Origin of the sequence: Brevibacillus brevis (assembly GCF_900637055.1) — a bacterium.
Lineage (GTDB): Bacteria > Bacillota > Bacilli > Brevibacillales > Brevibacillaceae > Brevibacillus > Brevibacillus brevis.
This window is the reverse complement of sequence record NZ_LR134338.1, coordinates 6,554,215-6,611,885: the sequence shown is the minus strand read 5'-3', so window position 1 is coordinate 6,611,885 and position 57,671 is coordinate 6,554,215. Positions and strand designations below refer to the sequence as shown.

The 57,671-nt window shown below is 42.1% G+C and carries 51 protein-coding genes and 1 pseudogene (2 of these 52 only partly in view); 43 read left to right on the top strand and 9 right to left on the bottom strand.

The features are described from left to right. Positions 1 to 23 carry the 5' end (the start) of a hypothetical protein gene (locus EL268_RS31900; RefSeq protein WP_106657647.1) on the bottom strand. 250 nt of this gene lie to the left of the window's left edge, so the window shows 23 of its 273 coding nt (coding positions 1-23); it begins with the start codon at positions 21 to 23; its stop codon lies off the left edge, out of view. Between the two features lie 129 nt (positions 24 to 152). After that, a complete protein-coding gene (locus EL268_RS31895; RefSeq protein ID WP_106657646.1) occupies positions 153 to 494 on the bottom strand; it encodes a helix-turn-helix domain-containing protein in 342 nt (113 codons plus the stop codon). Positions 495 to 684: 190 nt separating this feature from the next. Here EL268_RS31895 and EL268_RS31890 point away from each other — a divergent pair, with 190 nt between their 5' ends. From EL268_RS31890 to EL268_RS31855, 8 genes are all read left to right on the top strand, one after another. Beyond that, positions 685 to 1,728, top strand: a complete 1,044-nt coding sequence (locus EL268_RS31890) for a tetratricopeptide repeat protein (RefSeq protein ID WP_106657645.1) — start codon at positions 685 to 687, stop codon at positions 1,726 to 1,728. 39 nt (positions 1,729 to 1,767) lie between these two features. Further along, positions 1,768 to 2,799, top strand: a complete 1,032-nt coding sequence (locus EL268_RS31885; RefSeq protein WP_106657644.1) for a hypothetical protein — start codon at positions 1,768 to 1,770, stop codon at positions 2,797 to 2,799. Positions 2,800 to 2,968: 169 nt separating this feature from the next. Next, entirely contained in the window at positions 2,969 to 3,385 is a 417-nt protein-coding gene (locus EL268_RS31880) for a hypothetical protein (RefSeq protein ID WP_106657643.1), read from the top strand. 239 nt (positions 3,386 to 3,624) lie between these two features. Then, complete coding sequence (locus EL268_RS31875) at positions 3,625 to 4,017, top strand: hypothetical protein (RefSeq protein WP_106657642.1); 393 nt, start codon at positions 3,625 to 3,627, stop codon at positions 4,015 to 4,017. A gap of 29 nt (positions 4,018 to 4,046) precedes the next feature. Beyond that, complete coding sequence (locus EL268_RS31870; protein WP_106657641.1) at positions 4,047 to 5,969, top strand: hypothetical protein; 1,923 nt, start codon at positions 4,047 to 4,049, stop codon at positions 5,967 to 5,969. Next, positions 5,959 to 6,642: a hypothetical protein gene (locus tag EL268_RS31865; protein ID WP_106657640.1), complete on the top strand. Its 684-nt coding sequence runs from the start codon at positions 5,959 to 5,961 to the stop codon at positions 6,640 to 6,642. The genes EL268_RS31870 and EL268_RS31865 overlap by 11 nt, the downstream gene beginning before the upstream one ends. A 25-nt stretch (positions 6,643 to 6,667) precedes the next feature. Further along, complete coding sequence (locus EL268_RS31860; RefSeq protein WP_106657639.1) at positions 6,668 to 6,853, top strand: hypothetical protein; 186 nt, start codon at positions 6,668 to 6,670, stop codon at positions 6,851 to 6,853. Beyond that, positions 6,843 to 7,667, top strand: coding sequence for a DUF6339 family protein (locus tag EL268_RS31855; RefSeq protein ID WP_106657638.1), 825 nt, complete (start codon positions 6,843 to 6,845; stop codon positions 7,665 to 7,667). Before EL268_RS31860 ends, EL268_RS31855 begins: the two co-directional genes overlap by 11 nt. Before the next feature lie 56 nt (positions 7,668 to 7,723). On the opposite strand, the gene EL268_RS31850 is transcribed toward EL268_RS31855, so the two are convergent. Next, on the bottom strand, positions 7,724 to 9,391 hold the full coding sequence (locus EL268_RS31850) for a DNA cytosine methyltransferase (RefSeq protein WP_106657637.1): 1,668 nt from the start codon (positions 9,389 to 9,391) through the stop codon (positions 7,724 to 7,726). A 173-nt stretch (positions 9,392 to 9,564) separates the two neighbouring features. On the opposite strand from EL268_RS31850, the gene EL268_RS31845 reads away from it, so the two are divergent. The 7 genes from EL268_RS31845 to EL268_RS31815 all read left to right on the top strand — a co-directional run bounded on the left by EL268_RS31845 (position 9,565) and on the right by EL268_RS31815 (position 15,887). Then, positions 9,565 to 10,290, top strand: coding sequence for an AbiU2 domain-containing protein (locus tag EL268_RS31845; protein ID WP_106657636.1), 726 nt, complete (start codon positions 9,565 to 9,567; stop codon positions 10,288 to 10,290). A 65-nt stretch (positions 10,291 to 10,355) separates the two neighbouring features. Beyond that, positions 10,356 to 11,567 (top strand): hypothetical protein, encoded by a 1,212-nt coding sequence (locus EL268_RS31840; RefSeq protein ID WP_106657635.1) that lies wholly within the window; start codon positions 10,356 to 10,358, stop codon positions 11,565 to 11,567. A gap of 217 nt (positions 11,568 to 11,784) precedes the next feature. Next, positions 11,785 to 12,216, top strand: coding sequence for a hypothetical protein (locus EL268_RS31835; RefSeq protein WP_106657634.1), 432 nt, complete (start codon positions 11,785 to 11,787; stop codon positions 12,214 to 12,216). A 35-nt stretch (positions 12,217 to 12,251) separates the two neighbouring features. Then, on the top strand, positions 12,252 to 12,611 hold the full coding sequence (locus EL268_RS31830) for a hypothetical protein (RefSeq protein ID WP_106657633.1): 360 nt from the start codon (positions 12,252 to 12,254) through the stop codon (positions 12,609 to 12,611). Then, complete coding sequence (locus EL268_RS33890; RefSeq protein WP_307724183.1) at positions 12,577 to 13,296, top strand: very short patch repair endonuclease; 720 nt, start codon at positions 12,577 to 12,579, stop codon at positions 13,294 to 13,296. Before EL268_RS31830 ends, EL268_RS33890 begins: the two co-directional genes overlap by 35 nt. 45 nt (positions 13,297 to 13,341) lie before the next feature. Beyond that, positions 13,342 to 13,986, top strand: a complete 645-nt coding sequence (locus EL268_RS31820) for a restriction endonuclease (protein ID WP_106657632.1) — start codon at positions 13,342 to 13,344, stop codon at positions 13,984 to 13,986. Between the two features lie 56 nt (positions 13,987 to 14,042). Next, positions 14,043 to 15,887 (top strand): RNA-directed DNA polymerase, encoded by a 1,845-nt coding sequence (locus tag EL268_RS31815; protein ID WP_106657631.1) that lies wholly within the window; start codon positions 14,043 to 14,045, stop codon positions 15,885 to 15,887. A 382-nt stretch (positions 15,888 to 16,269) separates the two neighbouring features. Here EL268_RS31815 and EL268_RS31810 read toward each other — a convergent pair whose 3' ends face one another. After that, complete coding sequence (locus EL268_RS31810) at positions 16,270 to 17,313, bottom strand: zinc-binding alcohol dehydrogenase family protein (RefSeq protein WP_106657630.1); 1,044 nt, start codon at positions 17,311 to 17,313, stop codon at positions 16,270 to 16,272. A gap of 125 nt (positions 17,314 to 17,438) precedes the next feature. Here EL268_RS31810 and EL268_RS31805 point away from each other — a divergent pair, with 125 nt between their 5' ends. Together EL268_RS31805 and EL268_RS31800 are read left to right on the top strand one after the other, a co-directional pair. Continuing rightward, the gene (locus EL268_RS31805; protein ID WP_106657629.1) at positions 17,439 to 17,816 is read left to right on the top strand and encodes a winged helix-turn-helix transcriptional regulator; all 378 of its coding nucleotides are present in this window, start codon (positions 17,439 to 17,441) and stop codon (positions 17,814 to 17,816) included. Positions 17,817 to 17,921: 105 nt separating this feature from the next. Then, positions 17,922 to 19,052 carry a response regulator gene (locus EL268_RS31800; protein WP_106657628.1) on the top strand — a complete coding sequence of 377 codons (1,131 nt, stop codon included), beginning with the start codon at positions 17,922 to 17,924 and terminating at the stop codon, positions 19,050 to 19,052. Positions 19,053 to 19,069: 17 nt separating this feature from the next. Here EL268_RS31800 and EL268_RS31795 read toward each other — a convergent pair whose 3' ends face one another. Next, positions 19,070 to 22,144, bottom strand: coding sequence for a hybrid sensor histidine kinase/response regulator (locus EL268_RS31795; RefSeq protein WP_106657627.1), 3,075 nt, complete (start codon positions 22,142 to 22,144; stop codon positions 19,070 to 19,072). 261 nt (positions 22,145 to 22,405) lie between these two features. Here EL268_RS31795 and EL268_RS31790 point away from each other — a divergent pair, with 261 nt between their 5' ends. From EL268_RS31790 to EL268_RS31760, 6 genes and pseudogenes are all read left to right on the top strand, one after another. Continuing rightward, complete coding sequence (locus tag EL268_RS31790) at positions 22,406 to 27,283, top strand: DUF8202 domain-containing protein (protein ID WP_126435507.1); 4,878 nt, start codon at positions 22,406 to 22,408, stop codon at positions 27,281 to 27,283. A 640-nt stretch (positions 27,284 to 27,923) separates the two neighbouring features. Continuing rightward, the gene (locus EL268_RS31780; protein WP_106657625.1) at positions 27,924 to 28,907 is read left to right on the top strand and encodes an ABC transporter substrate-binding protein; all 984 of its coding nucleotides are present in this window, start codon (positions 27,924 to 27,926) and stop codon (positions 28,905 to 28,907) included. Further along, entirely contained in the window at positions 28,904 to 30,907 is a 2,004-nt protein-coding gene (locus EL268_RS31775) for an iron ABC transporter permease (RefSeq protein ID WP_106657624.1), read from the top strand. Before EL268_RS31780 ends, EL268_RS31775 begins: the two co-directional genes overlap by 4 nt. A 138-nt stretch (positions 30,908 to 31,045) precedes the next feature. Next, positions 31,046 to 31,874: pseudogene (locus tag EL268_RS31770) on the top strand (helix-turn-helix transcriptional regulator). A gap of 86 nt (positions 31,875 to 31,960) precedes the next feature. Next, positions 31,961 to 32,944, top strand: a complete 984-nt coding sequence (locus tag EL268_RS31765; RefSeq protein WP_106657623.1) for an ABC transporter substrate-binding protein — start codon at positions 31,961 to 31,963, stop codon at positions 32,942 to 32,944. 20 nt (positions 32,945 to 32,964) lie between these two features. Further along, a complete protein-coding gene (locus tag EL268_RS31760; RefSeq protein ID WP_106657622.1) occupies positions 32,965 to 33,291 on the top strand; it encodes a cupin domain-containing protein in 327 nt (108 codons plus the stop codon). Positions 33,292 to 33,497: 206 nt separating this feature from the next. Here the strand turns inward: EL268_RS31760 and EL268_RS31755 are convergent, their stop codons facing one another. Then, positions 33,498 to 33,863, bottom strand: coding sequence for a hypothetical protein (locus EL268_RS31755; RefSeq protein WP_106657621.1), 366 nt, complete (start codon positions 33,861 to 33,863; stop codon positions 33,498 to 33,500). 245 nt (positions 33,864 to 34,108) lie between these two features. Here EL268_RS31755 and EL268_RS31750 point away from each other — a divergent pair, with 245 nt between their 5' ends. The 5 genes from EL268_RS31750 to EL268_RS31730 all read left to right on the top strand — a co-directional run bounded on the left by EL268_RS31750 (position 34,109) and on the right by EL268_RS31730 (position 37,545). Beyond that, on the top strand, positions 34,109 to 34,777 hold the full coding sequence (locus tag EL268_RS31750; RefSeq protein WP_106657620.1) for a YdeI/OmpD-associated family protein: 669 nt from the start codon (positions 34,109 to 34,111) through the stop codon (positions 34,775 to 34,777). 394 nt (positions 34,778 to 35,171) lie between these two features. Beyond that, a complete protein-coding gene (locus EL268_RS33610; RefSeq protein ID WP_232030192.1) occupies positions 35,172 to 35,471 on the top strand; it encodes a hypothetical protein in 300 nt (99 codons plus the stop codon). A 62-nt stretch (positions 35,472 to 35,533) separates the two neighbouring features. Further along, positions 35,534 to 36,196, top strand: coding sequence for a hypothetical protein (locus EL268_RS33605; RefSeq protein WP_232030191.1), 663 nt, complete (start codon positions 35,534 to 35,536; stop codon positions 36,194 to 36,196). 51 nt (positions 36,197 to 36,247) lie between these two features. Then, entirely contained in the window at positions 36,248 to 36,514 is a 267-nt protein-coding gene (locus EL268_RS33600; RefSeq protein WP_232030190.1) for an SMI1/KNR4 family protein, read from the top strand. A 227-nt stretch (positions 36,515 to 36,741) separates the two neighbouring features. After that, positions 36,742 to 37,545 carry a DUF3967 domain-containing protein gene (locus EL268_RS31730; RefSeq protein WP_106657619.1) on the top strand — a complete coding sequence of 268 codons (804 nt, stop codon included), beginning with the start codon at positions 36,742 to 36,744 and terminating at the stop codon, positions 37,543 to 37,545. A 364-nt stretch (positions 37,546 to 37,909) separates the two neighbouring features. Here the strand turns inward: EL268_RS31730 and EL268_RS31725 are convergent, their stop codons facing one another. Then, positions 37,910 to 38,860, bottom strand: coding sequence for a YndJ family transporter (locus EL268_RS31725; protein WP_106657618.1), 951 nt, complete (start codon positions 38,858 to 38,860; stop codon positions 37,910 to 37,912). Between the two features lie 337 nt (positions 38,861 to 39,197). On the opposite strand from EL268_RS31725, the gene EL268_RS31720 reads away from it, so the two are divergent. Then, entirely contained in the window at positions 39,198 to 41,024 is a 1,827-nt protein-coding gene (locus EL268_RS31720; protein ID WP_106657617.1) for an assimilatory sulfite reductase (NADPH) flavoprotein subunit, read from the top strand. 34 nt (positions 41,025 to 41,058) lie between these two features. After that, positions 41,059 to 42,780 carry an assimilatory sulfite reductase (NADPH) hemoprotein subunit gene (cysI, locus tag EL268_RS31715; RefSeq protein WP_106657616.1) on the top strand — a complete coding sequence of 574 codons (1,722 nt, stop codon included), beginning with the start codon at positions 41,059 to 41,061 and terminating at the stop codon, positions 42,778 to 42,780. A gap of 71 nt (positions 42,781 to 42,851) precedes the next feature. Here the strand turns inward: cysI and EL268_RS31710 are convergent, their stop codons facing one another. Beyond that, positions 42,852 to 44,231, bottom strand: coding sequence for an SMI1/KNR4 family protein (locus tag EL268_RS31710; RefSeq protein WP_106657615.1), 1,380 nt, complete (start codon positions 44,229 to 44,231; stop codon positions 42,852 to 42,854). Positions 44,232 to 44,369: 138 nt separating this feature from the next. Here EL268_RS31710 and EL268_RS31705 point away from each other — a divergent pair, with 138 nt between their 5' ends. After that, complete coding sequence (locus EL268_RS31705) at positions 44,370 to 44,816, top strand: DMP19 family protein (RefSeq protein ID WP_106657614.1); 447 nt, start codon at positions 44,370 to 44,372, stop codon at positions 44,814 to 44,816. A 37-nt stretch (positions 44,817 to 44,853) separates the two neighbouring features. On the opposite strand, the gene EL268_RS31700 is transcribed toward EL268_RS31705, so the two are convergent. Next, positions 44,854 to 45,402 (bottom strand): hypothetical protein, encoded by a 549-nt coding sequence (locus EL268_RS31700; protein ID WP_106657652.1) that lies wholly within the window; start codon positions 45,400 to 45,402, stop codon positions 44,854 to 44,856. A gap of 341 nt (positions 45,403 to 45,743) precedes the next feature. Between EL268_RS31700 and EL268_RS31695 the strand changes: the two genes are divergently transcribed. From EL268_RS31695 to ptsP, 12 genes are all read left to right on the top strand, one after another. Beyond that, positions 45,744 to 47,243, top strand: coding sequence for a malate:quinone oxidoreductase (locus EL268_RS31695; RefSeq protein WP_106657613.1), 1,500 nt, complete (start codon positions 45,744 to 45,746; stop codon positions 47,241 to 47,243). A 300-nt stretch (positions 47,244 to 47,543) separates the two neighbouring features. Then, the gene (locus EL268_RS31690) at positions 47,544 to 48,950 is read left to right on the top strand and encodes a deoxyguanosinetriphosphate triphosphohydrolase (RefSeq protein ID WP_106657612.1); all 1,407 of its coding nucleotides are present in this window, start codon (positions 47,544 to 47,546) and stop codon (positions 48,948 to 48,950) included. Positions 48,951 to 48,969: 19 nt separating this feature from the next. Continuing rightward, positions 48,970 to 49,659: a hypothetical protein gene (locus EL268_RS31685; RefSeq protein WP_106657611.1), complete on the top strand. Its 690-nt coding sequence runs from the start codon at positions 48,970 to 48,972 to the stop codon at positions 49,657 to 49,659. Between the two features lie 122 nt (positions 49,660 to 49,781). Next, positions 49,782 to 50,081 (top strand): helix-turn-helix domain-containing protein, encoded by a 300-nt coding sequence (locus tag EL268_RS31680; protein ID WP_106657328.1) that lies wholly within the window; start codon positions 49,782 to 49,784, stop codon positions 50,079 to 50,081. A 64-nt stretch (positions 50,082 to 50,145) separates the two neighbouring features. After that, complete coding sequence (locus EL268_RS31675) at positions 50,146 to 50,466, top strand: helix-turn-helix domain-containing protein (RefSeq protein WP_106657327.1); 321 nt, start codon at positions 50,146 to 50,148, stop codon at positions 50,464 to 50,466. 189 nt (positions 50,467 to 50,655) lie between these two features. Further along, the gene (locus EL268_RS31670) at positions 50,656 to 51,240 is read left to right on the top strand and encodes an IS3 family transposase (protein WP_269149415.1); all 585 of its coding nucleotides are present in this window, start codon (positions 50,656 to 50,658) and stop codon (positions 51,238 to 51,240) included. A 308-nt stretch (positions 51,241 to 51,548) separates the two neighbouring features. Next, the gene (locus EL268_RS31665) at positions 51,549 to 52,514 is read left to right on the top strand and encodes an ABC transporter substrate-binding protein (protein ID WP_106657325.1); all 966 of its coding nucleotides are present in this window, start codon (positions 51,549 to 51,551) and stop codon (positions 52,512 to 52,514) included. 196 nt (positions 52,515 to 52,710) lie between these two features. After that, a complete protein-coding gene (locus tag EL268_RS31660; protein ID WP_106657324.1) occupies positions 52,711 to 53,466 on the top strand; it encodes a DeoR/GlpR family DNA-binding transcription regulator in 756 nt (251 codons plus the stop codon). Then, complete coding sequence (gene pfkB / locus EL268_RS31655; RefSeq protein ID WP_106657323.1) at positions 53,463 to 54,374, top strand: 1-phosphofructokinase; 912 nt, start codon at positions 53,463 to 53,465, stop codon at positions 54,372 to 54,374. Before EL268_RS31660 ends, pfkB begins: the two co-directional genes overlap by 4 nt. A gap of 16 nt (positions 54,375 to 54,390) precedes the next feature. Next, a complete protein-coding gene (locus tag EL268_RS31650) occupies positions 54,391 to 56,331 on the top strand; it encodes a PTS fructose transporter subunit IIABC (RefSeq protein WP_106657322.1) in 1,941 nt (646 codons plus the stop codon). A 16-nt stretch (positions 56,332 to 56,347) separates the two neighbouring features. Continuing rightward, positions 56,348 to 56,608, top strand: a complete 261-nt coding sequence (locus EL268_RS31645; RefSeq protein WP_106657321.1) for an HPr family phosphocarrier protein — start codon at positions 56,348 to 56,350, stop codon at positions 56,606 to 56,608. A 60-nt stretch (positions 56,609 to 56,668) separates the two neighbouring features. Next, positions 56,669 to 57,671 carry the 5' portion of a phosphoenolpyruvate--protein phosphotransferase gene (gene ptsP / locus EL268_RS31640; RefSeq protein WP_106657320.1) on the top strand. It continues 725 nt past the right edge of the window, so only the first 1,003 of its 1,728 coding nucleotides appear in the window; the start codon lies at positions 56,669 to 56,671; its stop codon lies off the right edge, out of view.

Below are 57,671 nucleotides of genomic sequence, written 5' to 3'. Positions count from 1 at the left end.
TATTTTTGCACTAAGTCCTGCATAGCAAGCTCTCCTTTTTGTGGTTTGGAACGTATGTTCTAAGCTTGAATTCACAGTGAGCTCGCAGAGTCCTACCTAGTCGGCTTCACAAATGAAAAATCCTCCTTCTGATCATGCTCAGGAAGGAGGATTTACTTTGTATGGCGGTCATTCCATTGAAACACGGTTTGGATCAAGTGTAGTGCCATTGCCTGATCTTCTTCTGATCGTTGAGACAGCAGTTCGATAATCGAGGAAAGACCGGTTTGTCGAACCTTTGGGTCAATGGATTGAAACAGCTCTTCAAGTGAGGTACCAAGTCCCAACGTTACTTTGTAAAGTGTCTCGATGGTTAGATTCTTTTCGCCGCGTTCAATCTGTCCAATGTAATTGGTGTGCAAGCCAGCTTGTTCAGCCAAGTAATCCTGACTCCACCCTTTTTGCTTACGCAGAAAGCGCAACCGTTCGCCCAGCTTTTGCAAGAGATCGTCCATTCTTGTACCACCTCTTACTCAGCTTAAAGCAGAGATTACGGCATTTTAACACACGAAAGATGTTATTTGACCGGATCATAACATTCATAGATAATAATTAGTAAGATTTATAGTGTTACTTTTTAAAATAAATAACTACTATGTATGGCTTGACTCAACGTAACAAAACCAAAAGAGGGGATTGTCAATAATGTGGGACCTGCTGGCTAACACAGGCTTTTTCGGTTTTATCCTTTGTGCAATTGGAACCATTATTTTCGCGATAAAGCGAAATCGGTTATGGAAGAAGTGTCTGGCTCTGGTCGGAGTATCATTTGTGTTGTTTGCGATAGGTGTATTCAATATTCCGCCTGATCCAGACAAAGTAAAGCAAGAGCTAGCAGCATCTCAGCTAATTTTTAATCAGGGGCAGTCAGCCTTAGAAGCCAAAAGGTATGAGGAAGCTCTAGCTGCTTTTCAACAGGTAGTCGAGGAAGACACCAAAAACTATCAGGCAGCACAGTCGAAGATCAAGGAGCTTTCGCATCAGGTAGCACAAACCAAACTGGAACGAGCGATCGTGCTGTACGAACAAGAAAATTACAAAGAAGCGAGAAGTCTGCTTGAGCAGGTGGTTGAAATAGACCCAAACATTGCACAAGCACAATTGTATTACGGGCTAGTAAATTTGTATCCTTTTGAAGCAAGCATGAGTGGGTATGAACAAGTCAATCGGGCTATTCGGTCTTCTACAATTCTATCCTATGGTGATCTTGTTTCACGGGAGGAATCCATTGGGAAGAATGAAGCCCTGCATAAGCAGGCAAGAGAATACATTGAGGTCATGCAGGATGCAGTAGATTCAAGCAAAAAGAACGTTACAAAGGCAACCGAAATTGATCCGACCTATAAAGAAGCACTTCAAACAACTGAGGTATTACAAACCCTAGAGCAATTATTGGCCAAGATGGATCAGTACCATAAAACATACATCCAAATCGCAGATAAATACCAATCCATTCTGACAGTGGAGAAGAAATGGAAAAAGACCTGGGATTCAGGTGATTTTGAAAAGCTAGACGAGATTGACCCGGACATTAGGCAGGAATATCAGGAGTTACAACAAGACATTGAGAGCATGAAGGCAGAAGCAGCCACGCTTTCCGAGGAGATTTCTACTACTCAAAAGCAAGGACAAGACAAGATGAAACAAATGAAAAAAATACTCCCAGTCTTTGATGAAGGTAAACAGTAAGTTTTGTAAACCAAGCTTATATGAACGGAGAGAAACATTATGAAGAAGAATCTAATCGTTATCTTGTTAATTGCTCTCGTTGCAATAGGTGGATTTGTTGGATGGCAGCAGTATAGTAAAAATGAATACTCCAACAATCTAAAAAATGTAATGGCTCTGATGATAACTGAAAGTACGAAAGCTCAAGAAATGACAGAAAAGTACGTAAGCGTTTGGAAACAAGCCATAGACGGTGGAGTTGAGATTGATGGACAAACAACCGACGATTTTAACTATGCCTTGAATTTGCAGGTAGAATCTTTTAAGAAACAAGGGAAACTTGATAAAGTGAACAATTGGAGAAAAGAAGTGGATAAAGCAATGCAATCCTTGAACAATCCACCTTCAGATATGAAAAAGGCTTATGAGATAGCATTTGAGTTCTATGGCTCTTATTCAGAATTGGTTAAACAAGCGAATTTCCCATCTGGTACGCTGCTGGAATTCAGCAGAAAGATCAACGAATTGGCATCCAACATCGATAAGCAAAAGAGCCAATTTAATGTACTGATTGAAATCGATGACCTTTTAACTGCAAATGTATCAAACGATGGTGATAACAATAGAAATTCCAATTCTGCTATGAACCAAACGGATGCAACTCCTGAAGAGAGCCATCCACCAACTTTATCAACACCTGGAAGGCCTGTTAGTTCGGTCCCCAGTGAAAACAGGACGGACTCTAATTTGATCAAAGACCTAACTCAGTTTAGTGGTACGTGGAATGATCAAAGTGAAGATGGAGCGGGTGATTCGATCACGATTACAATTAAGGATGGACGAAATGCTACTATTTCGTTAGGTTCCTCAACAAATGGAGCGGCTATGTTCACTGATACGGGTGATAATGAGGTAACATTCAATGAAAAAGGTGAAGCGAATTTTACTTTTACAGACAGCTATTCAGGAATTACAGGAAAAGGAATTGTTACACTCGGAGATAAACAGGTTACAGTGACGACGAAACTTGATTCTGTGCCGCAAGATTTCAGCATCTTCCAGGGAACAAAAACGTTCACGAAAAAGAGATAATGGAGCGAGCATATCACTACCCTTTTCGCATTGATGCGAAAAGGGTTTTTATTTTCCATGTTTCAAAGCTAAGCCAAAATCATTTATGAATGGTAAAGGAGCGAAATATTCATGATGCAAGTACATGAGCTAATTCTGGATCGACTAAGAGCAATTTGAGCATAACCATTTGAAACCCGACAGTACAGAATTTGATACGAAGGTCAGTATAGTAGCGGTTGCAGCTATTCCTTTTGAAGAGAATACCGAGAACTCCGCCTTTCTGCCTTATAACCTTAAAGGAGCCAACTATTACGATGAAAATAACGATACTCGGGCAAAAGAATACTATTTGTCCCAAGGAACACCAACTCACATCGTCAGAGTCGTTCTTGGTATGAGTTCACCATCTGGCACTTTGCCATATGTTGATGGAACAGACGTATACCTGGTTGTTAATGTCGAAAAACAAACGGCCGATTTTATGTGGGAAGAAGTTTGGGCGGAGGGGGCACCGAAATTCCACGGGGGGACTATTCCAGATGCTCTGAAGTGGGTAAGACAGATGACAGAGCCGTTCCAAATTCAGCTTAAAGATCCATACTAAACCGATCTCATTTTTGAGTAAGATTCTAGAGCAAAACTAATTGTATTAAACTGCCTTTTGTGCAGTTTTTTTTATGAGACTGATATTATTTAAATACAATCCTTGCAGTGTTTTTTTGCTGACATCATAAAAAACACGTGAATTTATATCACTAAACATTTGTTTTTTGTGAAATATAAATACAATATTGACACAATAGCTCACTGTGTTTTATAAATATACCTAAAGAGGTGAATGAAATGACTATACAATGGTTTACACCCAATACTGTATTGCCAACACTAACTGTTGCATCTTATGGCATTACCTTTAACTCAGGAGCTCTAGATCTTTTAAAAGGTTTCTCTAGTGTTCGGTTAGGTTGCGACCCCAAAAACAAAGTTTTGTTAATTGAACTGCATAAAGAAAGTAATTCATCAGGATTTTCCATACCAGAAATAAATGAAAATACTAAAAACGTAAGAATTACTTGTCGAGAATTTGTTCAGTTTTTACAGGTGAAATGTAAGATTGATGTATCGAATCCTGTTAAATTTTTTATTCAAAAATCGGGGGAAAATCGAATTGAAATTGACCTTTCGACTTTTATCCCTTCTAACAAAACCAAGAAAACGAAAGCTAAGGAAAGTTAAGGAATCTTTAGTTGAAAGGGGGATTTGTTATGGTAGTTAATTTTTTGCAGGAAAAAGTGGCATGGAAGTTTCCAATAAATGAGGGGGAAAGCGAAGGTTTTAATGATCCGGGAATGGAAACATTTCGAGGAAATCCTATTGATGGTTTAACACGGGAACCTTGCCAAAATTCACTTGATGCAAAAAATGAGCAATTGGACAAGCCAGTAGAGGTTCATTTCAATTTGCATTATTTGTCTAGTGACAAGTTTCCAGACAGGGAAAGTTTCATAAAAACCTTAGAAGCATGTTGCGAGCGGAGCAAAAATGATAAAAAGGCTCTAGAATTTTTCAAAAATGCACTAAGACTGATGAAGTCAGAAGTAATACCAATCTTAAAAATTAGTGATTTTTACACAACAGGTTTAGAAGGAGCAGAAAATAAAAGCGGTAATTGGCAGAGACTCGTAAAATCTGTTGGTGTTTGTGTAAAAAGTGGTACTTCTGGAGGATCATATGGAATAGGAAAATATGCTCCATTTGTATGCTCTCAGCTTCGTACAGTGTTTTATGGAACAAAAGATCTTTCAGGTAAAATGGCGTTCCAAGGTGTTTCTAAATTAATGTCACACGAAAACGCAGAAGGAAAAGAGACTCGAAGAACAGGTTATTTTGGTGATGTACATGACTACCAGCCAATATTAGACCTGTCAGCAATAGATGATTTTTTTCACCGATCTGAAGAGGGAACAGATATCTTTGTAGCAGGATTCAAAGCAGAATCTGATTGGGAACAAAATGTAATCCGTTCAGTGTTGGAGCACTTTATTGTCGCTATATTTGAAAATCGATTAATTGTACGTGTAGGTAACACTGAAATTAGCTCCAAGACGCTTCCTGAGCTTATTAAAAGTTTTACAAGTGATGGAGAGTTCTTGGCTGCCAAATACTATAAGGCTCTTACATCAGGGAAATCATTTAGTAAGACATTTACATTCGAAAATACTGGTTCTAATCTCGTAGATCTTTATGTACTCACAGAAAAAGATTGTCCCAAGAAAGTATCGATGTTTAGAAGCACTGGAATGAAGATATACGATAAACGTTACAGGAAGACGTTTGGCTATTCAGGTGTTTTGATTGTAAGAGGAGACAAATTAAATGAGTTTCTACGAGGTATGGAGCCACCTGCTCATGATAAATGGAATCCAGAACTTCATGATAATCCTTCGCTTGCAAAAAAAATTCAAAAAAGTATTGAGAATTGGGTAAGTGAAATGATAGATACGCTTGCAACAGATGAAAAATTGGAGGAGTTGGATATCGATGGATTAAGCCAATTCTTACCCTTCCGTAGTAAGAATGATGATCTATCCTTTGAAGCTAATACTGAAGGCTTGAAAAAAGATCCTAAGGAGATTCAAATTGAGTTAGTTAATCGCTCACAAGTCTTGAAAGTTTATTCTGCTGACAGTGAAGTAGCCTCAGCTTCTGAAATATCGAACAGAGATAACACTGTAGAATCTGAAGATTTCTTTAGTGATAATGACAAAAATAATTCAGACTCAAATAAAAGAGGACGAGCATCAGATGAAAGTGATACGAAATTTTCGGATAAAGGAAAAAGAACTGAGAGACCGAAGACACCTAATCCTATTCAATCAAAACAGTCTAAAACTACGGGATTAAAATCTCGGATGATTAAATGTATCAAACCTCAAGAAGGGGTTTATTTTGTAAGACTTCTAACTGATACTGATACAGAAGGTTTCCTGAATTTTTACATCATGGGTGAGGAAAATAAAGAACTGGCACCGATTAAGTCTGCAATCCATAATGGTAAAACAGTACCGATTAAGAGTAACGGAAAGATTGGCCCAATTAAATTAACAGGAGGGCAAAGTGAACAGCTGTTTATAACTTTAAAAGATTCGCTGCGTGTTTCGTTGGAGGTGATTTTACATGCAAATTAGTGCAAGAGAGTATCCTCATCCAGTTATGGCGGACTTTTCTGATGATTTTGTTACCACTAAGTTTAGTTCATCTATTGAAAATCCAATTTTATCAAATGGGAAATACGTTTTTATAGCTGAAATGTCAACAGATAATCATGATTTGCAAAAATTAATTATGGAGGAAAATGCCTGCTTTGTTGCTCATATTGAGTGCCCTAGCTCAGGATTTCGTGAACTATATCGTTCCTACGAGTCACAATTCACTTTCGAGATACCATCTGATAAGTTAATAGGAAGAGTAGATATTAACTCATTAATTCTGGCATCAGATAATATAGTTGAATACCAGAATTACGACTTCCATCCTGCCTATAAAGACTATTCTTTTTCTGTGATGAAGGCTGATGTACTAGCAGTTGGAGAACATCGTAAAATTAATATAAAAAAGGATATAGAGTCTTTAAGAAAAGTACCTTCCATTTTTAGGGTAGTGGAAGACAAGAGAGTCAATGCACCTTCAATGGTTGTAGAGCTGGCAAATCCTTATGTAAAAGTAAAAATGTCTTCAGAAAATTTCAAGTCCTATCAAAGGCTATTGAAGGCAAACGAATCTTTTCAGTCATTACTTAATTCTCTAATCGTGGTTCCTGCCCTTTCACTTCTGCTAAAAGAATATAGAAGTATCGAGTAATGAAGCGAAGGAAGAACTTCAAGATATGGCATGGTTTTCTGTTCTTAACGAAAAGTTGAAAGAGATCGGAGTAGATCTTACTGATCATGAGTTTGGGGAGGGAGAGGAATCCTCATTCTGGATTGCTCAAAAACTGGTTGGTAATCCATTTACCTCTGCATTGAAAAAATTGGAAGACCTAGCTTCCGGGGGAAATGATCATGAAAATTAAATTTCTTAGCCAAGATAATTTAGAAAACCTGAAAACAAATATCCCTCATAACCTGGCACAAGGACAGTATACACGAGAAACTCCATGGCTTGATGAATTTTTCCAAAATGATGGATGGAGTCTTGAATCTAACTATCATTTCGAGGATATTCAGTTGAAAAAGCCAGAAGGAACAAGAAATAATTTTGATTTAGAAAACACAATTACACTTTACTCAGCATTCAAAAATTTGTCTATTACAGATGCAACTGACGAACGTATTTGGACTTATTTGGCCCATGTTCCTTTTTGGGATTACATGCAGGCGAGGTGGGGGATTGATGCGGATATCCCTGAAGAGGAAGATTTGTTAGCTGAAGAAGAGGATACCATTCAGGATGTAAATAGTGGCAAAAAAAAGAAAGATCCAGAGGAGAAAATAAGGCGTAGGTATTTCTTTCAAGGAAAAACTTCAAATACGGACAGAGCTCTTTTTAGAAATGGAATTGCACGTTTGTGGTGGTTTGGATATGTCTCATTTGATGAGAATCGAGAAGACAAATTTGAACTGACTAAAATTCTACTTTACAACCAAGAGATTCAGGTTAATCTTCTCGAAAGGGGATTTTCAAGAAATCGAAAATGGGCAAAAGCAATTTTGTCTGTTTTAGCTGACAGAAAACGAGAAGGACAGAGTTTTTATAGTCGTGAATCTTTTCGTGAACTTACAAAGCATATTAATCGTCTAGGCGGTGTAACCATTATCGATGCACTAGAGGAAGAGGATATTAAAAAAATCATAATTGATCAGATAGAAAAGTTACTGAATAAGTAACCTTAATATCATTCAAATCTACAGAGGAATAAAGAATGAGAGGGCATTATGCTCTCTCATTCACAGTATAAAACATTCGTATGCTTTCCTATTAGATGAGACAATTTCTCTTCAACTTCAACTCCCAATAATTCAAGAACCTTTTCAGCTACAGCTCTTGCAAGAAGGGGAGGCACAGCATTTCCTATTTGTTGATATTGTGCATCTTTTGTTCCACAAAAAACGTAAGAGTCTGGGAAGGACTGTAGTCTGGCTGCTTCCCTTATGCTGACGGCCCTGTCCAACTTTGGATGAATCCACATCGATTTCCTGACGTTGAGTACTGTTCCTGAGGGAGAATCATATTGAAGGCGCTGATATACTGTATTTTGGGTTCTTCCGGGATCACTGTAAGTTGATTTTTGTTCTTCCTTTAAGTCGTGGAAATTTTCGCCTTGCCCCAGGGCTTTGAATCGTTCTAATGCGGTTTCCGTTGAATCAGTAATAATGTGATTGTACAGTTCTTGGACATCTCCATTTAGATACCGTGTTAATGGATGATCTGTATTTAGTAAGTTTTTTATTTTATAATTTGTGCTTACGTTCTTGTCAGGGATAATGTGTTCCAGATCACTGAATGCATGGAAAGCTGTAAAATACTCCTCTGTACCAAGTACTTTTTGAGGTAGCTGGACCTCTTTTCCGTTCAAGAGTTCATCTCTAACACCTATTAAGAATAACCTTTCTCTGATTTGTGGTACACCAAAATCAGCTGCGTTTAGTATTTTTTTGTCGGTGATGTAACCGAGACTTTCTAGTTTCCTCTCGATATACTCCAATACGTTATATGTCTTTAAAAATGCAAATACATCATGGGCATCAATATCAATGTCAACCAACTCAATACCATTAGATATTATCTCATCTTTTTTCCACAGAATTTTTTGTGTTTCTGTAATAATCCCTAAGTAATTTATAAAGTCTGGATTAATAGAGCCTAACTGTATAAAGATTTCAAGCATCTCTTTGACATTGAACCATATCTCCCTGTAGCGATTGTTCCAATAACATTGATGGTAGCTATCCCATTTCTTCAAAACTTTCTTTAAGAAGCTGAGGTTTTTGGATAAATACTGAGAAATATTATTCCGGTTTCTTATGAACGAATTAAATTTTGATAGTAGTTCCTTGCTATCCAATAAGTAAAGCCTAAGGTTGAGATCCTCTTGTTCCTTTAGAAAATCAACTAAGTGTTGTGAAAGTATATTGACCTGACCTAGTGTGACCTTTTCCTCGATAGGCAAAATTTTTAATTCGTCAATTATTTCCTCATGTTCATTCTCTAACAAGAAAAATTTATGCTTTGATGAGCCCATCATTTTTACATTTTCCATTACAAATGCTTTTGGAGCCAATTCTTGAATGGCCCGGATATACTCTTTTACTAACTGGTTATTGGTAGATATCAGTTCATTTTTCTGGCGATTTGCATTAGAAAAGCCTTGACATGGAGGGCCACCGATAACAATGTCAATTTCTCCATATCGCTCAGTTAACTCATCATAATCTACTTGCCTTATGTCGTTGTATATTGTTACATTTTGTGGGTGATTTCTTTCGTAGCTCTTTTTCGCGTATTTGTTATTTTCTACAGCAGCTTTAATATCGACTTTATTTGTCTGCTGGAAACCAAGACTTAATCCACCAGCACCCGCAAAAAGATCAATTACAGATAATTTTTTCATATTCCCCACCTACAGAACGTTTGTTCTGATTACTATTCTACATATCTCTATAAATTCCTACCGATTCTCTCAGTATATAAGAGCAGCATAACACCATATCTTATAAAATTCAATATTATCAACAAAAAACACGCTGGTACATTAATGAAAAACTTGTAGATTAGGAGGATATTATGTATACCAAAGAAACTATGACGACTTATATTAGACGTATAATGCAGGACATTATGCTCGTCCGCTCTAAATATGATTTATGGAGGTACTTGCAAGCTCGAATGCAGGATCGCTCAGAAGAAATGCATTTAGCGTCTGGCTTCTTTACCTTAACAAACCTTTCACTGTTTAGTGACATCATAGTATCCCTATTTAAACTATATGAAGAGAAGGCTCAAGACGGGAGTCTTTATAAATTTCTTGGGATTGTCAGTGATTCTCTCTCGTTATTTGATTATAAGGAGAGTCCAGATGACTCGCCGCTTGTATCCTTAAGTACAATTAAAAAGGATAAAGAAGAAATTAGATGGCAATATGTTGCGATAGGAAACCTATCCACATGGCGAAGTAAGGTGTTTGCTCATAATGATAGAAAGTACTATTTAGATCGCAACAGATTACTGCAAGATGCCTCCTTAACTAACCAAGATATCGAGGTACTCATTGACCTTGCTTGGAAGATAGTCAATAAATACTGCCTCGCTCTTGATGGATCAAGTTATTATCCTGAAGTTCCCAATGCTAAAGACGTTGGTAAAGTCCTTGATATTTTGCACGATTATCGGCAGCAAAAGATGTCTAAAGCAGATGCACTAAGAGCTAATATTCTTGGAATGGGGTTTATGATTACTAACGAGCAGCAAAGCGCTATTGATCTGGAAAACATTATGGATGATGAGGAATAGATATCAAGAGGAAGCCTTTTTGAAAAGGAGACTACTCACTTAAATATTGAAAGTAGGGGGCAAAATTGCGATATGTAAACACAATAATCGATTATACTTCCTTATTAAAGGAGGATAAAACTTTAGAACTCAAAAATCAAAAAATAATTTCTTGGCTGTCGGATTATTTACCTTACACTGAAAAAATTTTGGTCGAAATCAAAAATAATGGGATAAAAAGTTATCCAAGTATTGTTGATGAATTTTATAAATATCGAAGAGAATACAGTGTTGTTGATGAAAACAAGCAATATCTAATTAAAGAGCGTATAGTTGCTGTATTAAAATTACTTGATGGATTCTATAAAAATCATCATTCAGCATATATTGATAATTACAATTCTATTCTTAATATAAAGAGTTCAGCCTTTAGAAATATGCTTTATATGTCTTCTAAAATACAATCATTAAACCAATTAGACCCTGATTTTATAAGAAAGCAAGATGTAATCATGTTTCACTTGAATGTTTTCAAAGACACCATTGAAGGTGTTTTAAATAAATTATTGAGCCCAATTATATTTATTTTGGAATACGATTCAATAGGAACTCCGATAGATAATATCGAGTCACGATATTTTTCAGAAAAGTATTTCTCAAAGCGAGACAGAAATTATAAAAATATTGAAAGTGATTTCAGGCTCCTTTATGAAGATACTAATACAGCTTTGAGAAACGCTGAAGCTCATTTTGATTATACAATAGATGAAAGAACAGAAACTATAACTTATAAGAATGGAAACAGAAGATCACCCACTTTAGTTCAATCGACATTAAAAGAACTGAAAGATGAAATTAAGAAGCTTTCGGAAGTTGCAAGACAAATAGGAATAGCGTATGAAATCTTCTGGTATGAACATGCCAAAGAATTTCCTGGTATCCATCCGGAAACAAATTTTGATCAGAATTATATCGCTATTAGACAAGTCCTTATGACAAACAGATTGATATTGAAAAGTTTTAGATATGAAAGATCAACTCTAAAGTTATACATCGAGTATGTCTATCCCTCTATAGAATCAAATGTGTTAATAACTTTGTTAAGACAATGTATAAATTTTTTGTATCTTAGCGATAGTTTTGAAGAGCCTGTTTCAACTATTGAAATTGTTGTAAATGAGTCAATAACAATTCCAATTAATATACAACTAATTAAAGATCTAGAGAAGAATTTAACTAAAGAAACTTTTGAATTGTTTATTAGTACAGTTCTAAACCAATTAAAAAAGCATTCTTGAAAAATAATGAGCCTGTTGTGTTAATCGTAGAGGTGCAATTTTATAAATAGCCACTTATCCATTTATGGTAAGGGCTCTTTATTATATGCCGACAGTTCCAAAGATGATTAGTCCATATTCAAAGTCTTAAGACGAGAATTAAATATTTTAACACTGTTTGCAAACTGATATTTATATGTTAGCATAATGCTAAAAGATAAAAAGGAGTCTTTGGAAAATGAAAATGACATTGGAGATTGACCTTAATGACATGGAATCGCTGAGAAAGGCGCGGGCTTTGCTTGACTTTCATCTACGTCAGTTACAACCTGAGGAGAGTGTTCAGGAAAATGAAAATCCTCTTCGGGATTATGCATATCTTAAGATGTTGAAAGAGTTTGCTGAAGGCTTATCGGAAAAGCAGCGTAAAGTATGGGATTACTTTCTGAATCACCCAGGGAACGCTCTAGGCACAGAGTTAAAAGCAGCAGTTCCTGACTTACAGCCGCAAGGGGCATTGGCTGGGGTATTTAAAGCTACTCAACGCTGGGTTACAATGGGCGGGCAAAGGGAATTGAGTCCATTTGTTCAGGTAGACTGGTCCAAAACCCATGGATGTGGAATATACCGAGGGCTTAGCCAAGAAGAAATTGATTTTCTTACACGCTAATAATTGCAAAACAAAACAACTTCGGAGGAACATGTATGTTTTTAAAACCAAAGCTCTTTGCCTCTAGCTCTAGTAACAAGACAGCTAATGTTTTTCTTAACCAAGCAAGTGGATTCTATGACAAATCTGCAAAAGCGGGAGAAAGGATGACATTGTTGGAGGGTTCAATTTTAGAGAAACCAGATCCTAGCGGCTGGATTTACCGTGATCTTGAAATCTTAGCAAATCAAGGACATGTGGAACGTATTGGGGCTAAATATAAAGTGATAAAACCGATAACCGGAAGCACCAGTGGGACAGCTGCTGCAGTACTTGGAGTTGGGTTCAAACCTGCTGGGTACCAGCAATGGAAATTTGGAAATGGACAAAGTATCTATGATGCCGGAGAAAAGTGAATTATTCGGATATAGTGTATTGGATTTCGTACTGGATACCAGGTTAATCTCCATGTTGGGGCTAGACTATATCATGAATCTGGCGAAGAATTTAATCTCAGTATATCCAAATTGTCGTGCTATGCTTGATCGGCTTAATCCACTTTTCACAGAAGAAGAACTAAGAGATATAATTGAAGAGAATAACCAAGTTGATGCTATCGGGCTTAGGAAAACTAAGTCCATTTTTGTTATTATCTCTTTTACTTGTGGGGTGATGGTGATGGCAGACATTGTTTCAAAGGAAGTAAGAAGCAGGATGATGAGCAAAATAAGATCAGTGTCCAAATTGGAAGACAGAGTAAGCCGAGAGCTTTGGAGTAGGCGTATTAGAATTCGGAGAAATGTGAAAACGCTTGTGGGAAGACCTGATTTTTCAATAAAGAAATATCGAGTTGTTATCTTTCTGGATTCATGTTTTTGGCACTACTGCCCCGCACATGCTGTAATACCGAAAACAAACACACAATATTGGATTGAAAAACTAAACAAGAATAAGCAACGGGATTTAGAAGTGAACAATTACTACGTTTCAATTGGTTGGAACATATTGAGAGTTTGGGAACATGAGGTTAAAAAAGATTATCAGTGCGTGATAGATAAAATCATTAACTTCATTGAGAATGCGAAAATATGTAAAAAATAAATCGCTGATAGACAGACAAAACTTGGAGGAAAGGGCGTGTTTTGAATGAAATGGCAAGAATACCAAGAAGCAGTGGGGGAACTTTACAGACAGATGGAGCAAATTGGTAAGGTGGAAAAAAATATTACGTTGCCTGACCTAGTTACTGGGCAGCCAAGACAGATAGATGTATGGTGGGAAATAATGGGTAAGGGTCATAAACTAGGGATATTGATTGATGCCAAGCTCAGGAAGAATGTACTGGATGTAAAAGTTGTTGAAGAAGTACTTTCCCTTGCGAATGCTGTGGGTGCTAATAAAGCTGTTATAGTTACTAACTCAGGTTGGACTAAACCGGCGGAAAGGAAGGCACAGTTCTCGGGATTAGATTTAAGGATATTTTCCATAGAAGAGGCTCTTGAGTTAGTTGTTCCTGAAATGTGGAAGATGTGCCCAAGTTGTGAAAACGATTGTATTGTGATGGATCAAAGTAATGGTTTTGTTGTTGATGGGATTGTAACTTTATTTTTAGCTGGAAATTGTAGAGAATGCGGAAGTGCCCTTATTTGGTGTCAGGGATGCGGGTGGAAAAACATATTAGAGATAGGAGAGGAGGAAAAATGCTGGTGCGATGATTTTTTATGGGGGAACGATAGTAACAGAGGAATATGCTTGAAATTCGAAGATCAACAGTACTTTCTTGCTAAGTAAATGCATCATTACCTTAAATTTGACTCTCAGTCCCTAATTGAAGAGGTGCTAAAAATATGGCAAGTGACCGAGAATTCAATGAGATGTTTAGCCTTCGAAACTTAAAAAATACTTGGAAGGTCATTCGTAAAGATCTCAAGACAGCAAATGTACGTGACTGTATAGATTACTTAGAATATGAGTTGAATTTAGACCATCAAATTAAAACTGTCAGGGAACGTATTCTTAGTGGATCGTACACCCCCAAAAAACCAAGTACTTTTGAGATGGCTAAAACTAAAGGTGCTTACCGTACTTTGTCAATTCTACATTTAGAAGATGCACTGGTGTATAGAGTGATTGCAGACCAAGTCTATAATCGGCTTAGGAAATATCAAAAAAAAGGAGTATTTTTTTCGAGGAAGCATACTGTGAAACCAATCGGTCAAAAAGGTGGGGAAATATTCTTATCGACTGATAATTTTAAAGACTTTTACGAGGACCCACTAAAATTATGGAAGAGATATCAACAATACAGAACAAAGACGCTGCTTAACTCAGTACATCCGGTGTTAGTGGTAACAGATATTACGAATTACTTTGAATCGGTTCATCATGAACTCTTGCTAGAGTACATATCACCAGCTGGATTACCACGTAAAGCTATTGGATTATTGGGTAGAATGTTGGAGGAATTTAAACCAAGCTGCGGATTGTCGCCTAATCCAAGAATAGGACTTCCGGTAGAAGAACATGATGCATCCCGACAATTAGCTCATGTATATCTTTTTGAACATGATGTCAAAATTACAAATCATTTCGGTGAAGATAACTACGTAAGGTGGATGGATGATCAAACTATCGCAGTAAGAAATAAAACTCAGGCAAGGATAACTGTTAGATTACTTACAAAATCTTTGGCAGAACAAAGGTTGGTATTAAACTCCGGAAAAACCAAGTTTCTTACCGCAAATGAGGTTGTGGAGGTATTCCATCTTGATAGCAATCAAGATTTAGATGAATTTGCTGATGCATTAAAAAGTAAAATGTATACATCTTCGCAACTTAAAAAAATGCTTAATAGGTTATACCAACAAGCGAAAAAACTGGAAAATGTGGGGCACTGGGACAAAATTTTAAAAAGAATTTATTATTATGCAGGCAAAATTAAGTGGGACGGGCTTGTTGGTAGGGTTTATGATGATCTTATTGAGCATCCTCACTTGTCGGAGAGAATTTTTGAATACATAGCGAGTACAGGTAACTATGCAAGATTATTGCGTTTGTTTAAAAGGTATGTAGAGCGAGGAGAGTCTCTATATGAGTCTGTAGAAACTAATTTTTTTGAGGTAATTTTATATTCGAATATTGATTCTCCTTGCTCTAAACAATATCGTGAATTTTGTCGTGATTGGATTATTGGTAAAGTTAAAGGTACCGAGAGAGCCGTTCCAAAGGGAGCAGCAGCAATAGCACTTTATTGGTTAGGGGATCGAAGGTCAGTACCAACCATAATAAATGTACTTCAAAAACACGGTCATATTATTCCAAATAGTGTTGCTCGTTCATTACTCGTTAGTTTATTAGCACTCGACCATACAAAAATCAATGATGTAATGTCATTGAGCGCACAAATCGGAGGGCAGGCAGTTACAAGTCTCGGTACTATGTTAAACAAATTGCAAAACAACCCAAATCTTAAAGCTCCTGCCAATGAATTAATAGCTCCTAAGAATGCATTCATCGGTGGTAAAATTTATGATGCTAGGTCTTGGCTTAAGCTATCCGTCCTGGGTATTGCAGTTTCTCCAACAATCAGAAATTGGGTTAAGAAACAACACAAAAAAATCTCTGTCAAATCGTTAGGGAGTTGCGAAAGGCGTGTCTCAAATCGATTAGGGGAACTTATAAAAAAATATTAATATAAAACCTTATCCGTTATTCTGATAACACCGATTTAAAAAATGAGAAGTCTTGATGATATTAGATTACACAGAATTGAGGAATGAATTTTCTTAATCTAGATAACTTAACTTACAATGGTGATTCGCCAACTTGATACACTTACAGTTGTATTAGGTTGGTGGATATATTGTTAGTTGTTATAAAAAAATTGACCGTCCGATCCGTTACGCTGAACCTTATCACAAGTAAAAGCAAGTTTTTACAGAGTCTGGGGAGAATTTGTCTCGCCAGCACATACCGTTGTACTCAAAAAGGCCCCATAGTAGCAAGGGGCCTTAGCGTTGTTTATTCACATTACCGCGTTTTGGAACCAAACGTGCCTACTTCGTCCTCGTTGTATCAGAAGTTTTCTAAAACAATTTTTCCAATGGTCCGTCCAGATTCCAACTTCTCATGCGCGAAACGCAGGTTTGCTGCATTAATGGGCTCCAGTCGTTCAGTCAGCGTAGTTTTTATTTTCCCATCATCGATTAAGTCCGCCAGTTCGTTCAACAATTCGTGTTGTTTGATCATGTCATTGGTATGAAACAAGGACCGTGTAAACATGAACTCCCATACAAACGTTACACTTTTAGAAAACAGCAAGTCCATTTTCAAGCTCCCTGCCCAGGTAGTCTTATTTGCAGGAACGATAGAGCAAATTTTACCTTGGGGGACAATGACTTCCGCCATATTTTCAAGATGCTGAACAGTATCATTCAAGCAAAGGATATAATCTACGGTGTCAATACCAACTTCCTTGAGTTGAGGGAGAAAAGGGTTGTTGTGGTTTATGATAAAATCCGCACCGAGAGTTTTGACCCATTGAATTGACTCTGGACGTGAAGCAGTACCGATGACGGTCAAACCTGCTAATTTTGCAAGTTGAATAGCAATCGATCCTACTCCTCCAGCTGCACCGATAATCAGTATGTTTTTGTTTTCGCCTGTATTTACGCTAATTCCTAAACGATCAAAGAGGCCCTCCCATGCAGTTATCGAGGTGAGCGGTAAGGCGGCAGCGGCAGCGAAATCCAAACTTCTCGGCATATTTCCCACAATTCGTTCATCAACTAAGTGAAATTCACTGTTGCTGCCTGATCGAGACACACTGCCGGCATAATAGATCTTGTCCCCAGGTTTAAACAATTGGCAGTCAGGACCAACCTGTTCTACGATTCCAGCGGCATCCCAACCAAGAATTTTCGGTGAATCGGCTTCGTAGTTATGACTTTCGCGGACGCCTACGTCTGCAGGGTTGACAGAGATTGCTTTTACACGTACAAGCAAATCGCGGCCTGTAGGTTCCGGTTTATCCAAGTGCAGATCAATCAGGCTTTCCGGATTGGTTATAGGGAGGTATCGGTAAGCACCGACAGCTTTCATCTTTTGGTGAGTATTCATGGGTATCCATCCTCTCAAATAGGAAATGTTGTACAGTTGCATTGTAAATCGATTCAATTACTTTAAGTAAGTACGCATATTTTTATGGTATAGTATTAAAAATCAAACCATTGGGGGATAAACTGATGGGAGACCGAAGAAAGAAATATGGAGTAAGTCCAGATATGCAAGCATGTCCGGTTGAAACAACGCTGGATGTTATTGGTGGAAAGTGGAAGGGGATCATTCTCTATCAGCTCCTGAACGGAACGAAAAGATTCAATGAATTCAGGCGCCTCAATCCGGGAATCACGCAATTTATGCTCACCTTGCAGTTAAGAGAGCTTGAACGGGATGGCATCATTCATCGCGAAATATATAAAGAGGTTCCTCCAAGAGTGGAATACTCCCTTACTGATTTCGGAAGGACTCTGGAACCGGTCATTATGTCAATGAAAGCATGGGGCGAGTCTTATAAAGTGCGGCTTAATGAAAATTCAACGATACAAGGGGAGGAAAGGTAAAGGCAAGTTGAGCAGTAACCTAAGTAGCGGAGCGGGAATGTTTTAGTAAATGTTCAGGGAGGGAATAGTTTAGAAAATAGATAGAATATTAAAGTGGGGAACAGGATGAAAGCGATCTTAATCGACGATGAAGAGTTGGCATTAAATTATTTGGAGCATCAGTTATTACATATCGGCGATTTTGAAATTGTTGGCAAGTATACGGATCCGATGATCGGCAAACGAGAGATTGAAAAAAATGAGATTGATATTGTCTTTTTGGATATTCAAATACCAAAGCTAAACGGTATCGAGTTGGCCGAACAGCTTTTGGAAGTGAAACCTCAATTACAAATAGTTTTCGTCACCGCATATGAGAGATATGCAATTAAAGCATTTGAGCTGAACGCCCTTGACTATGTCTTAAAGCCAGTTGGCAAGCAACGACTGCAAAATACAATGAAACGAATTCAATCCAGGATGGAGGAACATACGACCTTCTCCCTTCAGAAGTCGGAGAATTTACAAATGAGTCTGTTTCAACATGTAAGGATTGTAGATGGAGGCCAGGAAATCCCACTTCGCTGGCGAACTGCCAAGGTGCAGCAGTTGTTCTTATATTTGGTTCAACACAGGGGAACGTCGGTTAATAAAACGGCGATCATTGAGTTGCTCTGGCCAGAGCTAGAACCGGAAAAAGCCTATCATCAATTGTATACGGCTATCTATCATATTCGCAAAACTTTGGCGCCATTTAGTAAATATTTTCAACTCAGCAATACATCAGAAGGGTATAAGGTAAGACTAGAACAAACCATCTTGGATGTAGATCAGTTTGAGCGGTTTTTTCGCTCTGACTTATCCTTATCTGGGGAGACGATTGGCGAGTATGAACAAGCGATAGCTCTGTGTAAAGGAGATTATTTGCAAGAGCATCATTACATATGGGCAGAAAGCGAGCGTCAAAGATTACAACTGCAATGGGTGCAAACCGCCGTGAAAATGGTGGATTGGTATTATGCCAATGATGAATGGGACAAAGCCATCACGCTATGTTTGGACATTTGTCAGCGTTATCCGCTCGAGGAAGAAGCCTATTTTTACCTTATGAAAATATTTGCTGACATGGGAAGGCACTCTTCGGTTCACAAGCAATATGATCAATTAACGAGTGTGTTATGGAACGAATTGCAAGAACAGCCTAATCCGGCTATTACAGAATGGTATCAACTTTGGAAGCAGAAAAATAAGGAATAAACCAAGTAGTTTATTCCTTATTTTGGGATTTTGAAAGTGACGATCGTACCTTGTTCAGGTGAGCTATCAAATGTTAATCCCTGGTTATATAGTTGTTTTAGTCGCCGTTCAATATTTCGCAGACCTACGCTTGCTCTTTTTTTGCCATGCCTTGTTTGGCTGAAAAGTTGATTCAGATCTTCCTCTGTTATCCCATCCCCATCGTCTTGGATTGAAACTTCGAAATATTCCTCTTTGTCTTTGATGTGAATCCAGACTGTTCCCCCACTTGTGCTTTGCATTAAGCCGTGTTTGATTGCATTTTCGACTAGCGGTTGTATGGATAAGGGCGGTAAGCAAAAATCGAGATCAGGGTCCAGATCCCATTCCACTTGCAATCGATCGCCAAATCGTTGCTTCTCGATATACAAATAAGATCGAACAAGATCAAGTTCATCGTGAAGCGAAATAACGGGTTCAGAATTATGAAAGTCGAAGCTCAAACGCAAATAGTTGCTAAACTCTTCAAGCAATGCTTGCATTTTCGTGAAGTCCTGAAGTCCCAAGGCGGCAATTGAATTTAATGCGTTAAATAAAAAATGAGGTTCAATTTGTGATTGTAACCATGCTCCTTCCATACGCAAACGTTCATCGAAGGATATTTTAAGTTCTGTTAAGGCTTTTACTCTTGCCTTTAATTCCCAAGCATCGACGGGTTTCTTAACATAGTCGTTCGCTCCTGCTTGAAAGCCGGCTACAATATCCTCGGAACGATTGCGCGCGGTCAAGAGCAGGACAGGCAGTTCTAACACAGAGAATCGTTCCCGGATGATGCGTGTTAGTTCATAGCCGGATACGTGAGGCATCATGACGTCTGAGATGACCAGATCCACCGGGTTACGTTCCAGCATGGACAGGGCTTGCTGAGCGCTGGTTGCCGTGCTTACTTCATATTGATCTGATTCAAGCATTTTGCGAAGGATGTTCAGGTTAATACTGTCGTCATCCACAACGATAATTTTTGCTTTTCTATTCATAGAAGAAACCGTTTCTGTCGGTGTCGTGATTCGATCAGTCGTTGCAGCGGCTATTTCTAGTGAAGTCTGCATCCATGTCTGAGCGCTGCTTTCTTCTATTGGAACGGAATCTGTAGCTAGTGGGAGGGTAAAAGTAAAGGCAGAGCCTTTTCCCAGGGTGGACTGAACCGATAGAGTACCGCCGTGCAGCTCAACCAACTGTTTGGAAATATGTAAGCCAAGCCCGAATCCGCCACTTGCTCTGATTGAATTCAGTTCCGCTTGTTCATAAGGTTGAAAAATGGTTTGTAGAGCTTTTTCCTCGATGCCAACCCCAGTATCCTCTACTTGGATAAGCGCAAATCCCCTAGACGTTGTCGCGCGAATCGTGATGGTTCCTTCATCTGTAAATTTAATGGCATTATGCACCAAATTGAACAGAATTTGAATAAGCCGGTTTTCATCTCCCCGAACAGAAGGAAACGAATCGTCTATTTCCACTTTTAAAGCAATCGGTTTTCCGTCCAGCATCAGTTTTGCCATATCGAAAACACCAGCGAAGATAGACTGCAGGTTTAATTTTTTCTCGTGCAGGCGAATGGTGTTCTCCTTTAATCGGGTTACATCCAGCAAATCATCTAGCATGAGCGTCAGACGTCTGCTGACATGCAGGAGAATATCCAGACGCTTTTTGTGTTCTTCATGAAGGGGATTGTTTGTATCCTCGATAATCGCTTGAGTGATATTGATGATGCCATGTAATGGGTTTCTCAGTTCATGAGAAGTATTCACCAAAAATTCGTCCTTGCGCTTATCCTCTTGCTGTAATTTCTCCGCAAGATGTTTCGTCTCAGTCGTTGCCCGGAAAAATCGTCTAAACCAATATGCCGCAAAAGCAAGTACGGCAAAGATCAGATCGAAGGGGTAGTGAACAAATTCTCTGCCTAATATGCCATTAGCAATCGTCCAGATCACATTCACCCCTACAAACAAGCAAGCTAGCAGGAGAAATATAATGTCTTCCTTGTCCCGAATGGCTTTCCAGAGTATGTAGGCAGAAATAATGACGGATAGGAGCATCACGATAGAGAGCATTCTGCTCATCGCTAAGATAGTTCCAGCAGGTACGAAGAGGATGAACATAGCGTATAAGCTGCACAAGCCACCGAAACCTTGTAAAATCCTTCTGCTTAGATAAGCAGGAAGCAGATGATGAAACAAGGGAGGTATGAAGGCGACCGCACCAACATAGACGAGATACGTCAACTTAACTGTCCAATCATAGTCGAACTGCGACCAGACAAATAATAACTTGTCATCCGCTGTTACCACAGTCAATATTCCACAAATCATAACCAACGAGAAATATACCAAGCCTTTATTTCTGGCGCCCAAGAAGTACAGGAGCAAGGCATATAAACTATGAATCAGAAACACGACGAGTAATAATAGTTGCAAACTGATGGAGAGGATCGTCCGCATCTGTATAGCTTCTATCGTACCGAAGCGAATAGGTTTTGTGATTCCTCCTGCCCCGGCATCATTGGAAGCATGGATAAGCAACTCTACTTGACCTTGTTCGGGTGTCAGTTTGACAGTATAGGGAATATTGCGTGCTTGATGCTCTATGAAGCTGGTTGCCGGTTGTCCTACCTGGGCGACTAATTTCCCATTGGCATAGACAGCCGAGGTAGTTCGAAGCTCATTGATCCTGAGACCAAGTGTCTGTTCCTGTTCCGGATCAAGCAAGATGCGTAGTCGATACGTGCCGAATTGGAAGGAGTCCGGTATTCCCGGCTCATGAACAAATGCCTCACCCCACCGCTTGGGTACTTGGAGGTATGTCTGCCCCTCAGGTTTCTTCAGGCCATTTCCCTCTATGAACTGAGAAGGGAAGAACTCCCACTCCCCATCCAACCGTAATGTTTGGTATCCCGAGAATTCCCATCCACGCAAATCAAGCACGCCTTGTACAGCCACTGGTTTTTCAGCGTAGTCAAAGGTGGTGAGGAAACTCATCCAGAGTAAGCGAAGGGCTGTTACGACTAGTAGAGCAACAACGATCATTTTCGTCCATTTCCATGCGACTGTTTTCATTTCAATGATTACCCTCAATGAATAGTAGTAAGAAAATTGTTAGGCCCCAAATCCGAAGAATATCATTTTTTCTCATAATGAATACTCTTCGACAAGATTTTCAGGACACCTCTTATAAAGAATATATCAGGGTGGAATTAGGAACGTTGTAGAGGTTATGTAGAGGTGCCCCTGTTAAGATGACAAATTAGGAGAAGTCTATTGAAAAAAGATAGTTTTACACAAAATATCCAGAAGGTGAGAGGAGAGGAAGAAAGGGCAATGAAAACAATCACGAAGCTGCGAAATTGGTGGAAACGTCCACTAGTGTTCATGCTTTTGTTGGCGCTAGTAACAAGTAGTTTCTCCATGGCAGGAGTGCCTGAGAGAGTGCAGGCGGCTGAATCTATCAAGTGGCTGACGTACAAGTTTGACATTAATGATTTTTCAAATCCATCTTTGCAAGAACTATTTCAGTTAAATGGAAATTCGACAATCCTTGATGGAAAATTGGTTGTGACTCCGAAGCAAGCAAGTCAAACCGGCAGCGTTTTTAACAAACAATCCTTCCAACCGCATGAAGAGTTTTCATTTAGCACAGGATTTTCATTTCGGATTGACGGTAATCTGCCGAATACCGCTGATGGAATGACCTTTGCCATCGTGGGGGACCCTACAAAATTGGGCGGCTTTGGTGGCAATCTGGGGCTAGCAGGAGTTAGTCCAAGTCTAGGCATAAAATTTGACACCTATCTGAACAATTATAATCAACAAAAATTTCTCGATCCATCAAACAACTATATTGGAATTGCCTATAATGGAAATTTGGTAAATGACAATCCGTCGTGGTACAAGAATCTCAACGATATTAAGGATGAATCCGGTAACCCGAAGTTTGTTTTGGCGAATGGGAACACGTATTATGCCTGGATTGATTATGATGGTGCATCCAGTAATGTAAAGGTGTACTTGAACGATTCAGCGAGCAAACCAAGCGATCCCTTGATTGATGCGAATGGAATCAATCTAAAGGGAATTTTTGGCGAAACAAATGGAATTTATGCTGGTTTCACTGGTTCCACTTCAAGCTGGTACGAATCGCATGAAATTTTGAGCTGGTATTTCGTCAACGACCTTGCACCGATTGGAGACAACTTCGGTACCCCAGAGGGTTCGAGTGATTATCGACAAGCGCCATCATCCATTGACATGACAGTAGAGAAATCGGACAAGCCAGGGAAACACAAAGTAGTTGTTACCGCGTACAACCCTGACCGGTCTGCAGCTGCTGATGTTTCGATTACATTGACAAACAGTAAAGAAGGAACATGGACAGATGCGGACGGCAACCCAATCACAGACTGGTCAATGGTAAGAACAGACGGCGAAGGAAAAGTGACCGTTTACTTTACTCCCGATAACGTTTTAGATGCAACTGACGTAAGAGCAGTCGCCGTTGGTGGCGCGATTGCAACGGGAACGATCTCCGCTGTGGTACCTACGCAAGGGCCAGGCGGGGTGAGTGAAGGCCTACTCTCTTGGGTTGATGTAGAACGCAGTGCTGTGCTTTCGGGAAACCAAATCGACCAATTAACAGACTTGGCAGATCGCGGAGCATGGATGCCTAGCGGTACTAGTACCAATGACAATGTGCCTAACGCTCTGAATTTTAATAGCGGAATCCAAATTGACTCAAATAAAGGGTATTATACTCGCTCTTCCATTGATTTTAATAATAATGCTGCTACGGATCGGGAAATATTCTCCGTCCAGGCAAGTGACAAATATAGCGGATTTCCATGGGAGTTTGGAGGAAGACATACAGCTGCAGTTGTTTATGGAGCTAATAATGGAAAATCGATAAGTTCATATTTCGGTAGAGACGAAGGTAGCTTGAGCGTAGACGTCGGTGATTACCAATTAAAAAATGGAGCGATGTTAAACATCTGGAGTGCACCAAATGATTGGGCGCTTTCGCTAAATGGAAAAGCATTACAGACGGCAAACAGTAATACTCCCAATTTTGCATCTCCGATAACAAGCGGAAGTAAACCTTATTATTTTGGTGCAGGTCATAACAGTCGATTTTACGGGAAGATGTCTGAAACGATCCTTTATAACCGTAAATTGACTGATGAAGACCGAAACAAAGTCAACAGTTACCTTGCTTTAAAATACGGATTGACATTGAAAGATGAAAATAATGCTCCGATTGATTATGTCGCTAGCGATGGCTCAACGATGTGGAAAGCTAGCAACAACACTGGCTACGGCAACCGCATAACAGGGATCGGTCGTGATGAAGTAGGTGCTTTGTATCAAAAGCAATCGAAATCTCAGGTTGACGGTTCCAATGTCACGATTGCAATAGGCAATGCGATTCAAGAGACGAATGCCCTGAATACCAAGACGATTGCAGAAGATAAATCATTCTTTGTTTTTAGCGATAACGGTGGAGACGTTACATTCGAGACTCCAATAACAAAAGATACAGAAAGTCTAAAACGTATTGGACGCACCTATAAAGTAGAGAAAACGAATTGGCAAGATACAGACATTACGCTGCACGTAGACAAAGTAGCAGGTGCTTCTGCTTGGCCTTTTTATCTGGTTGTTAGTGAGGATGAGCAATTCGATCAAAACGATGCATTCTATCCACTAACAGATGGCACAGCAACACTTGATAGTGCTGAATTTGCTAATGGCAATTATTTTACGATTGCCGCAACTGTACCCGTACCAACAGCTGCTACAATTGAGGAAACAGTAGCGGATGGCAATAAAATAACGGTGACGTTTGATCGCGGAGTGGAGTTAACCGATTTAACTGGATTTACCATTACAGTTGATGGTACAGCTGTAGAAAACGGTGGTCTAACTTTCAAGGTTGACGAAAACGATGCTACAAAGCTAGTGATCACCTTGCCAGCAGGTACGAATGTTACCAATAAAGCAGTAAACATTTCCTATGATGGGTTGGGGAACTTAAAAGGTACAAACGGTGCTCCAGTAGATCTATTTAACAAAAATGTTGAGTATCCTGGGGCGACACTTACGATTACTGAACCAAGTGCCAATCCAGTCACTGTAACGAAGCCAGTGTTCAAAGGAACGTCAACAGCGGGATCTAAGGTCACCGTTGAGATTAAAGACAAAGCTGGCAATGTAGTAGATACTCCAACAGTAACAGTTGATACAGAAGGCAACTGGGCATTTACACCGACCCAAGATTTACAAGATGGTGAATACACAGTTGAGGTAACAGCGACGACAGTAGACGGCAAGTCAGCCAAAGCGACAAAGACTATTACGGTAGATACAACACCAACCGAACCTGTCGTTGATAAATCGAAGCTGCAAGCAAAAGCAGATGAAATCAAAGCTGAGAACTTGAAGGAAGAAGAGTACACAAGCGCGAGCTGGGCAGAACTGAAACAGGCATTGGAAAAAGCGAATGCAGTGCTGGCTGATCCAAATGCAACCCAGCAAGAAGTAGACGAAGCGTTGGCGGCACTGACAAAGGCGAGAGAAGGTTTGAAAAAACCAGACGAGCCTACGCCTACCGTCGACAAAACAAAGCTGCAAGCCAAAGCAGATGAAATCAAGGCTGAGAACTTGAAGGAAGAAGAGTACACAAGCGCGAGCTGGGCAGAACTGAAACAGGCATTGGAAAAAGCGAATGCAGTGCTGGCTGATCCAAATGCAACCCAGCAAGAAGTAGACGAAGCGCTGGCGGTACTGACAAAAGCGAGAGACGGTTTGAAAAAACCAGACGAGCCTACGCCTACCGTCGACAAAACAAAGTTGCAAGCAAAAGCAGATGACATCAAAGCTGAGCAATTGAAGGAAGAAGAGTACACAAGCGCGAGTTGGGCAGAACTGAAACAGGGATTGGAAAAAGCGGATGCAGTGCTGGCTGATCCAAATGCAACCCAGCAAGAAGTAGACGAAGCGCTCTCGGCATTGAAAAAGGCCAGAGAAGGTTTGAAAAAACCAAGCGTGCCTACGCCTACACCAACACCTACAGTCGACAAATCGAAATTGCAAGCAAAAGCGGACGAAATCCAATCCGAGAATCTTACGGGTGAAGACTACACAAGCGAGAGCTGGGAAGAACTGCAAAAAGCTTTGAGAAAAGCGGATGCAATACTGGCTGATCCAAATGCAACCCAAGAAGAAGTAGACAAAGCGCTCTCGGCATTGACAAAGGCCAGAGAAGGCTTGCAAAAACCAGACGAGCCAACGCCAACTCCTACAGTCGACAAATCAAAGCTGCAAGCAAGAGTAGATGAAATCGACGATGAAGATTTGGATGAAGATGACTATACATCTTCAAGTTGGAGAAAGCTCGAAAAAGCATTGAACCGAGCAAAAGACGTACTGGAAGATCCTGACGCAACCCAGGACGAGGTAGACGAAGCACTGGCTGAGCTTAAAAAAGCAAGAAGAGGTTTAGAATCTGTCGATAAACGAGACAGAGACCGGGATAAAGAACGGAAAAAAGACCGGGACAGCACTAATCATGTTCAAAACCCGTTCTTTACTGGAGGCGGTTCCGGTAATGTAGAACCGAAGCCAAGTGAGCCAGTAAAAGAAGAAAACGACCAAACAGGCTACATGAACGGCTACCCAACCGGAAACTTCGATCCAAATCGCCAAGTGACCCGTGCAGAAATGGCTATGATCCTGGTAAACACAGGAATGGTCAAGACTACATCCGTAAGTGGAATGTTTATGGACGTAGCCGACCAACATTGGGCGGCAGATGCGATTAGAAGAGCGAATGAAGCAGGGCTGATGAACGGTTATTCGAATGGCATGTTCAATCCGGGAGGCGGAATCACGCGCGCGGAAATGGCGACCATTGTATACAAACACTTGGGGTTAAATGGAGACGGCATGCCGAACAACTTCTACGATGTACCAGCAGATCACTGGGCAACTCAGATTATTGCGGCAGTAAGTAAAGAAGGCTACATGGCAGGCTATCCAGATGGTACATTCCATCCCCAAAAGACATTGACTCGAGCAGAAACGGTCACGATCATCAATCGTTTGCTGAACCATTCGCAGTTAAGCACGGTAATAGGACAAAGCTGGCCGGATGTACCTCCAACCCATTGGGCGTACAAGGATATTGAAGCTGCAACCAAAAAGTAAAGGGAACTCTCTTTCTTAATCAAAAAGACCGGAGTGCATATTTTATATGCTTCTCCGGTCTTTTTCGGCTACTCTCATAATCACTACGTATGAAGATTCATTCACATATACTTGAATTCGGGAATTTCCCTTGCAGGTAGGAATCCCATAGGTTATTGATAAATTCTATATTGATCTTGTTTTCAAAAGCCTTGGAAATGAGACCAAGGTCGTCCGACGCATACCCTGCCAGTTCTGAATTCTGGGTTATCCGAAAAGTTTGCTTGAACACAAATTCCCTAATTTCTCTGATCACCGTATTTTCAGAGGGGGCAATTTCATCAACTTTTTTGTAACTAGAACTCCATGCCGTATCAAATAGATAGGGGAGTACCATTTACAACTATCATTTTTTCCTCACTTTTAGCCATTTCCACTTACGGTAAATGGCTTTTTTATTTTCTTAGAGATGGTGCAAATATTATGGTGAAGAAGGGAGCTAGTGAATTTGTGAGTCTAATTAAACAGGAAGAGTTGGAACTCGCTCAATAATATTGACAACTTCATTGAGCAATGATACTCTCTTTTTGTTGAAATTGATATTGATTATCATTATTGATTTTGATAAAAAACGAGCGTTTACTGGGCGGGGGGAAACATAATGAAAAGGCTATTACAAGTTAGTATGGTTCTACTATCTCTCCTAATTATTACTGCTTGTGGTTCAAAAAATTCGGATAATACAAGCAGCGTTGCCTCAAATAATACCGACTCGGCTGGCCCTATCATTATTAAACATGGAAAAGGTGAGACTAAGCTTGACAAGCCTGCGGTGCGAGTCGTCGCCTTGGAGTGGATCTATACAGAGGAATTAATCGCGTTAGGTATTCAGCCTGTAGGAAATGCGGACAATAAGGAATATGAGATTTGGGTGACTGATGAAGCGGCACTCGCAGATAGCGTTACGGATGTCGGCTTGCGTTGGGAACCCAACCTGGAGACGATCGCGTCATTGAAGCCTGATCTGATTATCTCGAATACCGACAATAACGATGCAATTTACAATCAGCTTAATGCTATTGCGCCTACGATTGAATTCGATCCTTATCCGAACGAAGGAGATGCCTATACAGGAATGGTCAACGATTTTAAGACCATTGCTAAAGCAGTAGGTAAATCAAAAGAAGCGGATAAAGTGCTCGCAGATCTTGATACGCATTATGCAGCAGCTAAGGAAAAACTTAAAGCAGCTGGCAAGGACAAATTCAATTATGTCATTACCCAAGCATTCAGCAGCCAGAATGCGGCAACGTTGAGGATGTTTACGGAAACATCGACAGTCGTACAAACGCTCAATCGTATCGGGTTAACCAGCGATTGGAAGTCGGACAAATTTGAAAAGTACGGTTTTACAGACGCTACCTTTGAGTCCCTGCCAGCAGTGAGCGATTCCAATTTCATTTACATTGTCCAGAAAGACGATAACGTTTTCGGTGACTCGGTGAAGAATAATAAGGTTTGGAACGGATTAAATTTCGTTAAAGAAAACCGGACTTATGGCATAGGTGGAGACACATGGACCTTCGGCGGTCCCCTCTCCTCCAAAGTATTAGTTGACCGCGTTGTAGAAGCTATAACGAAATGAGAACCGTTAGTTTATTCGGGGGTGGCTTAGCTGCCCTCTTCCTACTGTTGATAGCCAGTCTGTGCTTTGGGGAAGCAGAAATTACTTTCAAGGTCGTGTTAGAAGCGCTATTTCATCGTCAGGATATACTCTCACATAATGTGATATGGGATATGCGTATACCGCGTGCGATACTAGGATTCATCTCCGGGGCAGGGCTTGCTGTAGCTGGGGTCTTGCTACAGACGGTTACTAAAAACCCGCTAGCTTCCACAGATACACTTGGTATTAATGCCGGTGCTTATTTTATGGTTGTTGCTGGAACGATCTATTTTCCCAACCTGCTCCACCAGTCACCATTTCTCTTTGCCGCCGCTGGCGGAGGCTTTGCTGCGATGTGTGCCTATTTTCTCGGAGGCGGTCGATCTACAAGTCCAATCCGCCTAGCCCTTTCCGGTATGATCGTAGCTATGGTGATCGGTTCATTTACAAGCGCTCTACATATATTCCATGCTACGGAAACACAGTCGCTATTTTTATGGGGCTCAGGCTCGCTCTCCCAACTCGACTGGAAAGGTGTTACGTATGCCTGGCCTGGCGTCAGCGCTGTTATTATCGTCGCTATTTTTATGGGCAAACAATTCGATGTATTAAACTTGGATCAGTCTACTGCTCAATCATTAGGTCAGAAGGTTGATCTCATTCGCTTCGCCGGATTGGCGCTTGCCGTGCTTGTTGCTTCAGTCGTAGTCAGTGTAGTCGGACCGATCGGATTTGTTGGTCTCGTCGCGCCGCACTTGGTACGTCTAAGCGGATTGCACAGGCATAATTGGCTCATTCCCGCCACCGCGCTTTGGGGAGCCGTATTGCTCACTGGGGCTGATGTTCTTACGCGAATGGTGCGTAGCAGCATGGGTGAGATGCCAGTAGGTGCGATGATGGCGATAATCGGAGCACCTTGGCTAATCTGGCTCATACTTAGGAAAATGAATGGTATGATGGGTTCCTTTTCAACCTCATCCATGTCTATTGGCAGAAATCGTGTTCGGATTCAATTCCCGCTTCTCGCGTTCATCATGCTTTTCTTCGTTGTCTCATTTATTCTTGTAAGCATGACAATGGGCGGCACACGTATTCCGCTAAGTCAGTTATTCGCGAGCTTAATTGGATCTGACTATTCAGCCCTCTTTAATTTACGATTACCTCGTACCCTTGTCGCCGCAGGCGCAGGAATAGCACTGAGCGTAAGCGGTGTTCTAATCCAAGCTTCTGTTCGTAATCCATTAGCCGATTCTTCTATTCTGGGGGTGACCTCGGGGGCTGGATTCGGAGCACTACTTGTGCTTATTGCCTGGCCGCAAGTACCGATCGTAGTGCTTCCGATCGCTGCCATGAGCGGAGCTATACTTGCTGCTGCCGTCATATTCCTATTCGCATGGCGAAAGTCGCTCAATCCCTCGGTACTTATTCTTCTGGGGATCGCGGTTTCAGCTATCGGCTCCGCGGGTATTCAAGCTTTAATCGTACTTGGGCCATTATGGGGAAGTAGTAGCTATATATGGTTGACTGGCTCGACTTATGGTCGCACCTGGGATCAATTCCTCATCATCTGTATATTCCTAGCCGCTCTCCTTCCTCTTGCATGGTGGCTCGGTCGCAGGTTTGATATACTCGCATTCTCTGATGATAGCGCTATAGGATTAGGTTTATCGGTGCGTAAAACACGCTTCGCTGCAATGTCCGTAGGTGTTCTTCTCGCTGCCGGTGCTGTCGCCACTGTAGGAACTGTAGGCTTTCTCGGTTTAATCGTCCCTCATATGGTAAGAAGCTTAATCGGGCATAACACGCGACAATCCATCGTATTGTCGAGCTTACTCGGGGCTCTCCTTCTTGTATTGGCGGACGCCATCGGTCGAACGATACTTGCTCCGGTCGAAATTCCATCCGGTCTATTAATTACTTTGATTGGCGCACCTTATTTTCTATTCGTAATGTTTCGGTCACATACGAAGAAGCTTTAGACCAATAGCTAGTGAAGGGTAATCCCTTTACTAGCTTTTTTCTGAATGTCATATAAATGAACGGACCAATCTTATTGCAATAGTTTCCCGTATAACGGCTGATAACCGGCAAACTACGATTGAAATGAGGTATGCAATGTGAAAATCGACGTTGATCAGTTAGCAGAACATTTGGCACACATTCCTTTTCAAGTAGAAGGAGTATATCGATATGCGAAAGATCCAGGTGTACCTTACGCTGAATATACAGATTCTTTTCCTGGATTTGTGTTTCCACTTACAGGGAAGGTGCAATTTCAATTTAACGGCACGCCCTATATTTTTTCGCCAGGAAAAGTTGTGCATGGGGGGGCGAAAATGAAACTAGCTCAAAAAACGTTTGGTAACACCAACTGGGAGTATATTCTCGTATTATACCGAATATGTAACGCAGAACTGGAAGAGACAAGCTTTTCTCATCAGCATTTTGAATTATCAACCGGACAATCTCCTCGTCTTATCGAATTAATTATGCGTCTTTGGCATGTGTATAATCAGCCTGGAGGCATTTCGATGTTTCAGACCGAAATGCTGTTTCGCGATGTACTGAATGAAGCCTTATTATGTGTGGCCAATAGGCAAAATAGCTGTGAATCACATACTTTATTCGAACGGGTATCTACTTATATTCATGAATACTATTATCAAGGCCTTACAATAGCATCGCTTGCAGAACAATATAATGTTAATCGAAATCGACTTTCTTACGTATTTAGAAGACATGCAGGCATGGGACCAGCAGAGTATTTACTCAAATATCGGATAAACATGGCGCAAGAAATGCTATTTACAAGTGATATGCCTGTACAACAAATTGCGCAAACGGTTGGAATTGCTGACCCCTATTATTTTAGTAGAGTGTTCAAGAAACAACTCGGTATCTCTCCTACGGAATATCGAGAGAAAGTTCATCAATAATCCATGCTAATTTCAACAGGCATCCATTCTAAACCAAAAATGGCTTTACTATACTAATGGCAAACAAAAGAAAACATCAAGTCGGAGGAATAGCGTATGCAAAAGGTTAAAGGCCTGCTAATCTCCATGCTATTAGTAGTAGGCATACTAGCAGGTTGCAATCAAACACCTGCTGAAAATAAGGGATCAACTACCGAAGGCGCATCTACAGCAGCAGTTCATGTAGATACAACCGAATGGCCAAGAACATTTAAGGATGCCCTAGGGAAAGAAATTGTTATCGAGAAAAAACCAGAAAAAATAGCCTCATTATGGTATTTTTATCCCGAAATATTAGTTGCATTAAGTGAGCCACCTGCTGCATCTACTGAAAAAGAGTATCTATCTACTTTATCCTATTTAAAAGGAAAGCTGGATTCAACTGAGGAATTGGGAGATAAAGTGTCTCCTAGTATTGAAAAGATATTATCTATTGAGCCTGATATTATTTTAGCAACAGAGCATCATGAAAAAATGTATGATTCACTTGAAAAAGTTGCGCCAATCATTACGTTAAAATCCAAGGAAATCTACGGAGATTGGCAATATGGACTCCGTACAGTAGCCGAGATTATTGGAAAAGAAGAAGAAGCGGAAAAGGTAATTGATAAAATGATGAAAGAAATCACAACTGGGCGAGAAGCATTAAAGTCGATTCAAGGAGAGTCAGTGGCATTTATATTGTCGTGGGATGGGAAAACTTTCAATGTACTCGGTGAGGAAAATCCAGTCTATACACTTGCGTTTGATAAAGAAAAGGGACTCGGGCTTACACCAGATCATACATTTACGGGTATTACGAATAAATTTACTTCGTTTGAAGGAATATCAACTGTACAAGCAGACCATATTTTTCTTATCGGTGACATTACAAAAAAGGAAAATTTAATGAATGACTTAAAACAAAGCAATGTATGGAATAATCTCAATGCGGTCAAGAAAGGCAATGTTCATCTATTGGATTCTTCTGCTATTACTGGTGGCCCATTAGCTATCGAATACGCTTTACAAAATATAACAAGTGCTTTGCGTAAGCACTAAAAAGTTATGGAGGGATTCATATGCATTACCAAGCGATTAATCTGAATGAGAAGCTATCTACACTCAACGATCTCTGGTCTCCGAAAGTCGTTGGTGAAATAAATGACTTTCAATTTAAAATCATCAAGATTGCCGGGGATTTTATTTGGCACGAGCATCAAGGGGCCGATAAGGTATTTATCGTGCTCGAAGGAGAAATGTTCATTGATTTTCGTGATGGGCAGGTGAAAATTTCCAAGGGTGAGATGTTTATTGTCCCGGGGGGAGCGGATCACAAGCCTTTCGCCGAAAAGGAATGCCATGTCTTGTTGGTGGAGCCTAGAGGCGAAGTAAACACAGAGGCTTAATGCAAAACATAAATGATGAACGAATGTTCAAAAAAGGAGCTGTCCACCGCAGCTCCTTTTTTCATTTTTACAAATGGTTTAGACATTTCCTGTCATTCTCCATGGACTTACTGGAATAACTGGGAAATACTCCGCTTTTTATAGTGTTCATGACGCTCGTTTTACATGACCTGTATGTGCAGATTTTTTTTCTTTTGAAGATTCATTTACATATCATTGGGGAATTTCCCTTGCAGGTAGGAATCCCATAGGTTATTGATAAATTCTATATTAATCTTGTTTTCAAACGCCTTGGAAATGAGACCAAAATCGTCCGACGCATACCCTGCCAGCTCTGAATTCTGGGTTATCCGAAAAGTTTGCTTGAACACAAATTCCCTAATTTCTCTGATCATCGTATTTTCAGAGGGGGCAATTTCATCAACTTTTTTGTAACTAGAACTCCATGCCGTATCAAATTCATCAGCATCCCTAGCGTCTAATTCAGCGTCCCAATCAACATCTTTATGGAAGACATTCTCTAAAAAACGGTCATGACTGATTATCGAAAGTATCTCACTCGCTGTTTTCAACGGAACCCTACCTCCTTCCATAATATACTAATGGGGATTGCTTTGTAGCACAATGGAATGTGTCATAGTTTTTGCAAAAGCCCAGTTGCTGTGTCTCCATTCCTGTAATTTTTAACTTTAACGGTATAATAGAACGGAAAACATAAAGCACATGAAGAGAAATTCCGCGAAAGCATTACCTATGTGGAAAGTTAAGGTAGGCTTGGCTCCGAGCCGTATCATGAAACCAAAGGGGAAGATCCATCATGTCGAAAACAATCGTTGAGAAGCTGAACCTGCAAAAATATCAAAAAACGGCTGTCTTACATACACCGGAGGGTGAGGAGAGCTTAGCCGTTCTTAAAGAAGCGGACCATGCGTTGAAAGACGTGCAATATGATATGATTTTTGCTTTCGTACTGGATATGAAGTCCTTGCAAGAGCTCATGAAGAAGGTAATCGACCACAGCTATTTATTGGAGGGAGGGCTTCTATACGTTGCTTATCCCAAGAAAGGGAATAAAGTCTATCCGACTTATATCCATCGGGATGAATTATTCGATGGATTAGGAGCCGATGAAGATGGCTATATCGGGACAAGCACGATCAAATTTAATCGAATGGTCGGCATGAATGAGGTATTTACGGTTGTCGGGTTTAAAAATGAGAAAAAGAAGGCGGCAAAAGCTTCATCTAAACCGAGTCAATGCGTCGATGATTATATTGACTTTGTGCCGAAAATAGAAGAGGATCTACGCCATGCGCCAAAAGAGCTCGCTTTTTACCAATCACTCACGCCCGGGTACCAAAAGGATTGGGCGCGGTATGTATATAGTGCCGTACAAGAGGGGACACGGGCAAAGCGCCGAGTTGAAATGATCGCGGTCTTGGCTGAGGGTTTTAAAACCATCGATCTTTATCGCCGGGGTAAGTGAGACGCTGTTTGAGGTTGTGAGGAAGCCTCTATAGAATGAAATACAAGAAGAGCCCGCGTCGATCGTGGGCTCTTTGTTGCTTCTATGAACCGAGGCGGCCTTACCGGTGAAGCAGCCGCCGCAGCGTATCGTCAAGGTGCTTGTCTAAGGTAACGGGGTTGGCGTGTTTTACCTGAAAGTTACGGGCGAAAAACATTTAGACGCTTCAATAAAGCTCGGGAACTTCTAGCGTAAAACCTCGGACTCTATGAGGTCAGCCAACAATTGCAAATGCCATTAGAAGAAATTGAGTATATCTTTCTCCGCATGAGTGGCTATGAGCGCACTGACGTTCATCCAGACAATATTGTCGCAGGAAAAGCCCCACCATATCCTTTGTAAGGAGGCTGTACGCGTGCGAAAAATATGGAAAAGAAGGATTTTGATCAATAATCCTGTTGTGCTGGACCGGGTTCAGATCGAGCAGGACTTGCGCGACGGCAACCAAGTGATTGTCCAGTTCTCTCACCCGGAGTTTTATGGCTCCATTTTGGAGGAAGTGGATGAGCTATGCGCGCGTTTGGATGAAAACTTCGGAGTGCGTTTCTACGGCCACTATTCTCTCTCGTTTGATGGGCATACTCTTTTGGGATTCCCCATGTCAAAATGCTGCATCTCAATAGCCTTACTCAGGCACATAACACCGAAACATTGACCACACTGAAACACTTGCACAGTTTACACCTTGGCATATACGCGTTGGAGAATTCAGAGGTTTTGGGAATAGAAACGTTGCGCTCTCTAAGAGAATTATCCATTATCTCTGAGAAAAAAACTCTCAACCTTCAATATTTGAAAGAATTCTCTCATCTGGAACAATTGCATGTCGGGGGAAAGGTGAAAAACTTGGATGCGGTTGGCGATCTGAAGGATTTGAATTATCTCGCGCTGCATTCGATCAGCAAATTACCGTTACATTTTGTTAATCGACTGAAAAAGCTGAAGCACCTTCGCATTTTGCTTGGAGGTCGAGAGCATATTCAGGAAATTGAAGAGAATGAAATCGACGACCTGGAGATCTCCAGAGTCCGCGGTTTTCATGACCTGTCTAATATCGCGAACTTCCGAGCGCTAACTCGTCTTGTGATGGAAGATCAAATTCAACTGCGTGAAGTCAGCTTTGATCGGGAGATGAAGGCGTTGGAGGAGCTAGCTATTTGGAATTGCAAAGGCTTGTCTCGTTTGACAGGAATGGAGCAATTGCCTTCGCTGCGCAAGCTCCGTATTTTAAAAACAGCCATCGATTTTGATTCCTTTATCCATCAAAAACTTCCGAGTTCTTTATCTACAGTGGAATTTGTGACTACTAAAAGAAAAGTAGACCAAGAAATACAAGAATCGTTAGTAAAGTTGGGTTATCAAAAATGGAGCAGCTCCTGATAAGCCTGCTTGCTCCCGGAAAGAATCGAGTGTGAGAAGAGGGTGAAGCCCATGTATGAGCGTATGGCAGAAAAACTGAAGACGACTTCTGCTTTAAGATGGTTTCCTAGTCGAGGGGCAGAAGAGAGCTGGATAGCCGAAGTAGAAGAGGAATTAGGATTCAGCCTGCCTCCGTCTTACCGCTGGTGGCTGATTCATTATGGAAATGCCCGGTTGAATGGCGGGAATATTTTAACGATCGTTTCTCCGGAACATAGAGAGTATGACGACAGTGATTTTCTTTATATACATAGGTTGAATAAAGCCGAAGAGTGGTAGGTAAGCCGGTTTCCCGACAGAGTAGACTTGTTCGTTCCGGATAGTGACGAGCTTTATTTTTTTGATACGTCTTCCAGAGATGAACAAGGTGAGTTTCCGATCATGGCGGATTTTTCGTCATCCTTAATACTCCATTGTTCAGGAGTTAGATACATTACGTTGACTCTAACCAAAAATAGGAAAGTTAGTATATAATAATTGCAAAACGGAAAATCGTGGGTGTTTACATGGATAATATGTTTCCTTCATTCTTGTATAATTTTTGGAAGGTGATATTTCAGACTCTGCAAAAGGTTACTCTATTTGACATATTGAGGACTTTCATTCCATATCTTAAGAATAGTAAGTATAAATATGTATTTGTAGAGTTATGGGTTGTACTTAACGTATTAATTTCATTTATTTCTGTAATATTTATACACAATGTAACTAGTGATAACTTTCAATTATTGAAGTTAATTTTACTTGTATATGGCATTTACAGAGTGTTTGAAATAAATATAACACAACTTAATTTAATGTTATTTTCAGATGGTATTGGGGAAGTTAGAAGTTACAAGCGTACAATCATTTTATTGCTTCATAATTATGTAGAAATAGTACTTTGGTTTACCCTATCATATTTATACTTCTCAAGTGAATTCAAAAATGTGGATACGAAATCTTTTGTAGAAATAATCTATATTAGTTTGGTGACAATGGCGAGTTTCCAATCAGCTTTAATGCCTGGTACTAGCATGGGATATTATTTAGTCTCTTTCCAAACAGTAACAGGTCTGCTATTAACATTAATAAGTCTTGCTAGATTCATTCCACTCTTGGCTAATCCTAAATCAATAGATAGGGATGAAAGTATAACCAATAGAGATTTAGAAGAATATAAGCATCTATGTGAGAATTTAATGAACCAAGTAAAAAAACAAGATGACTATATAAAAAGGTTAGAAGAAAGGGAAAAAAGCATTATTGCAGCTATTAAAGAAATTGAGCAAAGTAAGCGATTAACAGCTTCTGCAAAAGAAAGCGACTAACGAAAGTATGATGGTTGCTTTCTTTATATGTAATACTTGCGCCTTTGAGCATGCCAAATACGAATCTGATTATATATAGCAATATACGACCATAGATGGCAGTGGTGGAAAGGTATTCGTGCATAACGGTGATGATATGATACGTTATCCTGACCACGGTGAGTATAAGAACAGCCTTTTTGTGTAGGCCTTATGAAATATTGCAGAGCAGTTGTGCCTTTTGCTGGGGTACAAGTACAAGAGTAATGGGATAAACTAAAAGTTTATGTATGAATTCGAATGAGCCCCCGATCTTTGGGGCTCATTTGCTGTTCTAAAATCTATACTTCTTGCGATAGGTTCGAGGAATTTAGCAGATTGATATCTATGTCTTGTCAGTAAGCGTGTTTTCCTTAAGAGAGTCAATCATATACACCCATCCAATCAACCCACATAAAACAAACCCAAACGAATGCAGCGATCCGTAAACCGGAATGAAATCGTGTATGGTTAAGGAAAATAGGTTTTTCAATAACGGATAGCAAATGGAAATAACGACAATCGTGTAAAAGGCAATGCAGGAAAGGACTAAAAAGAAGCTCGACTTATTCTGTAAAGAGCCTTTCCTCAAATAAGCAAGCAGATAAGTGGTGTAAATCGCAATATTACAGGCGAACAAGGTGACGCCAATATACTCAATCGGCTTCGAGAAAATAATACCGACAGCGATCAGAATGGGTCCGATGATATCGATGGCAACGACCCATGGATACCAGCTTTTCTTTGTCATAATCCGTCCGAGGAAACCGATAAAAATCGGAACGATGGCAGATGAGAAATGAAAGTGGACCGAACTGAGGGCGTGTGTTGCGTGTTTAACTTGGTAGAGGTCAACCTGATACTGATACAGCGTGAACCAAATGCCCCCGATGAAAAAGTAAACGAGTCCAGCACCAATCGCTATTTCCGCTGCTCTCCCCTTGTGATTCACAATCAAGCTCAGGCCATAGACGCAGAGTAGTAACGTGAACAACAACCAGCCGAGGGAAAGATTCCCTGGTATGGCCGTGCTCCCCATCCCCCACGCTTGGCTGCCCATTACAGAGGCGAAGACGAGAAGCGCTGCGGGAAGTTGAAGCAGTTTGATTGCAGTATATATCAGCCGTTGAAGTGTATTCTTTTCCTCATAGCCCAATAGTAAAACTACAAGAGGTACAATGACGAAAGCCGCAAACAGAAGAAATTTATCGACGAGATCAAATTGGAAGTAATCAAGGTAAAAGATCAGGATGGTTATGATTCCACCGGGAATCGTTGGTACTAACAATCGTTTCATCAAATGCCTCCAGGAAGCCATTCATGGATCTTCATTTCTAAAGCTGGCCCTTAATAAATAGGTGGTTGCTTTTAGTAGTTTAACACATTTTGTGAGGGCTATTTTTCGAAAGCTACGCTTTTAGATAGGCCTATTATTACTACGTAACAGTTGAATAGCAAACCCGGTCCCTTATCTTAGGCCCGGGTTTCTTTGTGCTGCTTTCCAATGATTAGGAAAACTTATGATGACAATAACGAATCCCAATTGCTCGGGTTCTACTCACTGTGGTAGCTTAAAGTAAATAATCATATAAGATTACTCGGAATTAATTTTTTCTCTTGTGAGGTGCATATCGTTGGTACTTAAGGTGACAGACAGTCCTTTCAGTCAGGAACAAGTAGAGCTCCTAAATCGGTTGCTGCCCACGCTCTCAGAGGTGCAAAAGGTTTGGCTGAGCGGATATCTTGCAGCTCTTCACAAAGTGGAAGCACCGATGGCCGCTGGGATTCAAACCGCTTTAGCTGCGAATGGGCAAGTCATTTCCAAGGAGGTCACTGTGCTTTTCGGATCTCAGTCCGGGAACAGCCAAAAGCTAGCCAAGGTGCTGACCGGAAAGCTTCAGGAGCACGGCTTCCACGTAACTCTTTCCTCCATGAGCGACTTCAAGACGAATGCGTTGAAAAAGGTTGAAAACCTGCTTGTTGTGGTAAGCACACACGGGGATGGTGAACCACCAGACAACGCCATCTCCTTCCATGAATTCCTGCACAGCAAAAGAGCGCCGCAATTGGTGGGCCTGCGGTTTTCCGTGCTGGCATTGGGCGATACCTCCTATGAATTATTCTGCCAAACCGGCAAAGAGTTCGATAAACGGTTAGAAGAGCTAGGCGGCAAGCGCCTTACTCCCCGGGTCGATTGCGATGTGGATTACGACGAGCAAGCCTCCGAATGGATGAATCAGGTTCTGGCTTCTCTCAGTGAAGCTTCGGCAACCCAGGTTGCTGCTGCAAGCGCAATCGTGGGCGGTGCAGCGATCGGGTCAGAGACACACACCGAATATTCACGGTCGAATCCGTTTCAGGCTGTGGTCTTGGAGAACTTGAATCTGAACGGACGGGGATCAGATAAGGAAACCCGCCATCTGGAAATTTCCCTTGAGGGGTCCAATCTCGAGTATGAACCGGGTGACTGTTTGGGGATCTATCCTAAAAATCATCCCGACCTTGTCCGTGAGCTGATTGAGGCAATGGGCTGGAAGCCGGAAGAGCTCGTTCCTATTCATAAAAACGGGGAAGAGCGCACGTTGGAAGAGGCCTTGTCCAGTCATTTTGAAATCACGGTTCTCACCAAGCCTCTCTTGGAACAAGCAGTAAAGCTATCATCAGGAAACGGGTTGCAGGAACTGCTTGCGGAAGGACAGGAGCAAGAGCTTCGCGATTATATTCGAAATCGGGATTTGCTAGACCTGGTAGAGGACTACGATTTGAAGGGCGTATCTTCCAAAGAATTTGTCTCCATACTTAGAAAGCTGCCGCCGCGTCTCTATTCGATCTCAAGCAGCTTAAAGTCCTACCCGGACGAAGTTCATCTGACAATTCGCAATGTTCACTATCAGGCTCATGGGCGTGAGCGGTACGGCGTTTGTTCGAGCTATATCGCGGATCGTTTGGAAACGGGTGATACCCTGCCTGTATTTGTACAGCATAACCCAAACTTTAAGCTTCCGGCTAACCCGGACATCCCGTTGATCATGGTTGGTCCCGGCACGGGTGTCGCTCCATTCCGTGCCTTCCTGGGAGAACGGGAGGAGCTTGGGGCGACGGGCAAGACATGGCTTTTCTTCGGCGATCAGCATTTCTCCACAGATTTTCTTTATCAGCTCGAATGGCAGCGTTGGCTCAAACAGGGCGTACTGACGCATATGGATGTCGCGTTTTCTCGAGATACGAGCGAAAAAGTGTATGTTCAGCACCGGATGCTTGAAAAGAGCAAGGAGCTTTACCAATGGCTCCAGGATGGGGCGCATGTATACGTATGCGGAGACGAGAAAAAGATGGCGCACGACGTTCACGCAGCTCTGGTCACCATTCTCCAACAAGAAGGCGGACTTGATTCAGAGGAAGCCGTTGCGTATTTGAAACGGATGCAGCAGGAAAAACGATATCAGCGAGATGTCTACTGATTTTTGAGAAAGAATGAGAGGGGAGATCGAAACCATGTCAGAAAATCATTTGCTTTCGCCAAACAGTGCTCCTCACAGCGATGTAGAGGACATTAAACGCCGAAGCGATTACTTGCGGGGAAGTCTGGCGGAAACGCTGGAAGACAGGATTTCTGGGTCCATCCCTGAGGATGATAACCGCTTGATGAAATTCCATGGCAGCTACATGCAGGATGACCGAGATCTGCGCAACGAACGGAGCAAACAGAAGCTGGAGCCAGCCTATCAATTCATGGTGCGCGTGCGTGCCGCTGGTGGCGTTGTCACACCAGAGCAATGGCTCATGATGGACGATATCGCCCAGCAGTTTGCGAATGGAACGATTCGCCTGACGACTCGTCAGTCTTTTCAACTGCATGGCGTGATTAAGTGGAATATGAAGCAGGTGATTCAAGAAGTAAACGAGGCTTTGTTAAGTACACTGGCTGCCTGTGGGGACGTCAACCGCAACGTCATGTGCAATCCGAATCCGTACGAGTCGGAAGTTCATCAAGAGGTTTACGAATGGGCTAAAAAAATAAGCAATCATCTCGACCCTCGGACCCGCGCCTATCATGAAATCTGGCTGGATGAAGAAAAGGTTGTCGACAGTCGGGATGGGGTAGAGCAAGAACCGATCTATGGTCCTGTCTATTTGCCGCGCAAGTTTAAGATCGGCATCGCCGTACCGCCTGCCAACGATGTTGACGTTTTTTCGCAGGATTTGGGCTTTATCGCGATTCATGAGGAAGGTCGACTGCTGGGCTTCAACGTTGCGGTGGGAGGCGGAATGGGAATGACCCACGGCGATCCCAAAACGTATCCGCAGGTGGCGCGGGTGATCGGCTTCGTCACACCGGAACAAGTATTGGATGTCGCCGAGAAAACGGTCATGATTCAGAGAGACTACGGGGATCGCGCGGTACGGAAGCACGCACGGTTCAAATATACGATCGACGACCGCGGCATCGAATGGTTTATCCATGAATTGGAGCAACGACTGGGCTGGGAGCTGGAGAAGGCACGCCCCTATCACTTCGAGCATAATGGCGATCGCTACGGTTGGGTAAAAGGGAGCGACGATAACTGGCATTTTACCCTTTTCATTCAGAATGGCCGTGTAAAAGACGAGGACAACTACCTCCTGAAATCCGGCCTGCGGGAGATTGCCAAGGTTCATACAGGGGATTTCCGCCTGACGCCGAATCAGAATCTCCTTATTGGAAATATCACCAGTGAAAAGAAGCCGGAAATTGAACAGATCATTCAAGCATACGGGCTCACCGATGGAACTTCCTATTCTGCACTGCGGAGAAACTCTATGGCTTGTGTATCGTTGCCGACTTGCGGACTTGCGATGGCTGAGGCAGAGCGTTATTTGCCGACACTGCTGGATGAGATCGAGCTGATTTTGGATGAGGCGGGTTTGCGCGATGAGGAGATCGTCATTCGCATGACAGGATGCCCAAATGGATGCGCAAGACCTGCATTGGCGGAAATTTCTTTCATTGGGAAGGCTGTCGGTAAATACAACATGTATTTGGGTGGTGGTTTCTCCGGCAATCGGTTGAACAAGCTGTATCGTGAAAACATCGGAGAAGCAGAAATACTGAATGAACTGCGGCCGATTTTAAATCGGTATGCGAAGGAACGCGAGGAAGGCGAACACTTCGGAGATTTCGTCATTCGGGCAGGGTATGTGAAAGAAGTCAGATCGGGACTCGACTTTCATGAGTAGTACGGCATAGCAATCAATTGAAATAAAAGAAGAGCCCGCGACTCGTGGGCTCTTTGTTGCTTACATACATTTTAGGCTTCTCGTAGCTGCTGAATCACTTCCGCTGCGAACTGATCTGTAAACCGGATGTGTCCATTTTCCTGAACGATCCGACCTTCCTTCTTGCGACGATCCAGCCATTCGCTAATCCATCCCGGAGCATAGCCACCTTGACCGAATTCTCCGCCAAAGGCGATCATTTTCTCATAGACAGCCAGGTACTGTTCATGACTGGTATCAGGGTATGACTTTGTGTATAGCCAAAACTGCACATCGTACATCAGATACGAGAGTTCATCCGCATGAAAAGAAAAAAAGCCTTTTTCCTCTACAATCCGTGTACAAATGCTGCGTATTTTCTGATCAATTTGTTCCACTTCCGATACTGGCGTGCACAGCTCCTCCAGCAAGGAAGAAAATTTCCCGTGGGCTACTTTGTAAAGAGCTGCTTCCTTGTCCTCCGCGGAGGTATCGTATTCTTCTTCGCTCACCAAGCCCCTGATAAACGCCTCGAAATTTTCAGCCAGGAACGTAATTTCATAATCGCTTTCCTGATCGACGTGAATCACTTCGGGTTCACCATCTCTCCCGCATGCCCGGTAATCCAGCATGACTACGTCGTGACCTGCTGAAGGACAATCACAAATCACAACTCCAATGTCGGGATATCCCCATTCCTCAATCATAAACTGGCTGCCAAGATCCCCGCAGAGCGAATAGCTTTTCTCTCGGCCAATGCCTAGAATGCCCGTAATGGCAATGTGATCCTCAGCCCAGGAGGTTGGGTCCTCTGTTGGGAAGCACGTGTTCTTCGGAATGCCGCCGTTCTGATGCTTCATTAGTGCAAGATAGGAGGCAGGGAGCTTGTATCCGAGCTCTTCCTCGATTGAGGCGATTAGTTCATCCGTGGGTGGCTCGGATAGATAGGCCTTTTTCGCGTACTCGCTGTCGTCCCAAAAGTCATCAAGCGACATGTTCGAAAAAGGAACTTCCTCCGATGCCGAACCCTCAACAGCCGCTGCCTTTTTGGCTGCCATCCGAAGCTCCTGTCTTTGCTGCTTCTCCGCTTTTTGCAAACTCCACCTTAACCATGACTCGGTATTCTGATTACCGGTTTCTAACTTGTCTGAGGTACGGAATGACTGTGCCGCCTCTTCATATCTTTTCAAATGATAGAGGGCAAAACCTACTCGAAAGTGCCAGACTGGATCTTGTTGACCTGCTTCAGCAATTTTCTCCAATTGGTTGAGCGCTTCTTCATATAGCCCCAGGTTGTTATAAGCTCTGCCCAGTCGGCTGATTGCGTCATACTCTCGTTCCCCCTCGGGAACGGTTAACAGCAAGTCCACAATTCGCTGCTGTTCGTCTTCTTCATGCCAGCGATCCAATTGTTCGATAAGTACCTGATCCATTGCAGCCTCCTAAACGATTCTTTTTCTTAGATGCCAGCGACGCGAAGCTACCACCATCTACCAAACGATTATGTATTCATATAAGATTAATGTATTTCGTGTCGTTTGTGCACAGCGATCTTGAAGGGGGAGTACAAGTTGAGTAAGGTGGATATCCATGACGTCTGGTTTGATTTTGCCTCAGCCTTTGTGCAAAAAAAGAATGCTTCGGGCTGGAACACACTAACCTCGCAGGAACAAGAGATTGCCGCCTTATGGCTGTTGGAAGCTGATGTGTATAACGGCGGGTTCTTGCAGTTTTTTTGCAACTGGGGAGAAGAGGCATATATCTACGCGGTACGGGCCTTACAAGCCATCGGGGCAGTCCATGCACTCGAAATCGTCCAGTCGGGATATGCCTGCATCGAGCATTTATCGGAAGACAACCGCCTCACCCAGCGCTGGGATATTCCACAGTTCCTTACCGGGGAAGAGGCAGATCAGATGGATAAGCTCGATCAGAGCTTCTGGGAAGACCAGGATTGCATTGCAGAAGTTGCACATCGATATTACGTGCAGCAGCTAGGAATACCCACCCCATCATAAGGTGACAGGGTGGGCAATATCATGGGGACTCCTACAACTATTCGACAGCACTAGCCCCTTCTGATTGGAGCATAAGCAGCAGCTCCCGAATATCGGGAGCGAGCTTGTCATTCCCTTCCATAATCTCGGTGAAAACGGGAATGGCATCCTTTAGCAGCGAATAACTGAAAGAAAAATAGCTGAAAAATGCCTCCTGCTCATAGCCCCTCGGCTCCTCTTCTTCCCACCATAATTCATCATCTTCCTCGTCCTCTGGCCATAAATACTTTTCGTCCAATAGCTCGTTCATGGTCTCAACTGTATTTTGTGAATCCATTTCGTCCACGTTTATAGCAGAAGCAACAGCCAAGTACAACTGAATTTCCTGAGAAGAGACCCGCTCTGGTTTCTGTTTGGCAAGCTCCTGCAGGAGTATCAGCAGTACCCACGGCGTTGTTTGCCACAAGGTGCTTTGGTGCTCGATTAGATTGGCCAATTCCGCATATTGCCCGGTCTCTATAAGCCGCGGAATGTCCGTCCCTCTTCCATAGGCTGTCGTCAAACGCTGCCACGGAATGTCGTTTGTCAGGTGGGTCAAAGAGTTCATCTCCATCTCCATGAGGTTTTCCTAAGTTTTACCATAAGTACAGCAAAATTTATATGGTCAGCGCCTCACTGGTAACAACAAACCAAATCTTAGAGTCCTGCAAGAAACGAAGGTTAGGCCTTGGTTTTTACGTGTTCTTCAGGTGCTGTTTACGGAATCCTCCCTTTTTTACCAACATTAAATAGTTATTAATCCTCTAATTATAATAGATAATTGAATCAATAAATAATTTCTATGATATAGTTATAGTTGTGAAAGGTAAGATGTTTTCGTAGCGTCTTGCAACGGGGCAAGGAGCTACTACTTCTTTTTTACAAAAACAGTAGATAAGGAAGGGTATTATGAGCTCCATACAGCAAAAAACAGACGTTATTTTGATTGGTGCAGGGGTCATGAGCGCAACTCTGGGGGCATTACTGAAAGAATTGGCACCGGAGTTGGAAATCAAAGTTTTTGAGAAACTCGCAAAAGCAGGGGAAGAAAGCTCTAACGAATGGAATAATGCGGGTACTGGCCACGCGGCACTCTGTGAGCTGAACTATACATCCGAGAAAGCTGACGGGTCTATAGATATTAGCAAAGCCATTAAAATCAATGAACATTTTCAGCTGTCCAGACAATTCTGGGCTTACCTTGTAAAAAACAATCTCATCCAAAACCCGCAAGACTTTATCATGCCAATACCTCATATGAGTATGGTACAAGGCGAAAAGAATGTAAGCTTTTTGAAAAAGCGTTTTGAAGCGCTGGCAAACAATCCTCTCTTTCAAGGGATGGAATACTCCGATGACCCTGAAAAACTGAAGGAATGGATTCCGCTCATCATGGAAGGCCGCACATCGAATGAACCAATAGCTGCAACCAAAATCGACTCGGGTACGGATGTCAATTTTGGTGCTTTGACACGTATGTTGTTTGATTACTTGAAGACGAAAGACGTCGCGATTAACTACAACCATGCTGTTGAGGATATCAAACGTACGAGCGACGGCATGTGGAAATTGAAAGTGTACAATATGGCTACCGGTAACATCGAAGACCATATTGCCAAATTCGTCTTTATCGGCGGTGGCGGCGGAAGCTTGCATTTGCTCCAAAAAACCGGTATTCCAGAGTCCAAACATATCGGCGGTTTCCCGGTAAGCGGATTGTTCATGGTTTGTAAAAATCAGGAAGTGGTAGAGCAGCACCATGCAAAAGTGTATGGTAAAGCAAAGGTCGGCGCTCCTCCAATGTCGGTACCGCATCTGGATACCAGATACATCGACAACAAAAAATCCTTGCTGTTTGGACCTTTTGCGGGATTCTCGCCAAAGTTCTTAAAAACAGGTTCCAATATGGATTTGATCACTTCCGTAAAACCTAACAACGTCATGACGATGTTGGCGGCAGGCGTAAAAGAAATGGCATTGACCAAATACCTGATCGAGCAAGTTATGTTATCGCATGAAAAGCGCATGGAAGAACTACGGGAGTTCATTCCGAACGCGAAAAGCGAAGAGTGGGATATCGTGGTAGCCGGTCAACGCGTGCAAGTTATCAAGGATACACCAGCAGGAAAAGGTACTCTTCAATTTGGTACAGAAGTGGTTAGTGCTGCTGATGGCTCCGTAGCTGCATTGCTCGGCGCATCTCCAGGTGCTTCTACAGCTGTTCAGGTTATGCTTGAGGTATTAGAAAAATGCTTCCCACAACGTATGGCAGAGTGGGAACCGAAAATCAAAGAAATGATTCCTTCTTATGGCGTGTCACTCTTGCAAAACCAAGAGCTTCTTCAAGAGATCCAACGTTCGACAGACGAGGTGCTTGGTCTCGTCGAAAAAGAACTGGCTTATAGTTAATTAGTTAATGGCAATCAATCTTTTCCATCATGGGATTAATGATTCTATGAAGAAGAGATTGTGAAAGAAATGATTATTAAATAAAACTTGGAACCTTGATTCGTTTTTGGATTGACGGTTCCAAGTTTTATTTTGTAGTAAGACAGATTGCAGTGAGCCTTATCATAAGATTGGTTTTAAGGTTTGGTAAAAATCAATATAGCTGTGAAGGTTGGACTATATTTGTTTTGGAGGAATTTTCTCCCTCAATATTGAATAGTTAAAGCTATATTTATAAACAGAGAGGGAGAAATAAAAGGCATGTTAGAGTGGGATAAGTTGTTATGTGGAGAAAGACAAAGAAAATCAGAAAGTAAAAGCCTTCCCCATAGAAATGAATTTGATAAAGATTATGATCGGATTATTTATTCTTCTTCTTTAAGACGATTACAAGATAAAGCACAGGTTTTTCCATTGCAAAATAATGATTTTATTAGAACTAGACTAACACATTCGTTAGAGGTTGCTTCCCTAGGTAGATCATTAGCTTGGAATATTGGAAATTGGTTAATTGAAAAGAAAAGATTTAGTGATTTTCCAAAAGCGAAAGAATTAGCTTCTCTAGTTGAAGTAGCATGTTTAGTACACGATTTAGGAAACCCTCCATTTGGGCATTATGGAGAAGATATAATCAGAAATTGGTTTGATAACTGGTTTAACTCAAGGGAATTCAAAGAGGTAGTAGAAAAGAAATTTGGAGAGTTAACTTCTCAACAGAAAAATGATTTTATTTATTTCGAAGGTAATGCACAAGCAATAAGAATATTGAGTAAACTGCAGTTTTTGAATGACCAGTATGGGGCTAACTTTACTTATGCCACACTGGCTACATTAATAAAATATCCGTGGGCTTCTAATCATGACATTGTACTGTCAGGAAAGAAAAAGAAATTTGGATATTTTTATTCTGAAAATGAGTTGTTCAACGAGATTTCCGAAAAAACGGGTATAGGCATTTGCAGACACCCAGCAACATATATCTTAGAAGCGGCAGATGATATAGCCTATTTAACAGCTGATATTGAAGATGCAGTAAAAAAACGAGTATTTGATTGGGATAAAGTATATAAGGAATTAAAGAATGAATTTGAAGACTTATATCCAAAAGAATTTCTTCATTTAGAAGAACTTCGAAAGAAGGCATTGTTAAATGAAGTACCAAGCAAGGAGTTAATTAATGTACAAAATTTTAAAGTTACTATACAAGGTATAATGATTTTTGCAGTAGTTGAGACGTTTAAAGAAAATTATGATTCGATAATGAATGGAACGTTTGAAGGTGATTTATTATCAAATTCTACGGCCAGAACTCTTTCTGAAAAATTAAGACAGGTAGCATCTGAACACGTATTTTCTAATAAAGAAGTCTTAACCTTAGAGTTAGTAGGGGATAGAGTTTTAACTGACCTACTAAATTTGTTTGTTAATGCTGTGGTTAATGTCGATGATCTAAAGAAAACTAAAACAAAGCATAATAAATTAGTCAATTTGATATCAGAAAACTTTAGACATGTTCAACGAATATCTGAAAAAGGAAATCCGACAGTTGAATTTAAAGATCTACCTTTATATAATAGGCTCTTATTAGTCACAGATTTTATCTCAGGTATGACGGATGGATATGCTGTGAATCTGCACCAAGAATTATTAGGGGTAAAATTGCCATGATAAAATGAGAGGGATATTGATGAGTATTTATGAGAAAAACATAAAAAACCGCATAATCTTATTACTTGGACGAAACTCACAGACCCTAGATTTTATTGAACGATTATCAACAACTGGAGATCTTCTGTTTTTTGGAGGGTCGATACGAGACTTATGCTTATTTCCTGAATGTACTCAAATACCTAGAGACTTTGATATAGCTATTAATTTTAAAAATAAAGAAAGATTCGACACTTTAATTGGAGAGTATAATTTTAGTAAAAATAGATTTGGTGGATTTAAGTTCAATATATCAAACATTGAGTTCGATATATGGGACCTAAATAATACTTGGGCCTTTAAGAATAAATATTTAAAACCAAGCGAGGAAAATTTGGCTAAGTCCGTTTATTTAAATATAGATGGTATTGTTTATAACTTTAATAAGAATCGTTTATATGATGATATTTTCCAATCTTCTATAAAGAGTTCAAAGTTAGATATTACTCTTGAAGAAAATCCCCAAGTAGAATTAAATTTGTTAAGAGCATTAGTATTTAAAAATAAATATAATCTAATATTCTCTAATAAATTGAAAGATGTATTTAAAACATTCATGAATACTTATGACGAGGATTTAATCGAAAGTTTATATGAAATGCAATTAGCTCATTATAGATATAATTCTTTTTCAAAAGAGGAGATTAGGAAAGAATTACAGTTTATTTAACTGCAAATAACCAGTAAACGATACTTATTTAAATTAATATTGAACCTTTGAACCGTGAAATGCTCCCCTTCAGGTAGACAGTTGAAATAATAAAACCGTCTACCTGAAGGGGAGCATTTTTTATGTCCCATAAAGCAAAAATAGCTGGACCAGAAAAGGTTGCAGTTATCGAAAAATATCTTCGCGGGGAAGATTCTCTAAATCATTTAGCAAGTGTACTAGATGTTACCTTTCCGTCCATGAAACAATGGCTTCAAACCTATCAATCATTAGGCCCAAATGGGCTGCTCAGTACTTCTAAGAATAGAACTTATTCCGCAGAACTGAAGAAATCTGCTGTCGAGGATTATCTAGTTGGCGGTCCTTCTCATATGGAGATATGTAAGCGATATGGCATAAATCAACCCGCGCCAACTGCGTAATTGGATTCTAAAGTATAATGGTCATGAAAAGTTGAAATATTCCGAAACAGGAGGAACACCAATCATGACAAAAGGACGAGCGACTACTTTCGAAGAAAGAATCAAAATTGTGAAATTTTGCTTAGAACATCAGCAAAATCATGCCCAAACAGCAAAGGAATTTCAGGTGTCCTATCAGCAGGTTTACTCATGGACAAATAAATACATCAAATTTGGCGTAGATGCGCTCCAGGACAAACGTGGGAAACGAAAATCTGAAAACGAGATGTCTGAGCTTGAGAACCTACGAGCCCAAAATACACTGCTTCAAGGTGAGAATAGCAGAAAGCAAATGGAGATCGATTTTCTAAAAAAGCTAGACGAAATTCAAAGGTGGCGACAATAAACCAAGTCCGATCTTGCCATTCGTGATCTGTACGACAGTAAATCATATTCCATTAGCCAGCTTTGTGAAATCGCAGGAATTCCGCGTTCCTCGTATTATAAGTGGCGAAATAGAAAAGAAAGTAAAAATGAGAAATTCAACAAAGTGTTGCTGCCTATGATTAAGCGTGCCTAGGAAGAAAAAAATGGTATTCTTGGTTATCGCCAGATGACCATAAAACTGAATCGACAGTTCCATCTTTCTATCAACCATAAACGTGTATACAGACTCATGGGTATTTTAGAATTGAAATCCGTATGCCGTAAAAAAAAGAATTACATTCCGACAACACCTGAAATCACGGCAGAAAATGTCTTGAACAGGGATTTCAAATCCGTGGAATTCGGTACAAAGTGGCTCACAGACGTAACGAAAGTGAAGTACGGCCTTCAAAGCAAGGCTTATTTGAGCGCAATTCTGGACTTGTCGGATAAAAGTATTGTTTCTTTTGTGATCGGGCACTCCAACAACAACGAGCTTGTGTTTAGAACGTTTAACATTGCCAATCGGGCATATCCTAATGCGAAACTCATCTTTCACAGTGATCGAGGATTTCAATACACGAACAAAATGTTCAAGAAGAAACTAGATGATACAGGAATGACTCAGAGCATGTCGAGGGTAGCTAGGTGCATCGACAATGGTCCAATGGAATCATTCTGGGGAATGTTAAAATCAGAGATGTACTATCTCCATAAATTCAATACATACGAAGAGAGTACCAGAAAAGGCTAAATCGTATGACGCCCCTAGAATATAGGCAATATCTACAAAGTTCTGTGGCATAAAGAAGACACCAACCTAAGTTCAGATTGGTGTCTAAGCTTTTTGTTTTTTCACTGTCTACTTGACAGGGGGACTTCACCGTTTTTGGATTGGAGGTTCTTTTTATAGCTGCAAAAAGGACAAAACTGGACGGGAAAGCAGAGCGAAGGATGGAAAGCTTGAAAAAATAAAAGAAAATAAATATACTATACTACGATATACTGAAAATGATTATCATTAGCAAATAACAAGAGGATAGGAATGGGAGACACTTATTTATGAAAAAGAATAGCACTTATTTGTTCGCAGCACTTTCTTTCATTCTGGCAAGCTGCTTGTTCCTCACTGGCTGCGGTGCTAGCCAGGAACAAATGTCTACTGCCGGTGACAATCAATCATCCGCACAGCGGGTCATTGAACACTATTCCGGTAAAACGACCATAAAAGGGGAGCCGAAGAAAATAGCAGTGCTTGATTATCGGCTGGCTGACTCTCTTTACGCTCTTGGCATCAAGCCCTATGCCATGACATCCTACCAGGGAGAAACGAACCTGGAATACATGGAGGGGAACTCGTTTGAAGGCGTGAAAAATTTGGGAGATGACCCGAATCTGGAAGCGATTCTGGAGGCAGAACCTGATTTGATCATAGGTAGAGAAGTCCATGCTAAAATTTATGACGACACATCGAAAATAGCTCCCACAATCATTTTAAAAGACCAAGATGATTGGCGGCTTGCTTTCCGTGAATTAGCAAGCATGCTTGGCAAGGAAGAGGAAGCCGACGAATGGTTGGCCCGCTACGATCAAAAAGCCGAGGAAGCCAAGAAAAAGCTGGCAAAAAAGGTTGGCAAAGATGAAACGGTGCTCTACATGCGGGTCATGGCAAAAGAATATCGGGTTCACGGCCCGAATCAATTGTTTGGCGCGACGATTGCCCGCGATTTGGGATTGAAGCCGCTCCCGCAAGTTGAAGCTATGAAAAAATTTGAAGTTATTTCTATGGAAAAATTGCCGGAGCTGAATCCAGATCATATTTTCATTCAGGTCGGAAATCCAGCTAAGGGTCCAGACAAAGAATCCGATAAGAGATTTCAAGAGTTGACTAACAGCGCTTTATGGCAGCAGTTAAAAGCAGTCAAAAACAATCAGGTATATGTCGTTCCTCACTGGATCATCAGTGATTTCCCCCACATCAAGGAGAAATCGATAGAGCTTGTCCTTGAAAAAATGAAAGCAGAGTAAGTCAGGGCCGCGTTCATTCGGCAAGCTAAATTCATGCTAGATTCATATGGAAGCCACTCCGATGATTTGGGGTGGCTTTGTCTGTTAAAGGAGTGAACGATCCCTGATTGATTATGACTATTAATGATTGTTTTTGATTGAATTTGGATGTATAATCAAAATCAATCCTGGTGCAACTAGGAGAAGGGAGGATACGATGCTAACCCCTGAACGTCATCAACTGATAGTAACTTTAGTGAAAGAAAAAGATATTGTGCGCATTCATGAGCTTGTGGAAGCGACTGGGGCATCGGAATCGACAATCCGGCGAGATTTAAGCGAATTGGAAGAACAGCGCTTGCTTAAACGCGTGCACGGCGGGGCGTCTGTGCTGCAGAGCAAAATCGAAGAGCCGACGATTCTGGAAAAATCGGTCAAACATGAACGGGAGAAACTGGCGATCGCCAAATATGCCGCCAGCTTGATAAAACCACACGACTCGATTTTCATCGATGCGGGAACCACGACGTATCAGATGCTGCCCTATTTACCTTACGACAACATCATGGTTGTTACAAACGGGGTGGACATTGCCCTTCAGCTTATCAAGCGAAACATCAGGACGATCCTGCTGGGCGGAGAATTGAAAGCGGCTACACTGTCGATGGTGGGGCGTGATGCGATCACTGCGCTCAGTCAATACCGATTCGACAAATGCTTTCTCGGGATCAACGGCATTGACCAGCATCACGGTCTGACCACACCTGACCCGGATGAGGCATACGTCAAGCAGCTGGCCTTGCAGTTTTCTGACGAGCGATTTGTCTTGTCCGACTCTGACAAGTTTTCCAGGGTCACCTTTGCCAAAGTGGGAGACCTGCAAGGCATCACGGTAATCACGGATGACGGTTTGAGCCAAGAGGAACAACAAGTTTACGGCAGATTATCAACTCTTAAAGTGGTGAAAGCATGATTTACACAGTAACCCTGAACCCATCGATTGATTACCACTTGTGGATCACTGCTCTGTCGCAAGGAACCATTCATCAGGCGCAAAAAGAATGGAAGGTCGCAGGCGGAAAAGGCATAAATGTATCAAAGGTTCTCCGCATACTCGGGGAAAACAGCACGGCGCTGGGGTTTGTCGGTGGGTTTACGGGAGCGTTTATTCAACAGCAGATCGAGCAAGCCGGCATCTCTCATGACTTGATCCAAATCGAACAGGATTCCAGAATCAATTTAAAAATAAAGGCGCAGACCGAAACGGATATCAGCGGAGTCTCACCGGACATCCCGGATGAAGCGCTCCAAAGGCTGATGCAACAGATCGACAGCTTGCAGAGCGGCGATTATCTGGTACTCGCGGGAAGCGTGCCAAAAAGCTTGCCGTCCGATATGTACCAGACGATCATGAAGCGGCTGCGTGGCAAGGGCGTCCGTATCTTCCTCGACGCAAAAGGGAAAGCGCTTGAAACCGGTTTGTCGGAAGAGCCGTTTCTCATCAAGCCCAATCATCATGAGTTGGGGGAACTGTTTGGGGTGACGATTGCCACACCAGCAGAGGCGATCGATATGGCACGTAAGTCTTTGCAAATGGGCGCACAGAACGTCATCGTGTCGATGGCTGGTCAGGGTGCTGTATTTGTCAATCGGCAAGCGGCTTATCTCGCCCAGATTCCGCAGCGCAAACCAGTCAATTCGATCGGTGCCGGAGACTCGATGGTTGCCGGTTTCCTTTATGGCTATAGGCAGGGAATGGATACGGAAGCCGCGTTTCGTTTTGCTGTAGCTGCGGGGAGCACGACTGCCCTGTCGGAAGGGTTCTGCACACATGAGAAGGTACAAGCATTTCTTCCGGAAATCACAATAACCGCCATTTGATAAAGGGGGTTCAACGATGAATAACGAGATTCGCATTGTCGATTTGTTAAAAGCTGACACGATTCTATTCCCTCTCTCTGCTTCCTCCAAGGAAGCGGTATTAGATGAGTTGATTGAAAAATTGGACGAAGCTGGACGGCTCAACAGCAGGGAAGAGATGAAGCAAGCCATTCTCAAGCGTGAGGCACAAGGCTCCACCGGAATTGGAGAAGGAATTGCCATCCCGCATGCCAAGACAGCAGCAGTCAAAACTCCCAGCATTGCATACGGCTTTTCCAAAGAGGGCGTTGATTTTGACTCGTTGGATAACCAAAAAGCACATCTTTTCTTCATGATTGCGGCTACTGAGGACGCCAATCAAGCCCATCTCGAAACACTGGCGCTGCTTTCCCAGATGCTCATGGACGAAGCATTTCGTCAGGAGCTGACGAGGGCCGAGACGAAGGAACAGGTGCTGGATATTATCACGCGCAAAGAAAAAGAAATCCAGGGCGAAGATGAAAGCGCTGTAGAGGACAAGGAGCAAGAAGAACAACAGGAGAGAGTAGAGAACTCAAAGAAGCAGCCGACCAAAGTAGTCGCGGTAACCGCTTGCCCGACCGGGATTGCCCATACGTACATGGCTGCCGACGCGCTGAAGAAAAAGGCTGCCGAGCTGGGGATTGCCATCAAGGTGGAGACAAACGGTTCCGGAGGCGTGAAAAACAAGCTTTCTTTGCAGGATATTGAAGAAGCGACGGCTGTGATTGTAGCTGCCGACAAGCAGGTGGAGATGGAGCGCTTTGCTGGCAAGATCGTCATTGAAGTGCCGGTTGCGGAAGGGATCCGCAACACCGAAGAACTGCTTCAGCGAGCAGTAGAGCAAAAGGGAAGTGTCTACCGCAATGGCGTGACCAGCTACCAGGACCATATTCAAGAAGCAAAGGCGGAGAAAAAGGCGAAGCAGCCCGCTTTTTACAAGCACCTGATGAATGGCGTGTCCAACATGCTTCCGTTTGTCGTTGGCGGCGGGATTATCATTGCGCTGAGCTTTATGTTTGGGATCAAGGCAGTTGATCCAAACGATCCGTCATTCCATCCGCTGGCCAAAGTTCTGATGGACATCGGCGGAGGAACAGCGTTCCAGCTGATGATTCCGGTACTGGCCGGGTTTATCGCCAAGAGCATCGCTGATCGCCCTGGTTTTGCTCCGGGTATGGTGGGGGGCTTGCTCGCGGCTACATCCGGCTCCGGCTTCCTCGGAGGAATTATCGCAGGGTTCCTGGCCGGGTATATCGTGGTCGGATTGAAAAAATTGTTGGCCGGACTGCCGGAATCGTTAGAAGGCATCAAGCCGATGCTGCTGTATCCGCTGCTTGGAATTTTGCTTACAGGCTTTGTCATGGTGTACGTCGTATCAGAACCGGTTGCCGCGGCCAATGTGGCGCTGGGTGACTGGCTGAAAAACATGGGCACTGGTAACGCCGTTATCCTAGGTGTGATCTTGGGTGCAATGATGGCCTTTGATATGGGTGGCCCTGTCAACAAAGCAGCCTTTACGTTTGGAATTGCAATGATTGCCGAGGGCAACTTCACCCCTCACGCAGCGATTATGGCTGCCGGGATGACTCCGCCGCTCGGAATCGCTTTGGCGACTACGCTGTTCAAGAAGAAATTTACCATGGAAGAGCAGCAGGCGGGCAAAACGGCTTATGTCCTGGGGGCAACCTTCATTACGGAGGGCGCGATCCCGTTTGCCGCGGCTGATCCGACACGCGTCATTCCTTCGCTCGTAGTTGGCTCTGCCGTAGCCGGCGGGTTATCGATGCTGTTTGGATGCACATTGCCTGCCCCTCATGGCGGAATATTCGTTTTGCCGGTAATCGGCAACTGGCCGCTTTACCTTGTTTCCATTCTTGCCGGAACAATAGTTACGGCACTCATGCTAAAAATACTGAAAAAAGACGCGGTAGAGTAAAAGGAGCTGGAACCAGATGTTGACCAATACTTTCACCATTCAAAATCCGACTGGACTGCACGCCCGTCCGGCAACATTATTCGTGCAAAAGGCTACTTCGTTTCCTTGCGTGGTAAACGTGATCAAGGGCACGAAAAAGATCAATGGCAAAAGCATCATGGGCTTGATGACACTGGGTGCGAAGATGGGAGAGCAAATCACCCTTGAGATCACTGGTGAACAGGCGGAGCAAGCAATGGAGGAGCTTGGCAAATTGCTCGAGTCGGTTCACGGGTAACATGACAGGAAGCCCCCCCTCTTGACCCCAGGGGGGCGGCTTCGATAAGGAGCGATTGTAATGCTGCAAAAAGGGATCGCTGCAGCTCCCGGAATCGTGATCGGACGAGCTGTTGTACAAAAGGAAGAGATGGTTCAGTATGAACGACGCATCCTTGACCAAGATGAGGTGGCCGCAGAGCTTGCGCGATTTCGGGAAAGTGTGAGAGCGGCAGATCTAGAGCTCGAGCAGGTCAAGAAGAAGGTCCGCCACGAGATAGGCGAAGAAGAAGCGAGAATCTTTGAAGCCCACCAGCTTTTTTTGCAGGACCCGGAGTTTATTGGTGCCATTGAGGAGAAGCTGGAAAGCGAAAGAGTGAATGCGGAAGCAGCTTTGGAGGAGGTTCGTGACAGCTTTGTCGCCGTTTTTGAAAGCATGGACGACGAGTACATGCGGGAGCGGGCGGCGGATTTGCGCGATGTCAGCCAGCGTCTGCTGAAGAATCTGCTCGGCATACACGATCAGTTGCCAGCGGATTTCGCAGAGCCGGTGGTACTGGTTGTACACGATCTGACGCCATCCGATACGGCACAGTTGGACAGGGAAAAGGTAAAAGGATTTGCAACGAATATAGGCGGCCGCACGTCTCACTCCGCCATCATGGCACGCACCATGGAAATCCCGGCGGTGGTAGGTATGTCGGACATTACAGAGCAGCTGCAAACTGGGGATCTGGTCATTGTCGACGGCCTTGAAGGCGAGGTACACATTCGACCGGACGAAGCTGTCGTCGCAGCCTATGAAGCCAAACAGCAGGCCTACTGGAAACAAAAAGCGGACTGGGCTCGTCTGGTTCATGAAGAAAGTGTTACCGCTGATGGGCACCGCGTGGAATTGGCAGCCAACATCGGGAATCCGCAGGACGCCGTGCAGGCCGTTGAAAACGGCGCCGAGGGGATCGGACTGTTTCGTACCGAATTTCTCTATATGGGGCGGGAGCAGTTCCCCACGGAAGAAGAGCAGTTTGCGGCTTACAAAGCGGTTGCAGAGACCATGGGCAAGGGGCGACCAGTTGTCATTCGAA

Excerpts from the sequence above, each read along its gene's own strand:
- EL268_RS31685 (WP_106657611.1), top strand. The coding sequence starts at position 48,970 with ATGAGTATTTATGAGAAAAACATAAAAAACCGCATAATCTTATTACTT.
- EL268_RS31885 (WP_106657644.1), top strand. The coding sequence starts at position 1,768 with ATGAAGAAGAATCTAATCGTTATCTTGTTAATTGCTCTCGTTGCAATA.
- EL268_RS31860 (WP_106657639.1), top strand. The coding sequence starts at position 6,668 with ATGGCATGGTTTTCTGTTCTTAACGAAAAGTTGAAAGAGATCGGAGTA.
- EL268_RS31710 (WP_106657615.1), bottom strand. The coding sequence starts at position 44,231 with ATGGATCAGGTACTTATCGAACAATTGGATCGCTGGCATGAAGAAGAC.
- EL268_RS31870 (WP_106657641.1), top strand. The coding sequence starts at position 4,047 with ATGGTAGTTAATTTTTTGCAGGAAAAAGTGGCATGGAAGTTTCCAATA.
- EL268_RS31750 (WP_106657620.1), top strand. The coding sequence starts at position 34,109 with ATGTCGAAAACAATCGTTGAGAAGCTGAACCTGCAAAAATATCAAAAA.
- EL268_RS31660 (WP_106657324.1), top strand. The coding sequence starts at position 52,711 with ATGCTAACCCCTGAACGTCATCAACTGATAGTAACTTTAGTGAAAGAA.
- EL268_RS31765 (WP_106657623.1), top strand. The coding sequence starts at position 31,961 with ATGCAAAAGGTTAAAGGCCTGCTAATCTCCATGCTATTAGTAGTAGGC.
- EL268_RS31820 (WP_106657632.1), top strand. The coding sequence starts at position 13,342 with ATGAAATGGCAAGAATACCAAGAAGCAGTGGGGGAACTTTACAGACAG.
- EL268_RS31680 (WP_106657328.1), top strand. The coding sequence starts at position 49,782 with ATGTCCCATAAAGCAAAAATAGCTGGACCAGAAAAGGTTGCAGTTATC.
- EL268_RS33890 (WP_307724183.1), top strand. The coding sequence starts at position 12,577 with ATGGACAAAGTATCTATGATGCCGGAGAAAAGTGAATTATTCGGATAT.
- EL268_RS31815 (WP_106657631.1), top strand. The coding sequence starts at position 14,043 with ATGGCAAGTGACCGAGAATTCAATGAGATGTTTAGCCTTCGAAACTTA.
- EL268_RS31760 (WP_106657622.1), top strand. The coding sequence starts at position 32,965 with ATGCATTACCAAGCGATTAATCTGAATGAGAAGCTATCTACACTCAAC.
- pfkB (WP_106657323.1), top strand. The coding sequence starts at position 53,463 with ATGATTTACACAGTAACCCTGAACCCATCGATTGATTACCACTTGTGG.
- EL268_RS31800 (WP_106657628.1), top strand. The coding sequence starts at position 17,922 with ATGAAAGCGATCTTAATCGACGATGAAGAGTTGGCATTAAATTATTTG.
- EL268_RS31675 (WP_106657327.1), top strand. The coding sequence starts at position 50,146 with ATGACAAAAGGACGAGCGACTACTTTCGAAGAAAGAATCAAAATTGTG.
- cysI (WP_106657616.1), top strand. The coding sequence starts at position 41,059 with ATGTCAGAAAATCATTTGCTTTCGCCAAACAGTGCTCCTCACAGCGAT.
- EL268_RS31725 (WP_106657618.1), bottom strand. The coding sequence starts at position 38,860 with ATGAAACGATTGTTAGTACCAACGATTCCCGGTGGAATCATAACCATC.
- EL268_RS31895 (WP_106657646.1), bottom strand. The coding sequence starts at position 494 with ATGGACGATCTCTTGCAAAAGCTGGGCGAACGGTTGCGCTTTCTGCGT.
- EL268_RS31790 (WP_126435507.1), top strand. The coding sequence starts at position 22,406 with ATGAAAACAATCACGAAGCTGCGAAATTGGTGGAAACGTCCACTAGTG.
- EL268_RS31730 (WP_106657619.1), top strand. The coding sequence starts at position 36,742 with ATGGATAATATGTTTCCTTCATTCTTGTATAATTTTTGGAAGGTGATA.
- EL268_RS31850 (WP_106657637.1), bottom strand. The coding sequence starts at position 9,391 with ATGAAAAAATTATCTGTAATTGATCTTTTTGCGGGTGCTGGTGGATTA.
- EL268_RS31775 (WP_106657624.1), top strand. The coding sequence starts at position 28,904 with ATGAGAACCGTTAGTTTATTCGGGGGTGGCTTAGCTGCCCTCTTCCTA.
- EL268_RS31810 (WP_106657630.1), bottom strand. The coding sequence starts at position 17,313 with ATGAATACTCACCAAAAGATGAAAGCTGTCGGTGCTTACCGATACCTC.
- EL268_RS31805 (WP_106657629.1), top strand. The coding sequence starts at position 17,439 with ATGGGAGACCGAAGAAAGAAATATGGAGTAAGTCCAGATATGCAAGCA.
- EL268_RS31855 (WP_106657638.1), top strand. The coding sequence starts at position 6,843 with ATGAAAATTAAATTTCTTAGCCAAGATAATTTAGAAAACCTGAAAACA.
- EL268_RS31695 (WP_106657613.1), top strand. The coding sequence starts at position 45,744 with ATGAGCTCCATACAGCAAAAAACAGACGTTATTTTGATTGGTGCAGGG.
- EL268_RS31650 (WP_106657322.1), top strand. The coding sequence starts at position 54,391 with ATGAATAACGAGATTCGCATTGTCGATTTGTTAAAAGCTGACACGATT.
- EL268_RS31645 (WP_106657321.1), top strand. The coding sequence starts at position 56,348 with ATGTTGACCAATACTTTCACCATTCAAAATCCGACTGGACTGCACGCC.
- EL268_RS31875 (WP_106657642.1), top strand. The coding sequence starts at position 3,625 with ATGACTATACAATGGTTTACACCCAATACTGTATTGCCAACACTAACT.
- EL268_RS31835 (WP_106657634.1), top strand. The coding sequence starts at position 11,785 with ATGAAAATGACATTGGAGATTGACCTTAATGACATGGAATCGCTGAGA.
- EL268_RS31865 (WP_106657640.1), top strand. The coding sequence starts at position 5,959 with ATGCAAATTAGTGCAAGAGAGTATCCTCATCCAGTTATGGCGGACTTT.
- EL268_RS31845 (WP_106657636.1), top strand. The coding sequence starts at position 9,565 with ATGTATACCAAAGAAACTATGACGACTTATATTAGACGTATAATGCAG.
- EL268_RS31830 (WP_106657633.1), top strand. The coding sequence starts at position 12,252 with ATGTTTTTAAAACCAAAGCTCTTTGCCTCTAGCTCTAGTAACAAGACA.
- EL268_RS31795 (WP_106657627.1), bottom strand. The coding sequence starts at position 22,144 with ATGAAAACAGTCGCATGGAAATGGACGAAAATGATCGTTGTTGCTCTA.
- EL268_RS31665 (WP_106657325.1), top strand. The coding sequence starts at position 51,549 with ATGAAAAAGAATAGCACTTATTTGTTCGCAGCACTTTCTTTCATTCTG.
- EL268_RS33600 (WP_232030190.1), top strand. The coding sequence starts at position 36,248 with ATGTATGAGCGTATGGCAGAAAAACTGAAGACGACTTCTGCTTTAAGA.
- EL268_RS31780 (WP_106657625.1), top strand. The coding sequence starts at position 27,924 with ATGAAAAGGCTATTACAAGTTAGTATGGTTCTACTATCTCTCCTAATT.
- EL268_RS31890 (WP_106657645.1), top strand. The coding sequence starts at position 685 with ATGTGGGACCTGCTGGCTAACACAGGCTTTTTCGGTTTTATCCTTTGT.
- EL268_RS31690 (WP_106657612.1), top strand. The coding sequence starts at position 47,544 with ATGTTAGAGTGGGATAAGTTGTTATGTGGAGAAAGACAAAGAAAATCA.
- EL268_RS31700 (WP_106657652.1), bottom strand. The coding sequence starts at position 45,402 with ATGAACTCTTTGACCCACCTGACAAACGACATTCCGTGGCAGCGTTTG.